Consider the following 45726-nt stretch of genomic DNA (forward strand, 5'->3'; position numbering starts at 1 on the left):
GCGCAGGCTTGCCAGCCTGCAAAGAAGTAGGCCGGATAAGCGCAGCGCCATCCGGCAACGTTTTACTCCGCTTCGCTCACCACGTGGGTAAAGATAGCGATCAGTGCCGAGAGGTCGCCCATGGCGCCGCTCTGGTTGGCTGCGCTCCAGGCCTCTGGCTCAATGCCGCGCCAGTCCAGCAGGTAGCCTGCATGGATCGCCAGCTGTTCGAAGAAGATCCGCTCGGCAATGCCGTTGCCGATGCGGAAAGGGTGCAGGACGTTAATTTCGCAATAATAGTGCGCTAAACGCTCGATAAACGCGGTTTTCTCCAGGCCCTGCAACCAATCTTCATCTTCCAGCGCCTGCATCAGGGCATTGCCCTCGTTCTCGATATAGTCAAAATTACAGAAGCGCGTATCGCCCTGATAGATGTTGACCTCACGGATCTCACCGGCCCACTCAAAGATATCCTGGTAGAGATGACGATGGATGGCGCAGAGGTGCGGCAGGCCTCGGGCAACCGGGCCCAGCTCCAGGGTGGCGGCACGCAGCGCGGTAAACGCGTATGCCGCCTCTTCGAGCTGTTTCGCCTGATGGATGCCCAGCCGGTTGCTCATCACATTGCGGCCAGCATAGAAGTACGGGTCACGCCCGTCACCAAACTTATCGCTCATGCTGCCTCCGAAGCGCCTCAAGGCGCGCCTCTGCTTCTTCTGCGTTGAGCGTTACCAGGGCGCACTCCACCCCTTCCAGCGCCCTGCTGGCCTGGAAATTGACGTTACGCTGCTGCTCCCAGAGACGGGATTTTTGCCGTTCGGTGAGTTTTTTCGCCATTGTGTCTCCCTGATGATGTGCGTCATTTGCCACAAGTATAAGCGGCATTTTCACGTTACGCAGGGAAGCAGGCAGAGCACGGGCAGGCAATGCCCGTGCAAAAAAGCGTTAGGGGAGAACTTTTGCGGAGAGAATAACCACCGGTTTTGACGGCACATTCTGATACGGGCCGACGTTGTGGGTCTGTACCTGGGAGATCTTGTCTGCGATATCCATGCCTTTCACAACTTTACCAAAAACGGCGTAGCCGAAGTCGCGCTGGCCGTGATCGAGGAAAGCGTTATCCGCCACGTTGATGAAGAACTGGCTGGTGGCGCTGTCTTTGTCAGCGGTACGGGCCATGGAGATGGTGCCGCGAGTGTTGCGCAGGCCGTTATCCGCTTCGTTCTTGATCGGCGGATTCGGCTGCTTCTGCTGCATCTGCTCATTAAAGCCGCCGCCCTGCACCATAAAGCCGGGGATCACGCGGTGAAAGGTGGTGTTGTTATAGAAGCCGCTGTTCACATAGTCGACAAAATTTTTCACCGATACCGGGGCTTTCTGGCTGTTCAGCTCCAGCTCAATGTTACCGGCAGAGGTGGTTAACAGAACGTGAGGGTCGCCTTTTGCCGCGAGGGCTGCGGGTGAAATTGCAGAGAGAGCAAAGATAGCCGCCACAGCCGCCAGAGTCGTTTTAACCATGTGAATTCCTAACAGTGAACAGAGAAGAGAGCGAGTCGCTTGATTCTAAAGAGCATGCTGCCCCCAGGCCAGCGCTTTACTCAATTTTACGAATTTGAAACAGTTGTGTCTGCACCTGGGCATACGGTAATACGGTGAAAATTTGTGACACATTTCAAAATAAACTATGCAACGTGAACGTTTTTCACTTTTAAAGATTTAAATGTGTCACCCGAACGCATAAAATCTGCCCGTTCACGGCGCAGTCAACGCGCTTTACACTTCTATTCACAGGCCAGTCTCATGACTAACAGCAACAGAATTAAGCTCACATGGATCAGCTTCTTCTCCTACGCCCTTACCGGTGCGTTGGTGATCGTCACCGGTATGGTGATGGGCGATATCGCGAAGTACTTCGATCTTCCGGTTTCCAGCATGAGCAACACCTTCACCTTCCTGAACGCTGGGATCCTGATCTCTATCTTCCTGAACGCCTGGCTGATGGAGATCGTACCGCTAAAAACCCAGCTGCGTTTTGGCTTCGTGCTGATGGTGCTGGCGGTCGCAGTGCTGATGCTAAGCCATAGCCTGGCACTCTTCTCCGCCGCGATGTTCGTGCTGGGGCTGGTGAGCGGTATCACTATGTCCATCGGCACCTTCCTGGTGACCCAGATGTATGAAGGTCGCCAGCGTGGCTCTCGCCTGCTGTTCACCGACTCCTTCTTCAGCATGGCCGGGATGATCTTCCCGATGGTGGCCGCGTTCCTGCTGGCCCGCAGCATTGAGTGGTACTGGGTTTACGCCTGCATTGGTCTGGTCTACGTCGCCATCTTCGTACTGACCATCGGCTGCGAGTTCCCGGCGCTGGGCAAGCATGCGGCCCCAAGCGACAAGCCGGTGGTGAAAGAGAAGTGGGGCGTTGGCGTCCTGTTCCTCTCTATCGCCGCACTCTGCTACATCCTCGGCCAGCTGGGCTTTATCTCCTGGGTGCCGGAGTATGCCAAAGGTCTGGGCATGGACGTCAGCGGCCAAGGCAAACTGGTCAGCGACTTCTGGATGTCTTACATGATCGGCATGTGGGCGTTTAGCTTTATCCTGCGCTTCTTCGACCTGCAGCGCATTCTGACCGTGCTGGCAGGGATGGCGACCGTGCTGATGTATCTCTTTATCACCAGCAGCCCGGAACATATGGCATGGTTTATTCTGGCTCTGGGCTTCTTCTCCAGCGCCATCTACACTACCATTATCACCCTTGGCTCCCAGCAGACCAAAGTGGCTTCGCCGAAGCTGGTTAACTTTGTCCTCACCTGTGGCACCATTGGTACCATGCTGACCTTCGTGGTTACCGGTCCTATCGTGGCCAACAGCGGCCCACAGGCGGCGCTGATGACCGCTAACGGCCTCTATGCTGTGGTATTCGTCATGTGCTTCGCGCTGGGCTTCGTAACTCGCCATCGTCAACACAACACCACCGCCTCCGCGCACTAAGTTATTCCTGCCCCTTTTCGTCCTGAAAAGGGGCTCGTTCCCTCTCCTCCAATGGTTTAATCCCATTAATCTTTAGTGGTAATTCACCCTGCGCAAAAACCCTCTTTTTTGTATGTTATTTGCTCTACGCCGAAAAGCCAGCCAATTCCGTGACTTAGAAAAAAGCTTTTAAATCAGTAATATACTCCTTAAGGAGTAGGTAAAGGTGAACTTGATTTGCATCAATAAACGCCCCAGCTGAATCGTTAAGGTAGGCAGTAATAGAAAAGAAATCGAGGCAAAAATGAGCAAAGTCAGAATCGCTATTATCGGTAACGGCATGGTCGGCCACCGTTTTATTGAGGATCTCCTCGATAAAGCTGACGCTGCCCGCTTCGACATTACCGTGTTTTGTGAAGAGCCGCGGAAAGCCTACGACCGCGTCCATCTCTCTTCCTACTTCTCTCACCACACCGCCGAAGAGCTCTCCCTGGTGCGCGAAGGCTTCTATGAGAAGCACGGCGTTAAGGTGCTGGTGGGCGAACGTGCTATCACTATCAACCGCCAGGAGAAGGTGATCCACTCCAGCGCGGGCCGCACGGTCTATTACGATAAGCTGATTATGGCCACCGGCTCCTATCCGTGGATCCCGCCGATTAAAGGCTCCGAAACCCAGGATTGCTTTGTTTATCGCACTATCGAAGATTTGAACGCCATTGAAGCCTGCGCGCGCCGTAGCCGCCGGGGCGCAGTGGTGGGCGGTGGCCTGCTCGGTCTGGAAGCCGCCGGGGCGCTGAAAAACCTCGGCGTTGAAACCCACGTCATTGAGTTCGCGCCGATGCTGATGGCCGAGCAGCTTGACCAGATGGGCGGCGAGCAGCTGAAACGCAAAATTGAGAGCATGGGCGTGCGCGTGCACACCAGCAAAAATACCCAGGAGATCGTCCAGGAGGGCGTCGAAGGGCGCAAGACCATGCGCTTCGCCGACGGCAGCAGCCTTGAGATCGACTTTATCGTCTTCTCGACCGGTATTCGTCCACGCGACAAGCTGGCGACCCAGTGCGGCCTGGCAACGGCCCAGCGCGGTGGGATCATGGTGAACGACACCTGCCAGACCTCCGACCCGGATATCTACGCCATCGGCGAGTGCGCCAGCTGGAACAACCGCGTCTACGGCCTGGTCGCACCGGGTTACAAAATGGCGCAGGTAGCGGTGGATCATATCCTCGGCACCCCGAACGCCTTTGAAGGAGCCGACCTCAGCGCCAAGCTGAAGCTGCTAGGCGTGGACGTCGGCGGCATTGGCGATGCCCATGGCCGCACGCCGAACGCCCGCAGCTACGTCTACCTGGACGAGAGCAAAGAGGTCTATAAGCGCCTGATCGTCAGCCCGGATAACAAAACCCTGCTCGGTGCGGTGCTGGTAGGCGACACCAGCGACTTTGGCAATTTACAGCAGCTGGTGCTGAACGCCATCGAGCTGCCGGAAAACCCGGATGCGCTGATCCTGCCCGCCCACGCGGGCAGCGGCAAACCCTCTATCGGCGTCGATAAGCTGCCGGACAGCGCGCAGATCTGCTCCTGCTTCGACGTGACCAAAGGCATGCTGATCTCGGCCATCAACAAAGGCTGCCATACGGTAGCGGCGCTGAAGGCAGAAACCAAAGCCGGTACCGGCTGCGGCGGCTGTATTCCACTGGTGACTCAGGTGCTGAACGCCGAGCTGGCGAAACAGGGTATCGAAGTGAACCACAGCCTGTGCGAACACTTTGCCTACTCCCGTCAGGAGCTGTACCACCTGATCCGCGTGGAAGGGATCAAAACCTTCGATGAGCTGCTGGCAAAACACGGTAAGGGCTACGGGTGTGAAGTGTGTAAACCCACCGTTGGCTCCCTGCTGGCCTCCTGCTGGAACGAATACGTTCTGAAGCCGCAGCATACGCCGCTGCAGGATACCAACGATAACTTCCTCGCCAACATCCAGAAAGACGGCACCTACTCAGTGATCCCGCGTTCTGCCGGCGGCGAAATCACCCCGGAAGGGCTGATGGCGGTGGGCCGTATCGCCCGCGAGTTCAACCTCTATACCAAAATCACCGGCTCACAGCGTATCGGCCTGTTCGGTGCGCAGAAAGATGACCTGCCGGAGATCTGGCGTCAGCTGATTGAAGCCGGGTTCGAAACCGGTCATGCCTACGCCAAAGCGCTGCGCATGGCGAAAACCTGCGTCGGTTCAACCTGGTGCCGCTACGGCGTAGGCGACAGCGTGGGCTTCGGCGTCGAGCTGGAGAACCGCTACAAAGGCATCCGTACCCCGCACAAAATGAAGTTTGGCGTCTCTGGCTGCACCCGCGAATGTGCGGAGGCGCAGGGTAAAGACGTGGGCATCATCGCCACTGAAAAAGGCTGGAACCTCTACGTCTGCGGTAACGGCGGGATGAAACCACGCCATGCGGATCTGCTGGCGGCGGATCTCGACCGCGACACGCTGGTACGCTACCTAGACCGCTTTATGATGTTCTACATCCGCACCGCCGACAAGCTGACCCGTACCGCCTCCTGGCTGGACAATCTGGAAGGCGGCATCGACTACCTGAAGAGCGTGATTATCGACGACAAGCTTGGCCTGAACAGCCAGCTGGAAGCAGAGATGGCCCGCCTGCGCGACGCCGTGATCTGCGAGTGGACCGCTACCGTTAACGATCCGCAGGCGCAGGTGCGCTTCAAACACTTTATCAACAGCGATCGCCGCGACCCGGCGGTACAGATTGTACCGGAACGTCAGCAGCATCGCCCGGCCACGCCGTATGAGCGTATTCCGGTCACTCTGGTGGAGGAAACCGTATGAGCCAGTGGAACACCGTCTGTCAGCTCGCTGACATCGTGCCGGCAACCGGCGTCTGCGCCCTGCTGAATAACCAGCAGATCGCGATTTTCCGCCCACGGGCCGATGAGCAGGTCTATGCCATCAGCAATATCGATCCCTTCTTTGAGGCCAGCGTGCTGTCGCGCGGCATCATCGCCGAGCACGATGGCGAACTGTGGGTTGCCAGCCCGCTGAAGAAACAGCGCTTCCGCCTGCGCGACGGCCTGTGCATGGAGGATGCGGACCACTCCGTAGCCCGCTTCGATGCCCGGGTTAAAGACGGCGAAGTACAGATTAAAGCGTAATACCCCGGCGGGGGTGCAATGCCCCCGCCTTTTAACCTTTTCATTTTTACTTTTTCTTTTCTAACTTTGGATAATCATCATGTTCGCAGACACTATCAATAAGTGTGCGGCTAACGCTGCGCGCATTGCACGCCTCTCTACACATAATCCGCTGGGCTTCTGGATCGGCTCCGCAATGGCCGGGGCCTACGTAGGCCTGGCGATTATCCTCATCTTTACCCTTGGCAACCTGCTTGATCCGGCGATACGTCCGCTGGTGATGGGTGCAACCTTTGGCATCGCGCTGACGCTGGTGATCATCGCAGGTTCCGAGCTGTTTACCGGCCATACCATGTTCCTGACCCTGGGCGTGAAAGCAGGCACTATCAGCCACGGCCAGATGTGGACGATCCTGCCGCAAACCTGGCTAGGTAATCTGGTAGGTTCGGTTTTCGTTGCCCTGCTCTACGTCTGGGGCGGCGGTAGCCTGCTGTCGGTCGATACCAGCCTGGTGCACACCGTGGCGCTGGCGAAAACCAGCGCGCCCGCCAGCGTGCTGTTCTTCAAGGGGGTGCTCTGCAACTGGCTGGTGTGTCTGGCGATCTGGATGGCGATCCGTACCGAAGGCGCGGGAAAATTCCTTGCTATCTGGTGGTGCCTGCTGGCGTTTATCGCCTCTGGCTACGAGCATTCGGTCGCCAACATGACCCTGTTCGCTCTCTCCTGGTTTGGTCATCACAGCGACGCCTACACCCTGTCCGGTATTGGACATAACCTTTTGTGGGTAACCCTGGGGAATACTTTATCCGGAGCCATATTTATGGGGCTGGGATATTGGTATGCTACCCCTCGCGCAGAGCGTCCTACACCTGCTAAAAACGCCGCGCAGGAAACCGTTAGCCCTTAAAGCGAGTTAGCGCTTAAAAACTACAACGAGGTTATGTCGTGCACCATCTTCCTATTTTTTGCCAGTTACGCGATCGCGACTGCCTGCTCGTCGGCGGTGGCGATGTCGCAGAGCGTAAAGCCCGCTTGCTTCTGGAAGCCGGTGCGCGGCTTACCGTCAATGCGCTGCACTTCGATCCGCAGTTTACCGCGTGGGCGGACGAAGGCATGATCACTCTGGTAGAGGGCCACTTTGATGAAGCGCTGCTCGATCCCTGCTGGCTGGTGATTGCCGCGACCGACGACGATGCGGTCAATCAGCAGGTCAGCGATGCAGCGGAAGCGCGCCGTATCTTCTGTAACGTGGTTGATGCGCCGAAAGAGGCGAGCTTTATCATGCCATCGATTATCGACCGCTCACCGCTGATGGTGGCGATCTCCTCCGGCGGCACCTCGCCGGTGCTGGCGCGCCTGCTGCGGGAAAAGCTGGAGTCGCTGCTGCCGCTGCACCTCGGCAAAATTGCTGGCTATGCCGGCACCCTGCGCGGACGAGTGAAAGCCACCTTCGCCACTATGGCTGAACGCCGCCGCTTCTGGGAGAAGTTTTTCACCAATGACCGTCTTGCCCAGTATCTGGCCAACAGCGATCGCCTTGCCATCGACAACGAGACGGAGTCGCTGTTTAACACGCCGCTCGATAACCGGGGGGAAGTGGTGCTGGTTGGCGCGGGGCCGGGCGATGCCGGGCTACTGACGCTGAAGGGCCTCCAGCAGATCCAGCAGGCGGACGTGGTGGTCTACGACCGTCTGGTCTCGGACGACATTATGAACCTGGTGCGCCGCGACGCCGACCGTATTTTTGTCGGTAAACGTGCAGGCTACCACTGCGTACCGCAGGAGGAGATTAACCAGATCCTGCTGCGCCAGGCGCAGTCCGGCAAGCGCGTGGTGCGTCTGAAGGGCGGCGATCCGTTTATCTTTGGTCGCGGTGGCGAAGAGCTGGAGACGCTGTGCCATGCGGGGATCCCCTTCTCCGTGGTGCCGGGCATTACCGCCGCCTCGGGCTGCTCCGCCTACTCGGGCATTCCGCTGACTCACCGCGATTACGCTCAGAGCGTGCGGCTGATCACCGGCCACCTGAAAACCGGCGGCGAGCTGGACTGGGAGAACCTGGCCGCAGAGAAGCAGACCCTGGTGTTCTATATGGGGCTAAATCAGGCCGCAACGATCCAGCAGAAGCTGATCGAGCACGGGATGCAGGCGGATATGCCAGTGGCGCTGGTGGAGAACGGCACGGCGGTACAGCAGCGGGTCGTGAGCGGGGTATTGAGCGAGCTGGGTACGCTGGCGCAGCAGGTTGAGAGCCCGGCGCTGATTATCGTTGGCCGCGTCGTCGCCCTGCGCGACAAGCTGAACTGGTTCTCGCACCACTAATAATAGTCATCGTAATCATCGTAGGCCGGGCAAACGCAGTGCCGCCCGGCATTACTGCATCAGCATAGAAACGCCCGGTGGCGCTGCGCTTACCGGGCCTACAGTAGTCTTTACGGCTTGGCGACAAAGCCAATTGCTTCGTATACCGCTTTCAGCGTCTCTGCGGCGCGGGCGCTGGCTTTCTCGGCACCCTCTTTCATAATGCGCTGCAGGAAGGCTTCATCGTTACGGTAGCGATGGTAGCGCTCCTGAAGCTCAGTCAGCATGCCAGAGACCGCATCCGCGACTTCACCCTTCAGGTGACCGTACATTTTACCTTCGAAGTGCTGCTCCAGCTCGGCAATGCTCTGCCCGGTCACGCCAGAGAGGATATCGAGCAGGTTAGAGACGCCCGCCTTCTCCTTCACGTCGTAACGCACGACCGGCGGCTCTTCAGAGTCGGTTACCGCACGTTTGATCTTCTTCACCACCGACTTCGGATCTTCCAGCAGGCCGATAACGTTGTTGCGGTTATCGTCAGACTTGGACATCTTCTTGGTCGGCTCCAGCAGAGACATCACGCGTGCGCCGGATTTCGGAATGAACGGCTCCGGTACTTTGAACACGTCGCCGTAGATGGCGTTGAAGCGCTGGGCGATATCGCGGCTCAGCTCCAGATGCTGCTTCTGATCTTCACCGACCGGGACCTGGATGGTCTGATAGAGCAGAATGTCCGCCGCCATCAGCACCGGGTAGTCAAACAGGCCGGCGTTGATGTTCTCAGAGTAGCGCGCTGACTTGTCTTTAAACTGGGTCATGCGGCTCAGCTCGCCGAAATAGGTGTAGCAGTTCAGCGCCCAACCGAGCTGCGCATGCTCCGTCACGTGAGACTGAACGAAAATGGTGCTCTTCTCGGGATCGATCCCGCAGGCCAGGTAGAGCGCCAGCGTATCCAGGGTAGCCTTGCGCAGCTTCTCTGGATCCTGACGGGCAGTAATGGCGTGGAGATCCACGATGCAGTAGATGCAGTCGTACTCATCCTGCATGGTTACCCACTGACGCAGCGCACCCATATAGTTGCCGATGGTCAGTTCACCTGAGGGCTGTGCGCCACTAAAGACGATGGGCTTAGTCATTTTTCTATTCCTGATGTTCACTATATGGAAGCCCAAGCGCGGGCAGTAACTGTTTGAAATGGTCGAAGATATGATCCGGCTCGCTCAGGGCGATGGCTTCGCCGTAGTTGTAGCCGTAGGTGAGGCCCACGGCACAGCAGCCAGCCGCCTTCGCCGCCTGAATATCATTCCGCGAATCGCCGACAAACAGCAGCGCCTGCGGGGCCACCCCTAGCTTATCAGCCACCAGCAGCAGCGGCTCCGGGTGCGGCTTTTTGTTTTTGACGTCGTCACCGCCGATCACCAGCGTGAAATAGCGGGCGATATCCAGCGCCTCCAGCAGGGGCGCAACAAACGGCGTCGGCTTATTGGTTACCAGCGCCAGCGGATAGCCCTCTTCATGCAGGGCGGCCAGGGTAGCGGCTACGTCCGGGAAGAGAAAGCTGCCCTCTTCAACCACGTCGGCGTAGTAGCGATCGAAAAGCTTGCGCAGAATGCGGGCCTGCTCCTCTTCAGGAATGGCCGCGTGATCGATAGCCGGTTTGCCTGCCATCGCACGCTGGCTGGCGTGCTCCTGACGAGACCATGCCAGCGCACGCTGCATCAGCACGTCAGCACCGTTGCCAATCCACGTTACTACCCGTGCCTCACCGGCAGCGGGCAGCTCCAGGGCGTAAAGCGCCTGGTCTACCGCGTGGGTTAGGCCCGGCGCGCTGTCTACCAGCGTACCGTCAAGATCAAAGGCAACAGCTTGAATTCCGTCGATTTTTTTAGCCATGATGAACCTTTGCCAGCTCGCTGCGCATTTTATCGATCACGCTACGGTAGTCCGGCTGGTTAAAAATGGCCGAGCCAGCGACAAACATATCTGCGCCCGCGGCAGCAATTTCACCGATGTTATCCGCCTTCACGCCGCCGTCAACTTCAAGGCGAATGTCGTAGCCGGAGGCATCGATGCGACGGCGCACTTCGCGCAGCTTGTCGAGCGTATGAGGAATAAAGGACTGGCCGCCGAAGCCTGGGTTAACGGACATCAGCAGGATCACGTCAAGCTTGTCCATGACGTAGTCAAGCCAGCTCAGGGAGGTCGCCGGGTTGAACACCAGCCCCGCTTTACAGCCATGCTCTTTGATCAGCTGCAACGAGCGGTCGACGTGCTCGCTGGCTTCCGGATGGAAAGTAATAATGCTCGCCCCTGCGGCAGCGAAATCCGGGATCAAACGATCTACCGGTTTCACCATCAGGTGGACGTCAATCGGGGCGGTGATGCCATAGTCGCGCAGGGCTTTCAATACCATCGGCCCCATCGTCAGGTTAGGGACGTAGTGGTTATCCATGACGTCAAAATGCACCACGTCGCCACCGGCCGCCAGCGCGTTAGCGGTGTCCTCACCCAGGCGGGCAAAGTCAGCCGACAGAATTGAAGGGGCAATCAAATACTGTTTCATCCGCATCTCCTTGAGAACTATTTTTTGTCTGCCGGGCGATAGAGCGCCAGCAGTTCGTCCACCTTTTTGCGTGTGCCACCGTTGCTGCTGATGCTGCGGCGCACTTTAACCTGAAAATGCGTCGCGGCTTTGTACCACTCACGGGTGTCCGGCGTATCGTGATTCGAAATTAACACTGGGATTTGCTTGCTGACCAGTATTTCCGCCATCTCTGCCAGACGCGCCTGCTCTAGCGGACTAAAGCTATTGGTATGGTAGGCGGTAAAGTTCGCCGTCGCGGAGAGAGGGGCATAGGGCGGATCGCAGTAGACCACGGAGTTAGCGTCGGCGAGCTCCATGCACGCCTCATACGAGAGGCAGCGAAACTCTGCGTTCTGGGCCTTTTCAGCAAAGTGGTACAGTTCGGCTTCCGGGAAGTAAGGCTTTTTATACCGGCCAAAGGGCACGTTAAACTCGCCGCGCAGGTTATAGCGGCACAGGCCGTTATAGCCGTGGCGGTTAAGATATAAAAACAGCACCGCACGCCGCAACGGATCCCGGCACTGGTTGAACTCGGTACGCAGCCGATAGTAGACCTCAGCCTGGTTATGCTGCGGCGTAAACAGCTCACGGGCGTTAAGGACGTACTCATCGGTGCGGGTTTTGACGATGTTGTAGAGACCAATCAGATCGCTGTTAATATCCGCGAGGATATAGCGAGAAAAGTCGGTATTCAGAAATACCGACCCGGCCCCGACGAAGGGTTCTATGAGGCACTCACCCGGTGGTAAATGCTTTTTAATGTCGTCGAGCAGGGGGTATTTCCCCCCTGCCCATTTCAGAAAAGCGCGATTTTTTTTCATGCTGACTAACTAATGACACCCTTTGCAGCTGGGGCGTAAGCCCGACAGCATTTGCGCTTTACTCATTACTTGAGATCGGCCTGCACCTGATGCAGCGGCTTCGCCCACGGGTTTTTCGCCTGCACGTCGGCTGGCAGCGTAGAGACGGCGCGTTTAGCATCATCTTTCGACGCATAGACACCGCTTACTAATACGTACCACGGCTGACCGTTACGCGAGGTCTGATAAACCACGAAGTTTTTCAGGTTCTCTTTCTTTGCCCACGCGTTCAGGTTGTTGTAGTTCGACGAGCTGCTTAGCTGCAGCGTGTAGTGGCTACCCGGTGCTGACTTCAGGGAACCCACATTGCCGGTAGAGGCATTGGCCGTGGCCGCAGGCGCTGCTGCTGCCGGTGCGGCGGCGGCTGGTGCAGGGGTCGTAGCAGGCTTCGCCGACTGGGTCGGTGCCGTTGCCGTTACCGCTGCAGACGGCTTCGCCGCAGGGGCTGCGCTGGCCGTTGCTTTTGGCTGGGCCGTGCTGGTCGCTGGCGCGGTGGTAGCCGCCGTCTCGGTGCGCTTCGGCTGGACTGCTGCTTTCGGCGCGCTCTGGGCTGGCTTCGGCTCGATTACCGTCTGCTGGCGCTCGGTGCGCGGCGCAGTGCGGTGCTCAGTTGCGGAGGCTTGACGCTCAGACGCGGCGGTCTGGCGCGTCTCTGCTGCTTTCGCGTTATGTACCGGCGCAACGGTAGCGGGTTCGGTTGGCAGAGTGGAGTTCACCGCCACGCTGTCTACCTGGTTTTGGTTCTGCGGCTGCGCCAGGGCGTTATTCAGATCGCCCTGCACTTCAACACGCTGCTGTCCTTCCGGCGCGGCAGGCGTCTGCCCTTGGGTTGGCGTAGAGGCGATTGGCGGCAGAGAGACATCCTGCGGATTACCCGCCGTCTGCTCAGCCGAGGTCGTGCCCGGTGCAGGCTGCGTACCGTTGGCCTGGTCAGCGGCGTTATCTGACAGGTTGACGCTCTTCTCCGAGGAGGCCTGTTCGCTGTCGGACTTATCGGCAGGCGACTTCAGCGCAGAGCCGATGCCCACGATCAGCAAGAGTAGAACCAGGATCCCCAGCCCCATCATCAGGTACTGGCGGGAAGCAGGTTTAGCGGCAGGGGCTTTTTTACGCTTACGAGGGCGATGCTCTACGCGCTCCTCATCCACGGCGCTCTCTTCCAGCTCCTCTTCCTCATAGCTTTCGTCAACCTCTTCACGTGCTTTACGCGTCCGTGAAGGGCGACGATCGTCAGCGTCCAGATCGACATCGTCGAAGTTGATCTGCGGATCGCTGTCGCGGTCAGAAGACTGGCGCGTACGACCAGGGCGACGATCGCTGGGATCGGTTTTCAGCTCGTCTTCTGGTTTGAATTCATCCATTTAACACCCCACTCAAAGGCTAATGCCAACCACTTGTGCGCATTGCCCAAAGTTAAACACCACGACTGGCGTGGCCAGACCTTTTTCGTTTTCACGCCTGCTGGCAATCAGCAATGGCGCCAAGAACAACATCGTGTGGCACTCCGCCACGGACTTCACTCTTCCCTATCGCCAGCGGCAGGACTAAACGCATCTCGCCCGCCAGCACCTTTTTGTCGCGCAGCATGTGAGGAATATATGCCTCTGCGGACATCTCCCGCGGACCGTTGACCGGCAGGCCAGCGCGCGTGAGTAAGGTAATGATTTGCTGCGTATCGTCCCGGCTAAATTGACCGAGGCGTTCGGCCGCGCGTGCTGCCATGACCATTCCCGCCGCCACCGCTTCACCGTGCAGCCAGTTACCGTAGCCCATTTCAGCTTCGATAGCGTGACCAAACGTGTGGCCCAGGTTGAGTAAAGCACGTAAGCCGGTCTCGCGCTCGTCCGCAGCGACAACTTCGGCTTTTAGTTCACAACAGCGGCGAATGCAGTAGGCCATGGTGGGACCGTCAAGGCGCAGAAGCGCATCGAGATTCTCTTCAAGCCAGCTAAAGAACGCGGCGTCAAGAATGATGCCGTACTTGATGACTTCAGCCAGGCCAGAGGAGAGTTCGCGCGCGGGAAGCGTCGCCAGGCAGTCGAGATCGACGACCACCGAGGCGGGCTGGTAGAACGCGCCGATCATATTTTTGCCGAGAGGGTGATTCACCGCCGTCTTGCCGCCAACGGACGAATCGACCTGAGAAAGGAGCGTGGTGGGCACCTGAATAAAGCGCACGCCACGTTGATAGCTCGCAGCCGCAAAGCCGGTAAGATCGCCTACCACGCCGCCGCCAAGGGCCACCAGCGTCGTATCGCGCCCGTGAGGTTTCTGCAACAGGGCGGTGAAAACCGTATCCAGTACCGCCAGGCTTTTGTACTGCTCACCGTCCGGCAGCACGACGCTGTCAACCCGCACACCCGCCTGTTCAAGAACATGGCGGATTTTTTCAAGATAGAGCGGAGCCAGCGTCTCGTTAGTGACCAGCATCACCTGGTCGCCTGACTTCAACGGCAAGAAGGAAGCTGGATCGTTAAACAAACCAGCCGCGATGGTGATTGGGTAACTACGTTCTCCAAGAGTGACGGTAATCCTCTCCATGACGCGACATCCACCTTAATTGCGTAAACCTGCAGGCGTTATAGTAAGCCAGAATCAGTTGCTTTCCAGCATATGAATAATCTGGTTTGCGACTACTTTTGCGCTCTGATCGTCTGTGCGAATGGTGACGTCGGCAATCTCTTCGTAGAGAGGATTCCGTTCGTCGGCCAGCGCTTCGAGAACTTCTCGCGGCGGCGTCTCCACCTGTAACAGGGGACGCTTTTTATCGCGTTGAGTACGAGCCAGCTGCTTTTCGATAGTGGTTTCCAGATACACCACTACGCCACGGGCGGAGAGACGATTACGGGTTTCGCGGGATTTCACAGAGCCGCCGCCTGTCGCCAGCACAATGCCCTGCTTCTCGGTCAGTTCGTTAATGACCTTTTCTTCGCGATCGCGGAAACCTTCTTCACCTTCTACATCGAAGACCCAGCCCACATCAGCTCCGGTTCGTTTCTCAATCTCTTGATCAGAATCGTAAAATTCCATATTGAGTTGTTGAGCTAACTGACGCCCAATAGTGCTTTTGCCGGCACCCATAGGCCCAACCAGAAAGATATTGCGTTTCTCTGCCATTTTTTCGGTACTACTATAAGACTATTCGTTAATGGTAAACCCACTTCGCAGACACCTGGCGGAGCAGGACATGAACTGAAACCTCATATGCGTAAGTTCGAGAATCAGACTGAAAATTATCTCAATACTCGCGCTGTTTTGGCAACTGAATAAATCACCAACCTTGCGAAGAGGCCAATTGAGGTAAGACGGGAGTAGCTGACGCTCAAAATCGGTACTCCTTGTAAGCTAATTCATCTCTCACGTCAAACACCTGAGTTCAGTTCATGGCAAAAATCATCATATTTGGGTCGTATCCTTCATGCCTTAATGCAGTGGCATAAGGCGTGGCGTGATGAAAACCACCAGCTCACGGCGCTCGTTATCGTTCCCCTTGTGGCTAAAAAGGCGACCCAGCCACGGTACGCTGCCCAGCCCAGGCACGCTCTCGCTGCCGGATTTATTCTGTTGCTGAAAGATGCCGCCCAGCGCCAGCGTATCGCCGCTGCCGACTTCGACCTGGGTTTCGATCTCCTGCTTATCGATTGCCAGCACTTCGCCATCTGCCTGCTGAAGCACCTGACCGGGCATATTCTGGCTGATATGCAGCTTCAGACGCACTCTGCCGTCCTGTAACACCGTCGGCGTAACCTCCATGCCCAGCACCGCCTCCTTGAACTCGACCGAGGTCGCGCCGCTCTCACCGCTGGAGACCTGATAGGGAATTTCGCTCCCCTGCTTGATACTGGCAGGCTGCTGATGCGAGGCCAGCAGACGTGGGCTGGCGATGATTTCCAACTGCTGCGCCTGTTCAAGGGCCGACAGTTCGACATCCAGCATGCGACCATCGATGCGTCCGATATTGAACCCTACGCGCGTCGTGGCATCGCTCACCGAGAGATCGCTGCTGAGCGTAGTGACATCGCCAATCTTTCCTGCCGCCTGCGCTTCGGCCAGCGTCCACTTTACCCCGAGCTCACGCAGGCTTTTTTCATTAATAGTTACAATATGTGCTGCCAGCTCCACCTGGGCGACGGGCAGATCCATCTCTGCGATCCAGCGCGCTATGGCCTGTATCGACGCCGCGTTGTCACGCAGCAGCAGGCGGTTCATGCGTTTGTCGGCCATCATCGAGCCCTGCGGGCTGAGCAGCTTTCCTCCCACCCTCGTCAGCTCTTCCGCCTCGGCATAGCGTAGCGTAACGCTCTTCTCCACCAGCGGCAGGGCATTCTGCTGCTTCGCCTTGTCGGCCTCACGCTTCTCCTGCTGCTGCTGTCCCCACGCCTGGGTATGCACCTGGAGAACGCTGCCCTCTTTCTGCACGATCAGCGCTGCGCTGGCGATCACCGTTTGCAGGGCCTGCTTCCACGGAACGTCCATCAGATGCAGAGAGATCGTGCCGCTGACCTCTGGCGCAACGATAAGGTTGTATCGCCCCAGTTCAGCCAGGGTCTGTAGCACCTGCCCCACCGGAACATCATCGACGACCAGCGTCACCGGTACCGGGCTTTTTGCCCACGCTGGCAACATGCTGAGAAGCAGCCCTGCTGCCGTTATCCATTTTTTCATCCTTAGCTCCTTGTCGCTGCCACTGCCACTGCGCCGGTTCGCAGCCTGCGGCGGTGGTAATGTGCAACGTCTGCTCCGTGACCGAGACAACCTGCCAACCGGGCGGCAGGCGCTCTCCCACCGCCGCTCTGATCCACCGTCCCTCGGCGTTACGCAGCACGCCCCGGCGGTGCCCGTTAACGTCAATAAAACCCTGGTAGCGCCACTGGGCCAGCGTCGCCGTCTGACAGCGGTCCGGCAGCGGCTGAAAAGGATCGCGCATGCCGAGCAGCAGCGGCAGCACCAGCAGCCACGCCCGGCGTGTGTCAGGAACCATCGCTGCTCTCCAGCTCAAGGCCCAGATGCAGCACGCCCTCTTTTAGCGCCAATGAAAAGGCGGTGGCCTGCATACGCTGTTCGGCGAGGCGGGCAAAGGTCTCGGGGACATCCTGCCACCCGATTTGCAGCACCAGCTCACCACCGTGGGCGTTAGGATGCCAGCTCAGCAGCCGGGCGCTGCCGGTCTGGAAAGTCAGTGCGGAAAAAGTGCGCTCGGGCAGGATCGCTGTTGTCGTCAGCTCCTCTGCCTGACGCAGCGGCATCGCGCTTGCCCACAGCTGGCTGCGGCTCTGCTGCTGGGCTCGGATCTCGGTCAGCCGCTGTGTCTGCTCGCGCAGGCACGGACGCACCGTCAGCAGCCAGGCCAGCGCGGCGCAGCCTAAGGCCATCGTCAGCCAGATGGCTCCCCTGCGACGGGCAGAGAGCGAGAGCCAACGCTCAGGGCTGAGGTGCATGGGGCACGTCCGGAAGCAGAGCGTAATTAAATTGCCAACGTCCCTGCGCATCCCGCGAGGCGGCACCGGGCTTACCCATTCGCAGACCAGGAAGCGCGTTGAGCGCCGTTTCAAGCTGGCCCAGCGCCGCAAAGCTCACCGCATAGCCTGCCAGCGACAGCGTTCCCTGCTCAAAGCGCAATTCGCTCAGCCAGGCCTGTGCCGGCAGCGTGTCAGCAAGGCGGGTTAACGTCTGCTGCCACTCCCGCGTGGCCTGTAACCGCTTATAACGCTGCTGACGGGCCTGCCGCTCTGCCTGCTGGGCAAGCAGGCGCGCCTGTCGCTGGGCCAGCCCTGCCTGCAACGTTACGCCCGCCTGCTGCACCCGCCTTAGCCGCTGGTTCTCCAGCAGTGCGTGCATTCGCAGCATCGTGGCCAGCAGCACAATCAGCAGTAGGGTAGCAGAGAAGATCGTTATCCAGCCCCGCAGGCAGCGGCGCTGCTGCCGGGCACGCCAGGGAAGAAAGTTGACCGCCTGCGCCACTACTCACCTCCCAGCGCCAGGCCAATGGCGACTGCCCAGGCCGCGCCGTTTTCCGGCAGCGGTGGAGACAGCCGGGCAATGGCGCTCCAGGGGTCGAAGCTGCCCGGCCCGATATCGCAAAGCGTGCCCTCCGCCAGCGGCAGGCCCAGCAGCTGGGCCAGCTCGTCAAAGGTACTGGCCTCCTCATGGGCGCGCCGTCCCCAGCCGCTGCGCGTTGCCCACAGCCACTGGGAGGCGTCACGCCAGGCCAGCCAGCGCAGTGACGGGGCAAGGAGCGGGATAAAGCGCTGTAGGGCACAGGCGTCAGGGGTGATGGCCGAGAGATGCAGGTTAAGGTTATCCGCCAGCGTCATCAGCGCGGCAATATCACTGTTCTGCGCCGCCGTCACGCTATAGGCGCGCTGTACGCTGTCATCGGTGTAGTCGATGCGCAGGTCGTCGGCAGGCATGCCCAGCTCGCGGGCGAGGTTGTTGGTCACCCACTGTAGCTGGGCGCTTTCACCTAGCCGGACGGTAGGACGCGGAAGCCGCTTTTGCAACGTGCGTCCGGCCGGAAAAGCGAGGCTAATCTGGTGTCGGCGCGGCAGGGTTTTACTCCATCCTCGCAGCGCCATATGGAGGCATTCAGGCTGCTTAATCTGCCCATCGATAATCGTCCCGGCCTCCAGCGGTAGCTGCCACCAGCGGCGCAGCGCAGAGTGGGATTTTTTCTGCATCAGCGCGATGGCATAGACGCCATCCTGCTGAATATGAAGACCTATTCGCCAGCGACTGATTGCCATAAATCGCGATCTCCTTATCGTTCGTCGGGGTGACGGCTATATCAATGCATCAGGCTTGCCTTTATACTACGCCGCGATTGTTTATAAACTGCCCAAAGAAAACTAAATGGGAAATCTCCGGTGAAGTTCGTAAAGTATCTATTTATCCTTGCAGTTTGTTGCATTCTGCTGGGAGCAGGCTCGGTTTATGGCCTCTACAAATTTATTGAGCCACAGTTGCCTGACGTCGCCACGCTGAAAGACGTGCGGCTGCAAATTCCGATGCAGGTGTATACCGCCGATGGCGAGTTGATTGCGCAATACGGCGAAAAGCGCCGCATTCCGCTGACCCTGGATCAGATCCCGCCTGTTATGGTTAAAGCCTTCATTGCCACGGAAGACAGCCGTTTTTATGAGCATCACGGCGTCGATCCGGTGGGGATTTTCCGCGCCGCCAGCGTCGCGCTCTTCTCCGGCCACGCTTCCCAGGGCGCGAGTACCATTACGCAGCAGCTGGCGCGTAACTTCTTTCTCAGTCCGGAAAAAACCCTGATACGTAAGCTGAAAGAGGTCTTCCTGGCGATCCGCATTGAGCAGATGATGAGCAAGGATGAGATCCTTGAGCTTTACCTGAACAAGATCTATCTCGGCTATCGCGCCTATGGCGTGGGCGCGGCGGCGCAGGTCTATTTTGGTAAGTCTGTCGACCAGCTTACCCTGAGCGAGATCGCGGTGATTGCCGGGCTGCCAAAAGCGCCTTCTACCTTCAACCCGCTCTACTCTCTCGACCGGGCCACCTCGCGGCGTAACGTGGTGCTGGCGCGTATGATGAGCGAGGGCTATATCAGCCAGTCGCAGTACGACAGCGCCCGCAGTGAAGCCATTGATGCTAACTATCACGCGCCGGAGATCGCCTTCTCCTCCCCTTACCTCTCGGAGATGGTGCGCCAGGATATGGTGTCGCGCTACGGCGAGAAGGCCTATGAGGATGGCTACCGGGTCTACACCACCATCACGCGGAAGACACAGGAAGCGGCCCAGAAGGCGGTACGCGACAACGTGATGGATTACGACATGCGTCACGGCTATCGCGGACCGGCAAACGTGCTGTGGAAGCTGGGCGAGAGCCCCTGGGATAGCAAAAAAATCACCGACTCTCTGCGGGCGCTGCCGACCTATGGGCCGCTGCTCCCTGCCGTGGTGATGCAGGCCAATGCCCAGGAAGCGACGGCGATGCTGGCCGACGGCACGTCAGTGTCGCTGCGCATGGACGGTGTGCGCTGGGCACGTCCTTTCCGCTCGGATACCGCTCAGGGCGCGACGCCGCGCCGGGTGACCGATGCAGTGCAGGCCGGACAGCAGATCTGGGTTCGCCAGGTGAACGACGCCTGGTGGCTGGCGCAGGTGCCGGACGTAAACTCGGCCCTGGTCTCCATCAACCCGCAGAACGGGGCGGTGATAGCCCTGGTCGGCGGCTTCGATTTCAACCAGAGCAAGTTTAACCGCGCCACCCAGGCGCTGCGCCAGGTTGGCTCGAACATCAAGCCGTTCCTCTACACCGCGGCGATGGACAAAGGGCTCACGCTGGCGAGCATTCTTAACGACGTGCCGATTTCACGCTGGGATGCAGGCGCAGGCTCCGACTGGCGACCGAAAAACTCGCCGCCGGAGTATGCCGGTCCTATTCGTCTGCGCCAGGGGTTAGGCCAGTCGAAAAACGTGGTGATGGTGCGGGCCATGCGGGCGATGGGCGTCGACTACGCTGCGGAGTACCTGCAACGCTTCGGCTTCCCGGCCCAGAACATTGTTCACACTGAGTCGCTGGCGCTCGGCTCCGCCTCCTTCACCCCACTGCAGGTCGCGCGCGGCTATGCGGTAATGACGAACGGCGGCTTCCTGATCGACCCATGGTTTATCAGCAAGATCGAAAACGACCAGGGCAAGGTGCTGTTTGAAGCGCAGCCGAAGGTGGCCTGTGCGGAGTGTGATATTCCGGTGATCTATGGCGAGACGCAGAAGTCCAACGTGCTGGAGAACAGCAACGTTGAGGACGTCTCCGTGTCGCAGGAGCAGCAGAACCTCACCGTGCCTATGCCGCAGCTTGAGCAGGCCAACCAGGCGCTGGTGGCACAGACCGGCGCGCCGCAGTACGCGCCGCATGTGATTAACACTCCGCTTTCGTTCCTGATTAAGAGCGCGCTGAACAGTAACATCTTTGGCGAACCGGGCTGGCAGGGTACCGGCTGGCGCGCCGGGCGCGATCTCAAGCGCAACGATATCGGTGGCAAAACCGGCACCACCAACAGCTCGAAAGATGCTTGGTTCTCCGGCTACGGTCCTGGCGTCGTGACCTCGGTGTGGATTGGCTTTGACGATCACCGCCGCGATCTGGGCCGTACCACCGCCTCCGGCGCGATTAAGGATCAGATCTCAGGCTATGAAGGGGGGGCGAAGAGTGCCCAGCCGGCATGGGATGCCTTTATGAAAAGCGTGCTGGACGGCGTGCCGGAAGCACCGCTCACGCCGCCGCCGGGTATTGTGACGGTGAATATCGATCGCAGCACCGGACAGCTGGCTAACGGTGGCAACAGCCGTCAGGAGTACTTCATTGAAGGCACGCAGCCCACTCAGCAGGCGGTGCATGAGGTGGGGACAACCCTTATTGATAACGGCGAGACGCACGAGCTGTTTTAAGTCGTAAACGCTCGGCGGGATAATCTCCCCCGGGCGTTAGGCACCCTACAGCCGTCCCTGCCCTTTCAGCCATTCGCGCACTAAAAATAGCGCGCTCACGTTACGGGCCTCGTTGAAATCGGGGTCTTCCAGCAGATCCATCAGATGTGCCAGCGGCCAGCGCACCTGCGGCAGCGGCTCCGGCTCATCCCCTTCCAGCGACTCTGGATAGAGATCTTCCGCAACCACAATATTCATCTTGCTGGAGAAGTAGGAGGGCGCCATGCTGAGCTTTTTCAGGAAGGTCAGCTGGTTAGCACCAAAGCCGATCTCCTCTTTCAGCTCACGGTTCGCCGCCTCATAAACGCTCTCGCCAGCGTCAATAAGCCCTTTCGGGAACCCTAGCTCGTAGGATTCAATGCCGACGGCATATTCACGGATCAGCATCACGTGCTCATCGACAATGGCGACAATCATAACGGCTTCACGGGTCGAGGGGCGCATACGCTCGTACACGCGGCGAACGCCGTTACTAAATTCCAGGTCCACGCTTTCGACGTTAAACAGGCGAGATTTAGCGACCGTTTCTACGTTAAGAATGGTGGGTTTTTGCAATGATTTGCTCATTCTGATGGGTCTTTAGAGTGAAAACTTTCATCATTGTGCGGCAAACCGCACGGTTTCGGCAACGGCAATTGCCTTTTATTTACATTTGTGCAACTTAGAGGTAAGGCATTAATCATTTAGCCAGGAAAGTCAAGAGATTGAAATAAAACTAAGAATTTGCTGATATGGTCCACGACACGGCTTTGTTACCATCGCGCGCTGCTACTATTCGCTTCGCCAACAAGGTGCACCGACTACACCTCTGTAAGAAAAGTAAGATGGGAAAAGCATGAGCACCATTTTGATTTTTATCGCTGCTATGCTGGCCTGCGCTCTCCTTGCAGGGTGGTTCTTAAGACGACGTTCGCACCGTCGCTTCCGTCTGCCGTACCTGCCAGATTTTGCCGGGGCGGCGAACCGTAAGCTTACGCCGGAAGAGCGGAGCGCGGTTGAAGCCTATATCGAGACGCTGTCCCGTACTCAGCAGGCGCCTGGCCTGACGGGTGCCACCGCCGCACCGATCTCTCTCTCCCTGAATACGCAAAGCAATACGGTGCTCTCCGTTACCCACTCGATCACGCGCTACGGCATTAACAGTGACGATCTCAATAAGTGGCGCTACTTCCTCGACTCGGTTGAAGTGCATCTGCCGCCCTTCTGGGAGCAGTATATTACCGACGAGAACGTGGTTGAGCTTATCCGCACCGATACGCTCCCGCTGGTGATCTCTCTCAACGGCCATACGCTGAGCGACTCTATCCATGAAGCACGCGGCTACGCGCTGGAGCTGACGTCCACTACTCAGACCTCAATTCGCGGGGAAGAGAGCGAACAGATTGAGTTGCTGAATATTCGTCAGGAGACGCGGGAGGAGTATGCCTTGAGTCGCCCGGACGGCCTGCGGGAAGCGCTGTTGATTGTGACCTCATTCCTGCTGTTCTATTTCTGCCTCGCCACGCCGGACGTTTTTGTGCCGTGGATGGCCGGGGGCGCGGTCATGCTGCTCGCCGCCGGGCTGTGGGGGATCTTCGCCCCGCCAGCTAAAAATACCCTGCGCGAGATCCACTGCCTGCGCGGCACGCCCCGCCGCTGGGGCCTGTTTGGCGAGAACAACCAGGAGCAGATCAATAATATCTCGTTAGGGATTATCGATCTGATCTATCCCCGCCACTGGCAGCCCTACATTACTCAGGATCTGGGTCAGCAGACCGATATTGATATCTATCTTGACCGCCACGTCGTGCGCCAGGGGCGCTTTTTATCCCTGCATGACGAAGCGATCAACTTCCCCTTACAGCACTGGCTGCGCAGCGCCATTATCTCCCTCGGGGCGTTGGTGGTGCTGGTTCTGCTGCTGATCTGGGTGCCGCTGGATATGCCGGTTAAATTTACCCTGTCGTGGATGAAAGGCGCGCAGACCGTCGAGGCCACCAGCGTTAGCCAGCTGGAGCAGGCCGGGCTGCGGGTGGGCGATACCCTGAGCATCCACGGTACCGGCATGTGCAATATCCATATGCAGGAGAACTGGCGCGGGCGGCAAAACTCACCTTTCTCACCGTTCGACTGCTCGCAAATCATCTGGAACGACGCACCGCCGCTGCCGCTGCCGGAATCCGATATCGTCAATAAAGCGAACGCGCTGATCCAGGCAGTAAACCGCCAGCTGCACCCTTCCAGCGAAGAGGATTCCCACGTCAGCGCCGCGCTGCGTTCGGCGATTCAGAAGTCGGGCATGGTGTTGTTAGATGATTTTGCCGAGATCGTGCTGAAAACGCAGGATCTCTGCTCTGCCGAAGACGAATGCGCCCGGCTTAAGAACGCCCTCGTTAACCTCGGCAACACCAAAGACTGGGATACGCTGACTAAACGCGCCAGCGCGGGCAAGCTCAGCGGCGTGAACGTGCTGCTGCGTCCGGTTAGCGCCGAATCGCTCGATAACCTGGTGACCACCTCGACCGCCCCCTTCCTGCTGCGCGAGACGTCACGCGCCGCCCAGGCGCTTAACAGCCCGGCACCGGGCGGGTTTGTGATCGCCAGCGATGAAGGCAGCGAGCTGGTGGATCAGCCCTGGCCGCCCATTGCCCTGTATGATTTCCCCCCTCAAGAGCAGTGGAACGAGTTCCAGCGGCTGGCGCAAATGCTGATGCAGACTCCGTTTAGCGCCGAAGGCATCGTTACCAATATCTATACCGATGCCAACGGGACGAAGCATGTCAGCCTGCACCGGATGCCATCCAGCGCCGGGCTGTGGCGCTATATTGGTACCGCGCTGCTGCTACTGGCGATGATCCTCTGCACCCTCTATAACGCCGTTCAGGCGGTACGCCGCTACCAGCGCCACCGCTCACGCCTTGCCGATATTCAGGAGTATTACGACAGCTGCCTGAACCCGCAGCTGCTGCAGGCCTCCGATAGCCCATCCGATCGCTTTATCTGATAAACGCAGTGCGCGTCGGGGTGTGCTACCCTGTCGCGCTTATCCGCTCGCAGGAGTCTCTCATGCATATTGATATCAACTGGCAGGACGTGGAGACCGTGCTGCTGGATATGGACGGCACGCTGCTGGATCTGGCGTTTGATAACTACTTCTGGCAGACGCTGGTCCCGGAAACTTTCAGTGCTGCACGCGGCCTGACGCCGTCGCAGGCACAGGCGCAGATGCAGGCGGAATATCATGCCGTGCAGCATACGCTAAACTGGTACTGTCTGGACTACTGGAGCGAACGTCTCGGCCTTGATATTTGTGCCATGACCACGGCCGAGGGCCCGCGTGCCGTTATGCGGGAAGATACCGTGCCCTTCCTGGATGCGCTGAAGGCCTGCGGCAAGCGCCGAATTCTGCTCACGAACGCGCATCCGCACAATCTGGCGGTGAAGCTTGAGCATACCGGACTGGGCGCACACCTTGATTTATTACTTTCTACCCACACATTTGGTTATCCGAAAGAGGATCAACGCCTGTGGCAGGCCGTTGTTGAAGCTACCGGTCTGAACCCGGAGAAGACGCTGTTTATCGATGACAGCGAGCCGATTCTGGATGCGGCGGCGGCATTCGGTATTCGTTACTGCCTCGGCGTCACCAACCCTGACTCCGGGCTGGTGGAAAAGCGCTATCAGCGCCATCCTGGACTCAACGACTATCGCCGCCTGATCCCCTCACTGAAGTGAAGGAGATGCGATGAAAGAGAAGCCCGCGCAAGAAGTCCGCTTAGACAAATGGCTCTGGGCGGCGCGCTTTTACAAAACCCGTGCTCTGGCCCGTGAGATGATCGAGGGTGGCAAGGTGCACTACAACGGGCAACGCAGCAAGCCGGGGAAAACCGTCGAGCTGAACGCCACTCTGACCCTGCGTCAGGGAAATGATGAACGCACGGTGGTGGTGAAAGCCATCACCGAGCAGCGCCGTCCGGCAAGCGAGGCAGTAGCGCTGTATGAAGAGACGGCTGAAAGTATTGAAAAACGCGAGAAGATGGCGGTAGCCCGCAAGCTGAACGCGTTAACGATGCCGCACCCGGAGCGCCGCCCGGATAAAAAAGAGCGCCGCGACCTGATGAAATTTAAATACGGTGATGACGAGTAGTCGTCGCCCTCCAGAGAGATTATTATGGCCCAACACGACCAATTACACCGCTATCTGTTTGAAAACTACGCTGTGCGTGGCGAGCTGGTAACGGTATCCGAAAGCCTGCGACAGATCCTTGAAAACCACAGCTATCCGCAGCCGGTGAAAAATATCCTCGCGGAGCTGCTGGTGGCCACCAGCCTGCTGACCGCCACGCTGAAGTTTGCCGGAGACATTACCGTCCAGCTGCAGGGCGATGGCCCGATGAGCCTCGCGGTGATCAACGGCAATAACAAACAGCAGCTGCGCGGTGTGGCGCGTGTTCAGGATGAGATCGCGGACGATGCCGATCTGAAAGCGCTGGTCGGCAACGGCTATCTGGTGATCACCATTACGCCGGAAGAGGGCGAGCGCTATCAGGGCGTGGTCGGTCTGGAAGGCGATACGCTGGCGGCGTGCCTGGAGGACTACTTCATGCGTTCAGAACAGCTGCCGACCCGCCTCTACATCCGTACCGGCGAGGTCGACGGTCAGCCAGCTGCAGGCGGTATGCTGTTGCAGGTGCTGCCAGCCCAGGATACCGACTCTAATGACTTTGAGCACCTGGCGACGCTGACCGACACCATCAAAACGGAAGAGCTGCTTACCCTGCCAGCCAACGACGTGCTGTGGCGTCTGTATCACGAAGAAGAGGTGACGCTCTACGATCCGCAGGACGTTGAGTTCAAGTGCACCTGCTCCCGTGAACGCTGCGCCGGGGCGCTGAAAACCCTGCCGGATGAGGAGATCGAGAGCATCCTGGCAGAGGAAGGTGAAATCGATATGCATTGCGACTACTGTGGCAGCCACTATCTGTTTAACGCGATGGATATCGCCGAGATCCGCAACAACGCCTCTCCTGCCGATCCGCAGGTACACTGATTATTCTCCCTCTCAGCGCGTCGTCCGACGGCGCGCTGTTTTCTTCTCTGCTTCCTCCCGCAGTATCATTCGCTCTGGCTATACATTTCCTGTAACCGTTACGTAATTTTGTTACCGGAAAGCGATTACACTCACAATCTTACCGATAAATTGACCTGCATTTTCCCTTTGTGAAGCATTTTCGCTATGCATGAGACGAATCCTGCCATAATTTGTCTCGCTTGCGGGTACATGTAACCACTTTTTCACCAGCGAAGGCGTGTCTGGATACCTAAATCTATGAGCCTCGTCGCGGTTAACCCCCACAGAATAACCCTACAATCGCAGGCAATACATATTGGCTAAGGAGCAGTGACATGCGCGTTAACGGTTTAACCCCGCAGGATCTCATGGCTTATGGTATCAATGATGTGCAGGATATCGTCTATAACCCCGACTACGATACGCTGTATCAGGAGGAACTCCGTCCAGACCTGGAGGGATTTGAGCGGGGTATACTGACCAATTCAGGTGCTGTCGCCGTTGATACCGGTGTGTTTACCGGGCGTTCGCCGAAAGATAAGTACATTGTCCGCGATGACACGACCCGCGATACCGTGTGGTGGGCTGATAAAGGTAAAGGCAAGAACGACAACAAACCGCTCTCTCCTGACGTGTGGCAGCAGCTGAAAAGCCTGGTGACCCAACAGCTCTCCGGCAAACGGCTATTTATTATCGATGCCTTTTGCGGGGCGAATGCCGATACCCGCCTCGCCGTGCGTTTTATTACCGAGGTGGCCTGGCAGGCGCACTTCGTGAAGAACATGTTTATCCGCCCGACAGATGAGGAGCTGGCTGACTTTACGCCGGACTTTATCGTCATGAACGGCGCAAAATGCACTAATCCACAGTGGAAGGCGCAGGGTCTTCACTCTGAGAACTTCGTCGCCTTTAACCTGACCGAGCGCATTCAGCTTATCGGCGGCACCTGGTACGGTGGCGAGATGAAAAAAGGGATGTTCTCGATTATGAACTACCTGCTGCCGCTCAAGGGGATAGCCTCTATGCACTGCTCGGCTAACGTCGGTAAAGCAGGCGACGTCGCGGTGTTCTTTGGCCTCTCCGGCACCGGCAAAACTACGCTCTCCACCGATCCCAAGCGCCGCCTGATTGGCGATGACGAACACGGCTGGGATGACGACGGCGTGTTTAACTTTGAGGGCGGCTGCTACGCCAAAACCATCAAGCTCTCCCGGGAGGCGGAGCCGGATATCTATAATGCTATCCGCCGCGATGCGCTGCTGGAGAACGTTACCGTGCTCGACGACGGCACTATCGATTTTGATGACGGCAGCAAGACCGAAAATACTCGCGTCTCCTACCCTATCTACCATATCGATAATATCGTTAAGCCGGTGTCAAAAGCAGGCCATGCGACAAAGGTGATTTTCCTGACCGCCGACGCCTTTGGCGTGCTGCCTCCGGTATCGCGCCTCACCGCCAACCAGACGCAGTATCACTTCCTCTCCGGCTTTACCGCTAAGCTGGCTGGTACCGAGCGCGGCGTGACGGAGCCCACCCCGACCTTCTCCGCCTGCTTTGGCGCAGCGTTTCTCTCTCTGCACCCGACGCAGTATGCCGAGGTGCTGGTTAAACGGATGCAGGCGGCGGGTGCCCAGGCTTATCTGGTGAATACCGGCTGGAACGGCACGGGGAAACGGATCTCTATCAAGGATACGCGGGCCATTATTGATGCCATTCTCGACGGATCCATTGATGAGGCTGACACCTTTACGCTGCCCATATTCGATCTGGCGATCCCCACCAGCCTGCCGGGCGTCGATCCGCAGATCCTCGACCCGCGGAATACCTACGCCTCCCCAGAGCAGTGGCAGGAGAAAGCCACCGCGCTAGCGAAGCTGTTTATTGAGAACTTTGAGAAGTATACCGATACGCCAGCGGGTGCGGCGTTGGTGAGTGCAGGCCCAAAATTATAAGCCTGTAAAATGCCGGGTGGCGCTGCGCTTACCCGGCCTAGGTTTTACATGTTATTCTGGCCACGGGTCACGGGAACAGGGAACCAGGCGCGGATCGAGAGACCGCCGCGCTCGCTGGTGCTGAGCTCCAGCATGCCGTTATGGTTGTCGACGATACGCTGCACGATCGCCAGCCCCAGTCCGGTGCCGCTGGTGCTGCGAGCGCTGTCGCCGCGCACAAAGGGCTGGAACAGGTGCTTGCGCTGCTCGGGCTTGATGCCCGGCCCATCGTCCTCGACCTGGAACCAGGCGCGGTTCGCCTCGCTGCCGCTGCTGACTCGGATCCAACCGTTGCCGTAGCGGGCGGCGTTCACCACCATATTGGCGATGGCGCGCTTAATCGACAGCGGATGCATGCGCAGATAGATCTCCTCAGGATAGAGTGCAGTGTCAATTTCACGCTCGTAGCCGCTCTCTGCCGCTACCACTTCCCCCAGCACCGCGTTCAGCTCAGCTATCTCCATCGGCATCTCCTGGCCGGTGCGCAGATAGTCGATAAACTGTTCGATGATGGCGTTACACTCTTCGATATCCTTGTTGATCGACTCCGCCAGGTAGCCATCCTGCTCCCCCATCATCTCCGTAGCCAAGCGGATACGGGTCAGCGGCGTGCGTAGATCGTGGCTGACGCCCGCCATCAGCAGGGTACGGTCGTCGGCCAGCTGCTTCACCCCTGCCGCCATCTGGTTGAACGCTCGGGTCACGGAGCGCACCTCCGACGCACCATACTCGCGCAGCGGGGGTGGGATCTGCCCTTTCCCCACCTTCAGTGCCGCGTGTTCAAGATCCACCAGCGGCCGGTTCTGAATACGTATAAAGAGCCACGCCCCGCCTATCGCCAGCAGCATAATCGCCAGGGTATAACGGAACAGCGGCGAGAAGTCGCCCTGATGGATCTCGGTTAGCGGCACGCGTACCCAGATGTTGGGCGACAGCCAGGTCTTCAGCCACACCACCGGCGAGCTTTTGTTTACCTCAACGCGCACTTCCGTGGGCCCGCCCAGCTGCTGCGCCATCTGCTGACTTAAAAAACCATAGTGCTGCGCCCAGCGCAGACCGGCATCTTCCGCCGCCTCGTTCGAGTAGAGCGAAATGCCCAGCTCGCGGTAAATCTCCCGGCGAAAAGCCGGGGGCACCACCAGCTGCGTGCCATCCTCCAGCTGCAGCTTGTCGGTCATCAGCATACGGACTTCGTACGCCAACACCTTATTAAACTGTTGCAGGCTGGGCAGGATCGCAAAGTTCAGCACCACCAGATAGGTTGTCACCAGGCTGACAAACAGCAGGGTGACAATCAGCAGCAGCGTGCGGGCAAATGAACTTCGCGGCGAGAAGCGCAGTCGCCTCATGCTTTAGAGCCGTCCGGCACAAAGACGTAGCCCAGACCCCAAACGGTCTGAATATAGCGCGGGTGCGCCGGATCCTCTTCCACCATGCGGCGCAGGCGGGAGATCTGGACGTCAATGGAGCGCTCCATGGCCGAGTATTCGCGGCCGCGCGCCAGGTTCATCAGCTTATCGCGGGAGAGCGGCTCACGCGGATGGCTGACCAGCGCCTTCAGTACCGCAAACTCGCCGCTGGTGAGCGGCATCGGCTCATCTTCGCGGAACATTTCACGGGTGCCGAGGTTAAGCTTAAATTTGCCAAACTGAATCACGGCCTCATCCTGCGACGGCGCGCCGGGCAGCTCGTTGGCCTGGCGACGCAGCACCGCACGGATACGGGCAAGCAGCTCGCGAGGGTTAAACGGCTTCGGAATGTAGTCATCCGCGCCGATCTCCAGCCCCACGATACGGTCAACCTCTTCCCCTTTCGCCGTCACCATAATGATTGGCATCGGGTTGCTCTGGCTACGCAGGCGGCGACAGATGGAGAGACCATCCTCGCCGGGAAGCATCAGGTCGAGTACCATCAGGTGGAAAGATTCACGGGTAAGCAGGCGATCCATCTGTTCTGCGTTGGCCACGCTGCGAACCTGGAAGCCTTGCTCGGTGAGATAACGTTCCAGCAGTGCGCGCAGGCGCATATCGTCATCGACGACCAGAATCTTATAATTCTCTTGCATTGTTTGTACTCCCAAAGGTTCGGACAATAAGTGCGTATTCTAAAAAAGTGTGCGCCGACCACCAGCTAAATCTGGTATACATTCTAGTCGAAATTGTTACAAAGCATATTTTACAGCAGCTTAAAGGCAGAAACCGGATGAAAACGCCACTTATCACCCGAGAAGGTTACGACAAGCTTAAACAGGAGCTGGACTATCTCTGGCGTCAGGAGCGCCCGGAAGTCACGAAAAAGGTGACCTGGGCGGCAAGCCTCGGTGACCGCAGCGAGAATGCTGACTATCAGTATAATAAAAAACGCCTGCGGGAAATTGACCGCCGCGTCAGATACCTGACGAAATGCCTGGAAAACCTGAAAATAGTGGATTACTCCCCGCAGCAGGAGGGGAAAGTCTTCTTTGGCGCGTGGGTGGAGATCGAGAACGATGACGGCGACACCAAACGCTTTCGTATCGTTGGCTACGACGAAATTTTCGGTCGTAAGGACTACATCTCTATCGACTCGCCGATGGCCCGCGCGCTGCTGAAGAAAGAGGTCGGCGACCTGGCGATCGTCCAGACGCCGGGCGGCGAAGCAAGCTGGTACGTCAACGATATCGCGTACGTTAAAGAGTCTTAGAGCATCCTCTCCGGCTGGCATTTTTGCCAGCCAGTCCGTATAACTATCCCCCTGATTTTCGATCCACCACTCGATCCACTAGATGAAATTGCCATGATGAATGATTCGCTCTGCCGCATTATTGCGGGTGATATTCAGGCCAGAGCCGAACAGGTAGAAGCTGCCGTTCGCCTGCTTGATGAAGGGAATACCGTGCCGTTTATTGCACGTTATCGTAAGGAAGTCACCGGCGGGCTGGATGATACGCAGCTACGTAACCTGGAGACCCGCCTGGGCTACCTGCGGGAGCTGGAGGAGCGTCGTCAGGCGATCCTGAAGTCCATCGGCGAGCAGGGTAAACTGACCGACGATCTGGCGAAGGCTATCACCGGCACGCTGAGCAAAACCGAACTCGAAGACCTCTATCTACCCTACAAACCGAAACGCCGCACTCGCGGGCAGATTGCTATCGAAGCTGGCCTGGCACCGCTGGCGGATCTGCTGTGGGACACGCCGTCGCACGATCCGCAAACCGAAGCGGAGAAGTTCATTGACGCCGATAAAGGCGTGGCCGACAGCAAAGCCGCGCTGGACGGCGCGCGCTACATCCTGATGGAGCGCTTTGCTGAAGATGCTGCCCTGCTGGCAAAGGTGCGCGACTACCTGTGGAAAAACGCCCACCTGACGTCGACCGTGGTCGCGGGCAAAGAGGAGGAGGGCGCGAAGTTCCGCGACTACTTCGATCACCATGAGCCGATCTCAACCGTACCGTCCCACCGCGCGCTGGCGATGTTCCGCGGCCGCAACGAAGGCGTGCTGCAGCTGGCGCTGAATGCCGATCCGCAGTTTGATGAGCCGCCGAAAGAGAGCCACTGCGAGCAGATTATTATCGATCATCTGGGTCTGCGCCTGAACAATGCTCCGGCGGATAGCTGGCGTAAAGGCGTGGTGAGCTGGACCTGGCGCATCAAGGTGCTGATGCATCTGGAGACCGAGCTAATGGGCACGGTGCGCGAGCGCGCCGAAGATGAAGCCATTAACGTATTTGCCCGTAACCTGCACGACCTGCTGATGGCGGCCCCTGCCGGGCTGCGCGCGACCATGGGTCTCGATCCTGGCCTGCGTACCGGCGTGAAGGTGGCGGTTGTCGACGGCACCGGCAAGCTGGTGGCGACCGATACTATCTATCCCCACACCGGCCAGGCAGCGAAAGCCGCCGCCGTCGTGGCTGCGCTGTGCGAAAAACATAACGTGGAGCTGGTGGCGATCGGTAACGGTACCGCTTCCCGTGAAACCGAGCGTTTCTACCTCGACGTGCAGAAGCAGTTCCCGCAAGTAAAAGGCCAGAAGGTGATCGTCAGCGAGGCGGGAGCGTCCGTCTACTCCGCCTCCGAGCTGGCAGCGCAGGAGTTCCCCGGTCTTGACGTTTCTCTGCGCGGCGCGGTCTCCATTGCCCGTCGCCTGCAGGATCCGCTGGCAGAGCTGGTGAAGATCGATCCGAAATCCATCGGCGTCGGCCAGTACCAGCACGATGTGAGCCAGACCCAGCTGGCCCGTAAACTGGATGCGGTGGTAGAAGACTGCGTAAACGCCGTCGGCGTCGATCTCAATACCGCCTCCGTGCCGCTGCTGACTCGCGTGGCGGGCCTGACCCGCATGATGGCGCAAAACATCGTGGCGTGGCGCGACGAGAACGGTCAGTTCCACAACCGCCAGCAGCTGCTGAAGGTGAGTCGTCTTGGGCCGAAAGCCTTTGAGCAGTGCGCAGGCTTCCTGCGTATTAACCACGGCGACAACCCGCTGGATGCCTCCACCGTTCACCCGGAAGCTTACCCGGTGGTCGAACGTATCCTGGCCGCAACCGAGCACTCGCTGCGCGACCTGATGGGCAACAGCAGCAATCTACGCGGCCTGAAAGCATCCGACTTTACCGACGAGCGCTTTGGCGTGCCGACGGTGACCGACATCATCAAAGAGCTGGAGAAACCCGGCCGCGATCCGCGTCCCGAGTTTAAAACCGCTACCTTTGCCGATGGCGTTGAAACCATGAACGACCTGCAGCCGGGAATGATCCTCGAAGGCGCGGTCACCAACGTGACCAACTTCGGTGCCTTTGTGGATATCGGTGTCCATCAGGACGGCCTGGTGCACATCTCTTCCCTGGCCAATAAGTTCGTTGAGGATCCCCATACGGTGGTGAAGGCGGGCGACATTGTCAAAGTGAAGGTGCTGGAGGTTGACCTGCCCCGCAAGCGTATCGCCCTGACCATGCGTCTGGACGAGCAGCCTGGCGAAGGCAACGCCCGTCGCGGCAACGGCAATAGCAACAGCGCGCCGCGTGAGCCCGCTGCCCGCCAGGCGAAGCCGCGTGGTCGTGAGGCGCAACCATCAGGCAACAGCGCGATGATGGACGCGCTGGCAGCGGCAATGGGTAAAAAACGATAACGCGTTTTCATATCGTGATGTGCCGTGTTACCACAACGTATATTAATTAATTCTCGCTGTTAAAAGCGCTGTGGCAAATATTGCGCTAAATCAAAAGTAATAGTCATTCTTACCTAATTCAACACTCCTACACATTTTAATGATTGATGATAAAAACTATTATCATTACCATTGTGCTGTTGATTATTTAACCATTGATCTAGTAGGTCCTATGTCCTTCTCGCCAGCCAGCGCGTGGAAAATCGTGGGGTTTTCCCGTGAAATTAGTCCGGCCTACCGGCAAAAATTGCTCTCCCTGGGCATGCTCCCTGGGTCATCATTTAATGTGGTGCGTGTCGCCCCTCTGGGCGATCCCATTCATATTCAAACCCGGCGCGTCAGCCTGGTATTACGCAAAAAAGATCTCGCGTTATTAGAGGTAGAAGCCCTGCCGCAATAACGGCGCTCTACGCAATGAGTCTGCTATTATGAAAAAATTAACCCTTGGCCTTATTGGTAATCCTAATTCCGGCAAGACAACCCTTTTTAACCAGCTAACGGGCGCACGTCAGCGCGTGGGCAACTGGGCGGGAGTCACCGTCGAGCGTAAAGAGGGCTCCTTTACCACCACCGACGCGCAGGTGACCCTGGTCGATCTGCCCGGCACCTACTCGTTGACCACTATCTCGTCGCAAACTTCCCTCGATGAGCAGATCGCCTGCCACTATATTCTCAGCGGCGACGCCGATATGCTGATCAACGTCGTCGATGCCTCGAACCTGGAGCGTAACCTCTACCTGACGCTGCAGCTGCTGGAGCTGGGCATCCCCTGCATCGTCGCGCTGAACATGCTGGATATTGCCGAGAAGCAGCAGATCCGTATCGATATCGACGCCCTCGCCATACGACTTGGCTGTCCGGTAGTACCGCTGGTTTCGACTCGCGGACGCGGTATTGAGGCGCTGAAAATGGCCATCGATCGTCATCAGCGCAACAGCGATATCGAGCGGGTTCACTACGCTCAGCCCCTGGTGCGCGAAGCCGAAACGCTGGCGATGGCGATGGCCGCTGATATGCCTCTTCAGCAACGCCGCTGGCTGGGTTTGCAGATGCTGGAGGGTGATATCTACAGCCGCGCCTATGCCGGGGACGCTGCCCACAGGCTGGATGCGTCGCTGGCGCGCCTCGGTGAGGAGATGGACGATCCGGCCCTGCACATTGCCGACGCCCGCTACCAGACCATCGCCGCCATTTGCGACACGGTGAGCAACACCCTTACCGCCGAACCGAGCCGCTTTACCGCCGCGATGGACCGGCTCATCATCAACCGCGTGCTGGGCCTGCCGATCTTTCTGCTGGTGATGTACGTCATGTTCGTGCTCGCCATCAACATCGGTGGCGCGCTGTCGCCTATTTTCGACGCCGGTTCGGTCGCTATATTTATCCATGGTACGCAGTGGCTGGGTTATACCCTGCACTTCCCGCAGTGGCTGACCATCTTCCTGGCCCAGGGGATTGGGGGCGGGATCAACACCGTCCTGCCGCTGGTGCCGCAGATCGGCATGATGTACCTGTTCCTCTCTTTCCTTGAGGACTCAGGCTACATGGCGCGGGCGGCGTTTGTGATGGATCGCCTGATGCAGTCCCTTGGCCTGCCGGGAAAATCCTTCGTTCCGCTGATCGTCGGCTTCGGCTGCAACGTGCCGTCGGTGATGGGGGCGCGCACTCTTGATGCGCCGCGCGAGCGCCTGATGACCATTATGATGGCACCGTTTATGTCCTGCGGGGCACGACTGGCCATCTTCGCCGTGTTTGCCGCCGCCTTTTTCGGCCAGGAGGGGGCGCTGGCGGTCTTCTCTCTCTATCTGCTCGGCATCGTGATGGCGATCCTCACCGGCCTGATGCTCAAGCACACCATTATGCGCGGCGAAGCATCGCCTTTTGTGATGGAGCTGCCGGTCTACCACATTCCCCATCTGAAGAGCCTGGCGATCCAGACCTGGCAGCGGCTGAAGGGCTTTGTGCTCCGCGCCGGGAAGGTGATCGTGGTGGTCAGTATCTTCCTGAGCGCCCTGAACAGCTTTACGCTGAGCGGGACGGCGGCCACCACCATCAACGATTCGGCGCTGGCCGCCGTCAGCCGGGTCTTTACCCCGCTGCTTAGGCCCATCGGCGTCCACGAGGATAACTGGCAGGCCACCGTCGGTCTCTTCACCGGTGCGATGGCAAAAGAGGTGGTGGTAGGCACGCTAAACACTCTCTATACCGCCGAGAACATCGAGCAGGAGGCGTTCGATCCCGCTACCTTCAGCCTGACTGATGAACTGACCGGAGCCCTGGACGAGACCTGGCAGAGCCTGATCGACACCTTTAGCCTGAGCGTGCTGGCTAACCCCATTGAAGCCAGCAAAGGCGACGGGGAGATGGCGACCGGCACCATGGGGGTGATGGACGAAAAATTTGGCAGCGCCGCGGCCGCATACAGCTATCTGATCTTTGTCCTGCTCTATATTCCCTGCATCTCGGTAATGGGGGCGATCGCCCGCGAAGCCAGCCGCGGCTGGATGGGCTTCTCGATCCTTTGGGGGCTGAATATCGCCTACTCGCTGGCAACGCTCTTCTACCAGACCGCCAGCTTTAGCGCCCATCCGCGTTATAGCCTGATCTGCATTCTGGCGGTGGTGCTGTTTAACGTTCTGCTACTGGGGGGCCTGCGCCGGGCGAGAAGCCGGATCGACGTCAACCTGCTGGCAGCCCGCAAAACGGCGGCCAGTGTCGTACGCGTTGAATACGTTGAAGAGGAAGCGGAGGGATATCTGAGCGGCAAATGTAAAAACTGTCCGCAGAGCAAGGCGTGTCAGCACTAACAGCAGATGCTGCGCCAGAGAATACAGGCGGGCGCAGTGCCCGCCTGCCGTAGGTTACTTATAGACATCCGCCGTGGCGCGAATGTCTTTACTGATTTTGTCCCCGCTGGTGATCACATAGTACTTACCGCCCAGCTCATCGGCTTTCTTCTCCAGCTCTGCCCGGGCGTCCATCGGTGCTGACGTATCCGAGGTGCTGATGGTGCCCACTTTGGTCAGATTCATCTCTTTAATTTTATCTTTCTGCACCTCTTCCGCAGCCATTACGCTAAACGAGAGTGCACCAATAACCAGAGATACAACGATACCTGCTGTACGTTTCATAGCCTTTACTCCATACGGTAGTGGATGCCATTACGCTTTATGTTGAACGCCAAATAGATAAATACGTTTAAATTTTAGTCTGTTCCAGCCGTTTCGCCAGCGGCTGCGTAAACTCCACCAGGATCTGGCAAAAGGCCTCAGGATGCGAAATGAAGGGCGCATGCGCCGCCTTGGCAAACACCAGCGACTCACTCTGCGGCCACAGTGCGTCCAGCCACGGCACGATTTTGCGCGGGACCAGCCCGTCAAGACGCCCGTAGAGGCGGAGGAACGGCTGCGTCAGCTCTGCCAGCGGCGCGCGCAGATCGGCCGTTTTGAGGATCTCTAGCCCGCCATTAAGCACCTCTACCGACGGCATCGGCAGCGCCAGCACGGCGTGCTTCAGCTTCCGGGCATCGTCCCGGGCGGTCTCCGTGCCCAGGGTTTGCAGGGCCAGGAAACGCTCCACGGTGCGCTGAAAGTTATCGCTCAGCTGCTGCTGGAAGCCGGACAGCACCTCGGGCTTGATGCCCGGCCAATCGCCGTCGGCGCTGAAGCAGGGAGAGGACGCGACCGTCACCAGGGCGCTAACGCGGTCGGGGGCGCTTAACGCCGCCTGGCTTGCCACCAGCCCGCCAAGACTCCAGCCAAGCCAGATCGCCTGTTTTGGCGCGTGGGCCAGCACAATCTCCGTCATCTCGGCCAGGCTCAGCGCGCCGAAGCCGGTGCTGCGACCGTAGCCTGGCAGATCCACCAGGTGCAGGGTAAAATGCGAGGCCAGCTCCGCCGTAATGCAATCCCACACCTCTGCATTCAGTCCCCATCCGTGCAGCAGCACAAGATGACAATTTCCTTCGCCTTTGGTTTGCCACCAGATGTCGTTCATCCGCTATTGTTCTCTTCTCATATCCAGGAGGGTACGTATGCTAACAGCGCCAGGCTTGTGCTGGCTATGCCGAATGCCACTCGCCCTGCCCCGCTCAGGGATCTGCTCCATCTGTCGCCGGACGGTTCGCCTCACAGAGAGCGTATGCCCGCAGTGCGGCCTGCCCGCCGCCAGCCCAATTTTGCCCTGCGGCCGCTGCCTGCAAAAGCCGCCGCCGTGGCAGAGGCTGGTGGCGGTCAGCGCTTATGCACCGCCGCTGAGTCTGCTGATCCACCAGCTGAAGTTTTCTCGTCGACCCGAGCTGGCTGCGGCGCTGGCCCGACTGCAATTGCTCGCCCTTCTTGATGCTCGCCGTACCACGCAGCTTGCGTTGCCGGACCGGATTGTCAGCGTGCCGCTCTATTCGCGCCGCCAGTGGCAACGGGGCTTTAACCAGAGCGATCTGCTCTGCCGCCCGCTGGCGCGCTGGCTGGGCTGCCGCTACGCCAGCAATACCCTGACCCGCATCCGCCCGGCCCTAACCCAGCATTTTCTCAGCGCTCGCCGACGAAGAAGCAATTTGAAAAATGCCTTTCGCCTTGAATTGCCGCTCGACGGCCTCCATATGGCTATTGTGGATGATGTCGTCACTACCGGCAGCACCGTTGCGGAGATCACCCGTCTGCTGTTGCAGGGCGGCGCGGCGACTGTTCAGGTATGGTGCCTATGTCGAACCTTGTAGAGGCGCGATGATGGGCGTATTATAACCGAGTAAAACAGTCAACTATTTAGGCCATTGCTATGATCCATATTTCCGACGCAGCTCAGGCGCACTTTGCCAAACTGCTGGCAAATCAGGAAGAAGGAACACAAATCCGCGTATTTGTGATCAATCCAGGCACGCCAAATGCCGAGTGCGGCGTCTCTTACTGCCCGCCGGATGCAGTGGAAGCAACGGATACCGCGTTACCCTTTTCGCTGCTGACCGCGTACGTCGACGAGCTGAGCGCCCCGTATCTGGAAGATGCGGAGATCGACTTTGTTACTGACCAGCTGGGCTCCCAGCTAACGCTGAAGGCACCCAACGCCAAAATGCGTAAGGTGACTGACGATGCCCCGCTGATGGAGCGCGTTGAGTATCTGCTCCAGTCGCAGATCAACCCGCAGCTGGCTGGTCACGGCGGCCGCGTTACGCTGATGGAGATCACCGACGAAGGCTACGCCATTCTGCAGTTTGGCGGCGGCTGTAACGGCTGCTCAATGGTCGACGTCACGCTGAAAGAGGGGATCGAGAAGCAGCTGCTGAACGAGTTCCCTGAGTTGAAAGGCGTGCGCGATCTGACCGAACACCAGCGCGGCGAACACTCCTACTACTGATCGTCCTGCCTTCTGCTGTTCTGCCCGGTGGCGCTCCGCTGACCGGGCTTCTTCACCCCGCTTTATAATATGACCCACGTCGCACTTCTTAAATTTACCCGCCCGAAGTGATTCTATTCGCCTGCATGTTACCCGTATCATCCCTTTGTGCAGTTAAAACTACTTAATAAGCCAGTTACTTTGTAGATAAGCGTTACCCATAACATCATAAAGGCCAGGTAAACCATGCCACTTATCATCGTTGCTCTCGGTGTTGTTCTATTACTTCTGTTAATGATCCGCTTTAAATTAAACGGCTTCATTGCATTGATCCTGGTGGCGCTTGCCGTCGGGCTGATGCAGGGGATGCCGGTGGATAAAGTTATCGCCTCCATTAAAGCAGGCGTTGGCGGGACCCTCGGCAGCCTCGCCCTGATCATGGGCTTCGGTGCCATGCTGGGTAAGATGCTGGCGGACTGCGGCGGTGCCCAGCGGATCGCCACGACCCTGATTGACAAGTTTGGTCAGAAATATATCCAGTGGGCAGTGGTCTTAACCGGTTTTACCGTCGGCTTCGCGCTGTTCTATGAGGTGGGCTTCGTACTGCTGCTGCCGCTGGTGTTCACCATCGCGGCGAAAGCGCGCGTGCCGCTGCTCTATGTGGGTGTGCCGATGGCCGCCTCGCTCTCCGTGACCCATGGCTTCCTGCCGCCGCACCCAGGCCCGACCGCTATCGCTACCATCTTCCATGCGGACATGGGCAAAACCCTGCTCTACGGTACGCTGCTGGCTATCCCGACCGTGATCCTGGCCGGTCCGGTCTATGCGCGTTTCCTGAAGAAGATCGATAAGCCGATCCCGGAAGGCCTCTATAACGCAAAAACCTTTACCGAAGCGGAAATGCCAAGCTTTAGCGTCAGCGTCTGGACCTCGCTGGTACCGGTGATCCTGATGGCCGGTCGCGCCGTCGCTGAGATGATCCTGCCAAAAGGCCATCCGGTGCTTGCCTACGCCGAGTTCTTTGGCGACCCGGTGATGGCAACGCTGATTGCCGTGCTGATCGCGATCTTCACCTTTGGCCTTAACCGTGGCCGCTCGATGGATCAGATCACCGAGACCATCACCTCCTCGATTAAAATCATTGCCATGATGCTGCTGATTATCGGCGGCGGCGGCGCGTTCAAGCAGGTGCTGGTGGACAGCGGCGTGGATAAATACATCGCAGCGATGATGCACTCTACCAACCTGTCGCCGCTGTTTATGGCGTGGTCTATTGCCGCCGTGCTGCGTATCGCCCTTGGCTCTGCTACCGTGGCGGCCATCACCGCTGGCGGCATCGCGGCTCCGCTGATTGCCACTACCGGCGTCAGCCCTGAGCTGATGGTGATCGCCGTCGGCTCCGGCAGCGTGATCTTCTCCCACGTGAACGATCCGGGGTTCTGGCTGTTCAAGGAGTATTTCAACCTGAGCATCGGTGAGACCATGAAGTCATGGTCGGCGCTGGAGACCATTATTGCGGTGTGCGGCCTGATCGGCTGTCTGCTGCTGGGAATGGTAATTTAGTTGATGTGCCCGGCGGCGCTGCGCCGCCGGGTGATCATTTACTTCTTCAATGCCGCCTTGCGCCGCTTGTCCAGATCCTTCACCAGCCTGTTCACCTTCTCATCGGCAAACATCTTCTCCAGCGACGTCGACAGCTTGCGCCGCCAGTTTTTGTACTGGTAGCTGGTGCCCGGCACGTTGACCGGATCCGCCATATCCAGCCAGTCTTCCGGCTGAAGCCCAAGCAGTGCGCTGCTGCTGTCGGCAATATAGCGTTGCAGACCCCGATTAAGGGTGGCATTCATCGCCATGCGAGCCGCTTTGCGCCCGGTGCTTTTCGGCAGACAGCCGTGCTGGTGCAGCGCGTCCAGCAGGCCCTGTTTAGCCCGCTCGCGATCCGCATACAGCCCACGCAGCACCTCTTCGTCCGGATAGAGTCCGAGGGTTTTGCCGAGGGTCAGATCGTCCGCCTCCCAGTAGCCGCGCAGGGTCGGCAGGTCGTGGGTCGTGGCTACCGCCATCGACTGGGCAGGCCATAACTCAGGGGCACGCACCCGCTTTTTATCATCGCTTTCGAAATAGAGCACCTTGTAGGAGTAAACCCCGCTGTCGCGCAGCTTGCTGACGATCTCCTTCGGCACGGTGCCAAGATCTTCACCAATCACCATGCAGCTGTGGCGTTGACTCTCCAGGGCAAGGATCGCCAGCATGTCATCCACCGGATAGTGAACATACGCCCCCTGATCCGCCGTCTCACCATAGGGGATCCACCACAGGCGCAGGAGCGACATCACATGGTCGATACGCAGCGCGCCGCAGCTCTTCATGTTGGCCCGCAGGAGCTGAACAAACGGCTCATAGCCACGGGCGGTGATGATATGCGGATCCATCGGCGGCAGGCCCCAGTTTTGCCCCAGCGGTCCAAGAATATCCGGCGGCGCACCCACGGAGGCTTCCAGGCAGTACAGCTCGCGGTCGCACCAGGTCTCTGACCCGCCCTCGGCAACGCCTACCGCCAGATCGCGGTAGAGGCCTATCGGCATCGCAAAGCCCTGGCTGGTCTCCCAGCACTCTGCCAGCTGCACGGCGGCCAGCCACTGTAGCCAGAGGTAGAAATCCACCTCGTCGGCGTGCTCCTGACAGAAGGCTTTTACCTGCGGGCTGTCGGTGCGCCGATAGGTTTCCGGCCATACCGGCCAGCCCCAGCGCATCTCATCCTCTTTCACCTGATGCTCATGCAGAGCATCAAACGCCGCCTGCCAGTAGAGGCCCTCGCCCTGCTGCTGCACAAAACCGCGAAACGCCGCCATCTGCTCGTCGTCGTCCGCTCGATCGGCAAAGAGACGCCACGCCATTTTCAGCGCCGCCAGCTTGAGGGCGGTGACGCCGGCATAGTCAACCCACTCGCTGTCGCGCGCCGCACTGAGCGCTTTCTGGGTAGAGTCCATCTTCCACCACGTCTGCGCCTCGTCGCTGCGCTGGAAATCCTCTATGGCGTTAACGTCGATATAGAGCACGTTAAGCCAGCGCCGTGAGGAGGGGCTATAGGGGCTGGCGCTCTCCGGCATCGCCGGATAGAGAGCATGAACCGGATTGAGGCCGATAAACGCCCCGCCCCGCTTCCCGACCTCGACCAGCATGGCCTTCAGATCGCCGAAGTCGCCGATACCCCAGTTTTTCTCCGAGCGCAGGGTGTAAAGCTGTACGGTAGCACCCCACAGCTTTTTGCCCTCCAACAGCGCCTCGGGCTCATAGCAGCGCGGCGGGGCGACAATCACCCGGCACTGCCACTGCTTTTTACCCTGGCGCAGGGTCAGGGTGTGATACCCCTCTGCCAGCGAGGCGGGCAGCGTAATCCGCTTCTTGTCGCGGAACGTCCCCTGGTGCTGCTCGCCCGTTTCGGTCGTGAGCGTCCAGCTAAATTCGCCGCTGCCCTCAACGGGCAACGACAGCCTTTTGCCGTGGATCAGCACCTTAACCTGCGCCACAGGGGCCGCAGCCGCCTTTTTGGCCGCAGCGGGGTGCATTGCGTTAAGCAAACGCCGTTTGGTTTCGGCTCCAATTGACTGGGGTTTGCCGTGGGCGTTGATATAGTTGGGGCTAATGCCCGCCGCCAGCGCGGCGTCAGCCAGACGTTTACTTTCCATGGCGCTCCTTAGCGTTTGGCCTGCCAGATCAGGTTTTGATAGTCACGAATTGAGCGATCGGAGCTGAACATGCCGCAGCGGGCGGTATTGAGGATCGCCGCGCGGGTCCACGCCTCCTGGTCACGATAGAGCACGTCGACCTGTTTTTGCGCCTCAACGTAGGCGGCAAAGTCAGCGGCAACCAGGTAGGGATCGCCCCCCTCTTTGCCGATGCTGTGCAGCATCAGGTCGAACGCATGCTTGTCGCCGTCGCTGTATTTACCGCTCTCCAGCTCTTTGAGGATCGCATTCAACAGCTTGTCTTTCTTGCGCCATTTAACCGGATCGTAGCCCTTCGCCTTCAGGGCCTTCACCTCTTCCACAGTATGGCCGAAGATGAAGATATTCTCTTCGCCGACCTGCTCGGCAATCTCAACGTTTGCCCCATCCAGCGTGCCCACGGTGAGCGCGCCGTTCAGTGCCAGCTTCATGTTGCCGGTACCGGAGGCCTCTTTCCCGGCAGTAGAGATCTGCTCGGAGACGTCCGCCGCAGGGATCAGCTTCTCGGCCGCCGAGACGCAGTAGTCCGGCAGGAAGACCACCTTCAGCTTGTCGCCCACGCGTGGGTCGTTGTTGATCGCCTCTGCCACCTTATTGATAGCAAAAATAATGTTCTTCGCCAGGTAGTAGCCCGGCGCAGCTTTGGCCCCAAACAGGAAGACGCGCGGCACGCGGTCCGCCTCCGGGTTCTCGCGGATCTCTTTGTAGAGGGCGAGGATGTGCAGCAGATTCAGGTGCTGACGCTTGTACTCATGCAGGCGCTTGATCTGAATATCAAAAATAGCGTTAGGGTTGATCGCGATCCCGGTACGCGCTTTCACAAACTCCACCAGCTGCGTCTTGTTCTCCTGCTTGATAGCGCGATACTGCTGACGGAAGCTGGCGTCGTCAGCATACTTCTCCAGGCCCAGCAGCTGGTCGAGATCGTTCGCCCACTCAGTCTTCAGCGTCTTATCAAGCAGCGCGGCAAGCGCCGGGTTGCACTGCTTGATCCAGCGGCGCGGGGTGATGCCGTTCGTGACGTTATGGAACTTGTTCGGCCACAGCTGGTGATACTCCGGGAAGAGATCCTTCACCACCAGGTCCGAGTGCAGCGCCGCCACGCCGTTGACCGCAAAACCGCTCACGACGCAGAGGTTAGCCATGCGTACCTGACCGTCATAGACCACCGCCAGCTTGGCCCACACCGCCTCGTTGCCCGGCCAGGTTTTTACTACCTGCTTTTTAAAGCGGTCGTTGATCTCTTTGATGATCTGCATATGGCGCGGCAGCAGCGGCTTCAGCAGACGCTCATGCCAGTTCTCCAGCGCCTCCGGCATCAGCGTGTGGTTGGTATAGGCAAACAGGCGGCTGGTAATTGACCACGCCTCGTCCCAGCTCAGCTGATGCTCGTCGATCAGCACGCGCAGCATCTCCGGGATGGCGATGGTCGGGTGGGTATCGTTGAGCTGGATCACTTCGTAGTCCGGCAGCTCCGCCAGCTTGCGCCCGGCCAGATGGTGACGGCGCAGAATATCCGCTACCGAGCAGGCGCACTGGAAATACTGCTGCATCAGGCGCAGCTTTTTACCCGCGGTGTGGTTGTCGTTAGGATAGAGAACTTTAGTCAGCTTTTCGGCGTCGATACCCTGCTGTTCGGCACGCAGGAAATCGCCATCGTTAAATTTCGTCAGGTCAAACGGGTGAGCATGCCTGGCCTGCCACAGTCGCAAAGGCTGCGCCACGCCGTTCCGGTAGCCCAGCACCGGCAGATCCCACGCCTCGCCGATCAGGGAAAACGCTGGCTCCCAGCGCCCGTCCCGGCTCACCTTGCCGCCAAGATTGACCTTCACGTCCAGCGCGGCGTTGTGCTGGAACCAGGGGTAGCTGCCGCGATGCCAGTCGTCCGGGGCCTCCTGCTGCTGCCCGTCGACAAAGGACTGGCGGAACAGACCGTACTGATAGTTCAGGCCATAGCCGATAGCGGGCTGGCCTACCGTCGCCATCGAGTCCAGGAAGCAGGCTGCCAGCCGCCCTAAACCACCGTTGCCCAGCGCCGGATCGATCTCCTCCTCCAGCAGGTCGGTGAGATTAACGTTATGCGTTTGCAGCAGATCGCTCACCTCCTGATACCAGCCCATGTTAAGCAGGTTGTTGCCGGTCAGGCGGCCAATCAAAAACTCCATGGAGATGTAGTTTACGTGGCGCTGATCCTCTGTGGGTTTGGCTACCGCCTGGGCAGCGAGCTGCTCCGCCAGCGCGCCGCTGACCGCATGCCACCACTGGTGGGGCGTCATCTCTTCGGCGGAACGGAGACCAAAACGCTGCCACTGACGCGTCAGGGCGGCGGTAAACTGAGCTTTGTTAAAGGTTGGCTGTGACATAGCAAAGGGGGATCCTGTAAGTAAAAACAACGTTAGCGCTAGTTTGCCTGGCCCCTACGCTGACTTCCTCATCCTGCCAGGGAAAAGCCCAGGAGGAGCCGCAGGGATGAGCCAAAAGTGTGACCGCTGCCACTTAAAGTTAGCTGTAAAAAGACGAATTACTCAAAAATTCAACGGTCAGACGAGACAAAAACGCATGCAAAAGTATGAGGAAATTATCGGCAGGTAACCGCGAGGGCGATCAAGGAAATGAAATGGTGTTTCATATATACATACATGAATTTAAGTTTTCTGCCGGGAAACATAGATACAAATATTAACAACCCTCCCCCTCTGGCCCTATTAATTACCACTTTTGACCTATGGATTTTGAATATCAACAACCTAATCTAACTCTGCCAAAAGTGAATATTACATTCTGCTCCATTTGCCCGCAGGCTAGTTACCACGTGCCCTCGCTACCTGTCGGGCGTTTTATTCAGCCAGGTTATGAAAATGTGACACGGTGCAAATTCAGCGCCGTAAAATTCGGACATAACTTGCAATAGAATCCATTCTGACCGACCTTATTGGTCATTAATTACGAAGCGCAAAAAAATTCCTTTTTCTTCGTTCCCTCACAGTGAAGTGATAACTATGTTGATTCCGTCCAAATTAAGTCGCCCGGTTCGTCTTGACCATACTGTGGTCCGCGAACGCCTGCTGGCTAAACTTTCCGGCGCGAACAATTTTCGTTTGGCTCTGGTTACCAGCCCGGCTGGCTATGGCAAAACGACGCTTATTTCACAGTGGGCCGCCAGTCAAGCCGATCTGGGTTGGTTCTCG

At 58.4% G+C, this 45726-nt stretch carries 40 protein-coding genes and 1 pseudogene; 19 read left to right on the top strand and 22 right to left on the bottom strand.

Annotation, left to right across the window (positions count from 1 at the left end):
* Window positions 1-62: 62 nt before the first annotated feature.
* The 3 genes from FN633_RS05150 to ppiA form a co-directional block, all read right to left on the bottom strand.
* Window positions 63-656 carry a putative adenosine monophosphate-protein transferase Fic gene (locus tag FN633_RS05150; protein WP_154056970.1) on the bottom strand — a complete coding sequence of 198 codons (594 nt, stop codon included), beginning with the start codon at window positions 654-656 and terminating at the stop codon, window positions 63-65.
* Window positions 646-816: a YhfG family protein gene (locus FN633_RS05155; protein ID WP_072015277.1), complete on the bottom strand. Its 171-nt coding sequence runs from the start codon at window positions 814-816 to the stop codon at window positions 646-648. Before FN633_RS05155 ends, FN633_RS05150 begins: the two co-directional genes overlap by 11 nt.
* A 108-nt stretch (window positions 817-924) precedes the next feature.
* A complete protein-coding gene (gene ppiA / locus FN633_RS05160; RefSeq protein ID WP_042393089.1) occupies window positions 925-1497 on the bottom strand; it encodes a peptidylprolyl isomerase A in 573 nt (190 codons plus the stop codon).
* Between the two features lie 282 nt (window positions 1498-1779).
* Between ppiA and tsgA the strand changes: the two genes are divergently transcribed.
* The 5 genes from tsgA (at window position 1780) to cysG (ending at window position 8412) form a co-directional block, all read left to right on the top strand.
* Complete coding sequence (gene tsgA, locus FN633_RS05165) at window positions 1780-2964, top strand: MFS transporter TsgA (protein WP_154056971.1); 1185 nt, start codon at window positions 1780-1782, stop codon at window positions 2962-2964.
* 283 nt (window positions 2965-3247) lie between these two features.
* Window positions 3248-5791 (top strand): nitrite reductase large subunit NirB, encoded by a 2544-nt coding sequence (gene nirB / locus FN633_RS05170; protein WP_154056972.1) that lies wholly within the window; start codon window positions 3248-3250, stop codon window positions 5789-5791.
* Window positions 5788-6114 (top strand): nitrite reductase small subunit NirD, encoded by a 327-nt coding sequence (gene nirD / locus FN633_RS05175; protein ID WP_042393096.1) that lies wholly within the window; start codon window positions 5788-5790, stop codon window positions 6112-6114. Before nirB ends, nirD begins: the two co-directional genes overlap by 4 nt.
* 79 nt (window positions 6115-6193) lie before the next feature.
* Complete coding sequence (gene nirC / locus FN633_RS05180; RefSeq protein ID WP_154056973.1) at window positions 6194-7000, top strand: nitrite transporter NirC; 807 nt, start codon at window positions 6194-6196, stop codon at window positions 6998-7000.
* Between the two features lie 38 nt (window positions 7001-7038).
* Window positions 7039-8412 (top strand): siroheme synthase CysG, encoded by a 1374-nt coding sequence (gene cysG, locus FN633_RS05185; RefSeq protein WP_154056974.1) that lies wholly within the window; start codon window positions 7039-7041, stop codon window positions 8410-8412.
* 110 nt (window positions 8413-8522) lie between these two features.
* Here the strand turns inward: cysG and trpS are convergent, their stop codons facing one another.
* The 12 genes from trpS to FN633_RS05245 all read right to left on the bottom strand — a co-directional run bounded on the left by trpS (window position 8523) and on the right by FN633_RS05245 (window position 18578).
* On the bottom strand, window positions 8523-9527 hold the full coding sequence (trpS, locus tag FN633_RS05190; protein ID WP_154056975.1) for a tryptophan--tRNA ligase: 1005 nt from the start codon (window positions 9525-9527) through the stop codon (window positions 8523-8525).
* A 4-nt stretch (window positions 9528-9531) separates the two neighbouring features.
* Entirely contained in the window at window positions 9532-10284 is a 753-nt protein-coding gene (gph, locus tag FN633_RS05195; protein WP_154056976.1) for a phosphoglycolate phosphatase, read from the bottom strand.
* Window positions 10277-10954 carry a ribulose-phosphate 3-epimerase gene (rpe, locus tag FN633_RS05200; protein WP_042393104.1) on the bottom strand — a complete coding sequence of 226 codons (678 nt, stop codon included), beginning with the start codon at window positions 10952-10954 and terminating at the stop codon, window positions 10277-10279. Before rpe ends, gph begins: the two co-directional genes overlap by 8 nt.
* A 17-nt stretch (window positions 10955-10971) precedes the next feature.
* On the bottom strand, window positions 10972-11796 hold the full coding sequence (dam, locus tag FN633_RS05205) for an adenine-specific DNA-methyltransferase (RefSeq protein WP_154056977.1): 825 nt from the start codon (window positions 11794-11796) through the stop codon (window positions 10972-10974).
* A gap of 65 nt (window positions 11797-11861) precedes the next feature.
* Complete coding sequence (damX, locus tag FN633_RS05210; protein WP_154056978.1) at window positions 11862-13196, bottom strand: cell division protein DamX; 1335 nt, start codon at window positions 13194-13196, stop codon at window positions 11862-11864.
* Window positions 13197-13287: 91 nt separating this feature from the next.
* Window positions 13288-14376, bottom strand: a complete 1089-nt coding sequence (gene aroB, locus FN633_RS05215; protein WP_154056979.1) for a 3-dehydroquinate synthase — start codon at window positions 14374-14376, stop codon at window positions 13288-13290.
* A 54-nt stretch (window positions 14377-14430) separates the two neighbouring features.
* Window positions 14431-14952, bottom strand: a complete 522-nt coding sequence (gene aroK, locus FN633_RS05220; RefSeq protein ID WP_003861630.1) for a shikimate kinase AroK — start codon at window positions 14950-14952, stop codon at window positions 14431-14433.
* Between the two features lie 306 nt (window positions 14953-15258).
* Entirely contained in the window at window positions 15259-16500 is a 1242-nt protein-coding gene (gene hofQ, locus FN633_RS05225; protein ID WP_154056980.1) for a DNA uptake porin HofQ, read from the bottom strand.
* Window positions 16409-16816, bottom strand: coding sequence for a HofP DNA utilization family protein (locus FN633_RS05230; RefSeq protein WP_154056981.1), 408 nt, complete (start codon window positions 16814-16816; stop codon window positions 16409-16411). Before FN633_RS05230 ends, hofQ begins: the two co-directional genes overlap by 92 nt.
* Window positions 16806-17273 (bottom strand): HofO family protein, encoded by a 468-nt coding sequence (locus tag FN633_RS05235; protein WP_154056982.1) that lies wholly within the window; start codon window positions 17271-17273, stop codon window positions 16806-16808. Before FN633_RS05235 ends, FN633_RS05230 begins: the two co-directional genes overlap by 11 nt.
* Window positions 17257-17796 carry a PilN domain-containing protein gene (locus tag FN633_RS05240; protein ID WP_154056983.1) on the bottom strand — a complete coding sequence of 180 codons (540 nt, stop codon included), beginning with the start codon at window positions 17794-17796 and terminating at the stop codon, window positions 17257-17259. Before FN633_RS05240 ends, FN633_RS05235 begins: the two co-directional genes overlap by 17 nt.
* Entirely contained in the window at window positions 17796-18578 is a 783-nt protein-coding gene (locus tag FN633_RS05245) for a type IV pilus biogenesis protein PilM (RefSeq protein WP_154056984.1), read from the bottom strand. Before FN633_RS05245 ends, FN633_RS05240 begins: the two co-directional genes overlap by 1 nt.
* A gap of 120 nt (window positions 18579-18698) precedes the next feature.
* Here FN633_RS05245 and mrcA point away from each other — a divergent pair, with 120 nt between their 5' ends.
* A complete protein-coding gene (mrcA, locus tag FN633_RS05250) occupies window positions 18699-21251 on the top strand; it encodes a peptidoglycan glycosyltransferase/peptidoglycan DD-transpeptidase MrcA (protein ID WP_154056985.1) in 2553 nt (850 codons plus the stop codon).
* Window positions 21252-21296: 45 nt separating this feature from the next.
* On the opposite strand, the gene nudE is transcribed toward mrcA, so the two are convergent.
* Window positions 21297-21857, bottom strand: a complete 561-nt coding sequence (gene nudE, locus FN633_RS05255; RefSeq protein ID WP_042393123.1) for an ADP compounds hydrolase NudE — start codon at window positions 21855-21857, stop codon at window positions 21297-21299.
* A 268-nt stretch (window positions 21858-22125) separates the two neighbouring features.
* Here nudE and FN633_RS05260 point away from each other — a divergent pair, with 268 nt between their 5' ends.
* The 5 genes from FN633_RS05260 to pckA all read left to right on the top strand — a co-directional run bounded on the left by FN633_RS05260 (window position 22126) and on the right by pckA (window position 28295).
* The gene (locus tag FN633_RS05260; RefSeq protein WP_154056986.1) at window positions 22126-24273 is read left to right on the top strand and encodes an intracellular growth attenuator family protein; all 2148 of its coding nucleotides are present in this window, start codon (window positions 22126-22128) and stop codon (window positions 24271-24273) included.
* A 62-nt stretch (window positions 24274-24335) separates the two neighbouring features.
* Complete coding sequence (yrfG, locus tag FN633_RS05265) at window positions 24336-25004, top strand: GMP/IMP nucleotidase (RefSeq protein WP_154056987.1); 669 nt, start codon at window positions 24336-24338, stop codon at window positions 25002-25004.
* Between the two features lie 10 nt (window positions 25005-25014).
* Window positions 25015-25416: a ribosome-associated heat shock protein Hsp15 gene (gene hslR / locus FN633_RS05270; RefSeq protein WP_154056988.1), complete on the top strand. Its 402-nt coding sequence runs from the start codon at window positions 25015-25017 to the stop codon at window positions 25414-25416.
* 24 nt (window positions 25417-25440) lie between these two features.
* The gene (hslO, locus tag FN633_RS05275) at window positions 25441-26319 is read left to right on the top strand and encodes an Hsp33 family molecular chaperone HslO (protein WP_042393133.1); all 879 of its coding nucleotides are present in this window, start codon (window positions 25441-25443) and stop codon (window positions 26317-26319) included.
* A 356-nt stretch (window positions 26320-26675) separates the two neighbouring features.
* Window positions 26676-28295, top strand: a complete 1620-nt coding sequence (gene pckA, locus FN633_RS05280) for a phosphoenolpyruvate carboxykinase (ATP) (RefSeq protein ID WP_154056989.1) — start codon at window positions 26676-26678, stop codon at window positions 28293-28295.
* Between the two features lie 44 nt (window positions 28296-28339).
* On the opposite strand, the gene envZ is transcribed toward pckA, so the two are convergent.
* Entirely contained in the window at window positions 28340-29683 is a 1344-nt protein-coding gene (gene envZ, locus FN633_RS05285; protein ID WP_154056990.1) for a two-component system sensor histidine kinase EnvZ, read from the bottom strand.
* Complete coding sequence (gene ompR, locus FN633_RS05290) at window positions 29680-30399, bottom strand: osmolarity response regulator transcription factor OmpR (RefSeq protein ID WP_042393138.1); 720 nt, start codon at window positions 30397-30399, stop codon at window positions 29680-29682. The genes envZ and ompR overlap by 4 nt, the downstream gene beginning before the upstream one ends.
* A gap of 137 nt (window positions 30400-30536) precedes the next feature.
* Here ompR and greB point away from each other — a divergent pair, with 137 nt between their 5' ends.
* The 4 genes from greB (at window position 30537) to feoB (ending at window position 36286) form a co-directional block, all read left to right on the top strand.
* Window positions 30537-31016, top strand: a complete 480-nt coding sequence (gene greB / locus FN633_RS05295; RefSeq protein ID WP_154056991.1) for a transcription elongation factor GreB — start codon at window positions 30537-30539, stop codon at window positions 31014-31016.
* Window positions 31017-31109: 93 nt separating this feature from the next.
* Window positions 31110-33440, top strand: a complete 2331-nt coding sequence (locus tag FN633_RS05300; protein WP_154056992.1) for a Tex family protein — start codon at window positions 31110-31112, stop codon at window positions 33438-33440.
* 211 nt (window positions 33441-33651) lie between these two features.
* Window positions 33652-33879, top strand: a complete 228-nt coding sequence (feoA, locus tag FN633_RS05305) for a ferrous iron transporter A (protein WP_072015278.1) — start codon at window positions 33652-33654, stop codon at window positions 33877-33879.
* Between the two features lie 28 nt (window positions 33880-33907).
* Entirely contained in the window at window positions 33908-36286 is a 2379-nt protein-coding gene (feoB, locus tag FN633_RS05310) for a Fe(2+) transporter permease subunit FeoB (protein ID WP_154056993.1), read from the top strand.
* A 54-nt stretch (window positions 36287-36340) separates the two neighbouring features.
* Here feoB and FN633_RS05315 read toward each other — a convergent pair whose 3' ends face one another.
* Together FN633_RS05315 and bioH are read right to left on the bottom strand one after the other, a co-directional pair.
* Window positions 36341-36610 (bottom strand): YdgH/BhsA/McbA-like domain containing protein, encoded by a 270-nt coding sequence (locus tag FN633_RS05315; RefSeq protein ID WP_103820330.1) that lies wholly within the window; start codon window positions 36608-36610, stop codon window positions 36341-36343.
* A gap of 67 nt (window positions 36611-36677) precedes the next feature.
* Window positions 36678-37475, bottom strand: a complete 798-nt coding sequence (gene bioH, locus FN633_RS05320) for a pimeloyl-ACP methyl ester esterase BioH (protein ID WP_154056994.1) — start codon at window positions 37473-37475, stop codon at window positions 36678-36680.
* Window positions 37476-37512: 37 nt separating this feature from the next.
* Between bioH and gntX the strand changes: the two genes are divergently transcribed.
* From gntX to gntT, 3 genes are all read left to right on the top strand, one after another.
* The gene (gene gntX, locus FN633_RS05325) at window positions 37513-38196 is read left to right on the top strand and encodes a DNA utilization protein GntX (protein ID WP_154056995.1); all 684 of its coding nucleotides are present in this window, start codon (window positions 37513-37515) and stop codon (window positions 38194-38196) included.
* A gap of 59 nt (window positions 38197-38255) precedes the next feature.
* On the top strand, window positions 38256-38831 hold the full coding sequence (nfuA, locus tag FN633_RS05330) for a Fe-S biogenesis protein NfuA (protein ID WP_144818030.1): 576 nt from the start codon (window positions 38256-38258) through the stop codon (window positions 38829-38831).
* A 225-nt stretch (window positions 38832-39056) separates the two neighbouring features.
* Window positions 39057-40373: a gluconate transporter gene (gntT, locus tag FN633_RS05335; RefSeq protein WP_154056996.1), complete on the top strand. Its 1317-nt coding sequence runs from the start codon at window positions 39057-39059 to the stop codon at window positions 40371-40373.
* 38 nt (window positions 40374-40411) lie between these two features.
* Here the strand turns inward: gntT and malQ are convergent, their stop codons facing one another.
* Entirely contained in the window at window positions 40412-42499 is a 2088-nt protein-coding gene (malQ, locus tag FN633_RS05340) for a 4-alpha-glucanotransferase (protein ID WP_154056997.1), read from the bottom strand.
* An 8-nt stretch (window positions 42500-42507) separates the two neighbouring features.
* On the bottom strand, window positions 42508-44901 hold the full coding sequence (gene malP / locus FN633_RS05345; RefSeq protein ID WP_154056998.1) for a maltodextrin phosphorylase: 2394 nt from the start codon (window positions 44899-44901) through the stop codon (window positions 42508-42510).
* A 636-nt stretch (window positions 44902-45537) separates the two neighbouring features.
* Here malP and FN633_RS05350 point away from each other — a divergent pair.
* Window positions 45538-45726 (top strand): annotated as a pseudogene (locus FN633_RS05350) (transcriptional regulator); the annotation flags it as partial.

Origin of the sequence: Pseudescherichia vulneris, assembly GCF_902164725.1 — a bacterium.
In the GTDB taxonomy this organism is placed as follows: Bacteria; Pseudomonadota; Gammaproteobacteria; order Enterobacterales; family Enterobacteriaceae; genus Pseudescherichia; species Pseudescherichia vulneris.

Excerpts from the sequence above, each read along its gene's own strand:
- FN633_RS05150 (WP_154056970.1), bottom strand. The coding sequence starts at position 656 with ATGAGCGATAAGTTTGGTGACGGGCGTGACCCGTACTTCTATGCTGGC.
- FN633_RS05155 (WP_072015277.1), bottom strand. The coding sequence starts at position 816 with ATGGCGAAAAAACTCACCGAACGGCAAAAATCCCGTCTCTGGGAGCAG.
- ppiA (WP_042393089.1), bottom strand. The coding sequence starts at position 1,497 with ATGGTTAAAACGACTCTGGCGGCTGTGGCGGCTATCTTTGCTCTCTCT.
- tsgA (WP_154056971.1), top strand. The coding sequence starts at position 1,780 with ATGACTAACAGCAACAGAATTAAGCTCACATGGATCAGCTTCTTCTCC.
- nirB (WP_154056972.1), top strand. The coding sequence starts at position 3,248 with ATGAGCAAAGTCAGAATCGCTATTATCGGTAACGGCATGGTCGGCCAC.
- nirD (WP_042393096.1), top strand. The coding sequence starts at position 5,788 with ATGAGCCAGTGGAACACCGTCTGTCAGCTCGCTGACATCGTGCCGGCA.
- nirC (WP_154056973.1), top strand. The coding sequence starts at position 6,194 with ATGTTCGCAGACACTATCAATAAGTGTGCGGCTAACGCTGCGCGCATT.
- trpS (WP_154056975.1), bottom strand. The coding sequence starts at position 9,527 with ATGACTAAGCCCATCGTCTTTAGTGGCGCACAGCCCTCAGGTGAACTG.
- gph (WP_154056976.1), bottom strand. The coding sequence starts at position 10,284 with ATGGCTAAAAAAATCGACGGAATTCAAGCTGTTGCCTTTGATCTTGAC.
- rpe (WP_042393104.1), bottom strand. The coding sequence starts at position 10,954 with ATGAAACAGTATTTGATTGCCCCTTCAATTCTGTCGGCTGACTTTGCC.
- dam (WP_154056977.1), bottom strand. The coding sequence starts at position 11,796 with ATGAAAAAAAATCGCGCTTTTCTGAAATGGGCAGGGGGGAAATACCCC.
- damX (WP_154056978.1), bottom strand. The coding sequence starts at position 13,196 with ATGGATGAATTCAAACCAGAAGACGAGCTGAAAACCGATCCCAGCGAT.
- aroB (WP_154056979.1), bottom strand. The coding sequence starts at position 14,376 with ATGGAGAGGATTACCGTCACTCTTGGAGAACGTAGTTACCCAATCACC.
- aroK (WP_003861630.1), bottom strand. The coding sequence starts at position 14,952 with ATGGCAGAGAAACGCAATATCTTTCTGGTTGGGCCTATGGGTGCCGGC.
- hofQ (WP_154056980.1), bottom strand. The coding sequence starts at position 16,500 with ATGAAAAAATGGATAACGGCAGCAGGGCTGCTTCTCAGCATGTTGCCA.
- FN633_RS05230 (WP_154056981.1), bottom strand. The coding sequence starts at position 16,816 with ATGGTTCCTGACACACGCCGGGCGTGGCTGCTGGTGCTGCCGCTGCTG.
- FN633_RS05235 (WP_154056982.1), bottom strand. The coding sequence starts at position 17,273 with ATGCACCTCAGCCCTGAGCGTTGGCTCTCGCTCTCTGCCCGTCGCAGG.
- FN633_RS05245 (WP_154056984.1), bottom strand. The coding sequence starts at position 18,578 with ATGGCAATCAGTCGCTGGCGAATAGGTCTTCATATTCAGCAGGATGGC.
- nudE (WP_042393123.1), bottom strand. The coding sequence starts at position 21,857 with ATGAGCAAATCATTGCAAAAACCCACCATTCTTAACGTAGAAACGGTC.
- FN633_RS05260 (WP_154056986.1), top strand. The coding sequence starts at position 22,126 with ATGAGCACCATTTTGATTTTTATCGCTGCTATGCTGGCCTGCGCTCTC.
- yrfG (WP_154056987.1), top strand. The coding sequence starts at position 24,336 with ATGCATATTGATATCAACTGGCAGGACGTGGAGACCGTGCTGCTGGAT.
- hslR (WP_154056988.1), top strand. The coding sequence starts at position 25,015 with ATGAAAGAGAAGCCCGCGCAAGAAGTCCGCTTAGACAAATGGCTCTGG.
- hslO (WP_042393133.1), top strand. The coding sequence starts at position 25,441 with ATGGCCCAACACGACCAATTACACCGCTATCTGTTTGAAAACTACGCT.
- pckA (WP_154056989.1), top strand. The coding sequence starts at position 26,676 with ATGCGCGTTAACGGTTTAACCCCGCAGGATCTCATGGCTTATGGTATC.
- envZ (WP_154056990.1), bottom strand. The coding sequence starts at position 29,683 with ATGAGGCGACTGCGCTTCTCGCCGCGAAGTTCATTTGCCCGCACGCTG.
- ompR (WP_042393138.1), bottom strand. The coding sequence starts at position 30,399 with ATGCAAGAGAATTATAAGATTCTGGTCGTCGATGACGATATGCGCCTG.
- greB (WP_154056991.1), top strand. The coding sequence starts at position 30,537 with ATGAAAACGCCACTTATCACCCGAGAAGGTTACGACAAGCTTAAACAG.
- FN633_RS05300 (WP_154056992.1), top strand. The coding sequence starts at position 31,110 with ATGATGAATGATTCGCTCTGCCGCATTATTGCGGGTGATATTCAGGCC.
- feoA (WP_072015278.1), top strand. The coding sequence starts at position 33,652 with ATGTCCTTCTCGCCAGCCAGCGCGTGGAAAATCGTGGGGTTTTCCCGT.
- feoB (WP_154056993.1), top strand. The coding sequence starts at position 33,908 with ATGAAAAAATTAACCCTTGGCCTTATTGGTAATCCTAATTCCGGCAAG.
- FN633_RS05315 (WP_103820330.1), bottom strand. The coding sequence starts at position 36,610 with ATGAAACGTACAGCAGGTATCGTTGTATCTCTGGTTATTGGTGCACTC.
- bioH (WP_154056994.1), bottom strand. The coding sequence starts at position 37,475 with ATGAACGACATCTGGTGGCAAACCAAAGGCGAAGGAAATTGTCATCTT.
- gntX (WP_154056995.1), top strand. The coding sequence starts at position 37,513 with ATGCTAACAGCGCCAGGCTTGTGCTGGCTATGCCGAATGCCACTCGCC.
- nfuA (WP_144818030.1), top strand. The coding sequence starts at position 38,256 with ATGATCCATATTTCCGACGCAGCTCAGGCGCACTTTGCCAAACTGCTG.
- gntT (WP_154056996.1), top strand. The coding sequence starts at position 39,057 with ATGCCACTTATCATCGTTGCTCTCGGTGTTGTTCTATTACTTCTGTTA.
- malQ (WP_154056997.1), bottom strand. The coding sequence starts at position 42,499 with ATGGAAAGTAAACGTCTGGCTGACGCCGCGCTGGCGGCGGGCATTAGC.
- malP (WP_154056998.1), bottom strand. The coding sequence starts at position 44,901 with ATGTCACAGCCAACCTTTAACAAAGCTCAGTTTACCGCCGCCCTGACG.